This is a genomic window from Leptothoe kymatousa TAU-MAC 1615, assembly GCF_018739865.1.
In the GTDB taxonomy this organism is placed as follows: domain Bacteria; phylum Cyanobacteriota; class Cyanobacteriia; order Phormidesmidales; family Phormidesmidaceae; genus Leptothoe; species Leptothoe kymatousa.
Genome location: NZ_JADOER010000007.1, coordinates 114,941 through 161,613, shown reverse-complemented (window position 1 = coordinate 161,613; position 46,673 = coordinate 114,941). Strand labels below are relative to the sequence as shown.

Annotated in this window: 38 protein-coding genes (1 of these 38 cut by a window edge); 17 read left to right on the top strand and 21 right to left on the bottom strand. The window is 50.2% G+C overall.

What is annotated here, in order from left to right; translation table 11 throughout:
• Nucleotides 1–498: 498 nt before the first annotated feature.
• Together IXB28_RS09265 and IXB28_RS09260 are read left to right on the top strand one after the other, a co-directional pair.
• Nucleotides 499–1,581 (top strand): glycerate kinase, encoded by a 1,083-nt coding sequence (locus IXB28_RS09265; RefSeq protein ID WP_215618290.1) that lies wholly within the window; start codon nucleotides 499–501, stop codon nucleotides 1,579–1,581.
• A gap of 504 nt (nucleotides 1,582–2,085) precedes the next feature.
• Nucleotides 2,086–2,859: a transposase gene (locus tag IXB28_RS09260; RefSeq protein WP_215618289.1), complete on the top strand. Its 774-nt coding sequence runs from the start codon at nucleotides 2,086–2,088 to the stop codon at nucleotides 2,857–2,859.
• Nucleotides 2,860–2,945: 86 nt separating this feature from the next.
• Here the strand turns inward: IXB28_RS09260 and IXB28_RS09255 are convergent, their stop codons facing one another.
• A complete protein-coding gene (locus IXB28_RS09255; protein ID WP_215618288.1) occupies nucleotides 2,946–5,171 on the bottom strand; it encodes a GUN4 domain-containing protein in 2,226 nt (741 codons plus the stop codon).
• A gap of 137 nt (nucleotides 5,172–5,308) precedes the next feature.
• Between IXB28_RS09255 and IXB28_RS09250 the strand changes: the two genes are divergently transcribed.
• Complete coding sequence (locus tag IXB28_RS09250; protein ID WP_215618287.1) at nucleotides 5,309–5,857, top strand: Uma2 family endonuclease; 549 nt, start codon at nucleotides 5,309–5,311, stop codon at nucleotides 5,855–5,857.
• A 129-nt stretch (nucleotides 5,858–5,986) separates the two neighbouring features.
• Nucleotides 5,987–7,039, top strand: coding sequence for an anthranilate phosphoribosyltransferase (gene trpD, locus IXB28_RS09245; RefSeq protein ID WP_215618286.1), 1,053 nt, complete (start codon nucleotides 5,987–5,989; stop codon nucleotides 7,037–7,039).
• A 53-nt stretch (nucleotides 7,040–7,092) separates the two neighbouring features.
• Here the strand turns inward: trpD and IXB28_RS09240 are convergent, their stop codons facing one another.
• A complete protein-coding gene (locus IXB28_RS09240) occupies nucleotides 7,093–8,415 on the bottom strand; it encodes an MFS transporter (RefSeq protein WP_215618285.1) in 1,323 nt (440 codons plus the stop codon).
• A 399-nt stretch (nucleotides 8,416–8,814) separates the two neighbouring features.
• Here IXB28_RS09240 and IXB28_RS09235 point away from each other — a divergent pair, with 399 nt between their 5' ends.
• The 4 genes from IXB28_RS09235 (at nucleotide 8,815) to IXB28_RS09220 (ending at nucleotide 13,817) form a co-directional block, all read left to right on the top strand.
• Entirely contained in the window at nucleotides 8,815–9,309 is a 495-nt protein-coding gene (locus tag IXB28_RS09235) for a CBS domain-containing protein (protein WP_215618284.1), read from the top strand.
• A 135-nt stretch (nucleotides 9,310–9,444) separates the two neighbouring features.
• The gene (nblB, locus tag IXB28_RS09230) at nucleotides 9,445–10,116 is read left to right on the top strand and encodes a phycobilisome degradation protein NblB (RefSeq protein ID WP_215618283.1); all 672 of its coding nucleotides are present in this window, start codon (nucleotides 9,445–9,447) and stop codon (nucleotides 10,114–10,116) included.
• Between the two features lie 944 nt (nucleotides 10,117–11,060).
• Entirely contained in the window at nucleotides 11,061–11,549 is a 489-nt protein-coding gene (locus IXB28_RS09225; RefSeq protein ID WP_215618282.1) for an ATP-binding protein, read from the top strand.
• Nucleotides 11,550–11,678: 129 nt separating this feature from the next.
• Nucleotides 11,679–13,817, top strand: coding sequence for a DNA polymerase III subunit gamma/tau (locus tag IXB28_RS09220; protein WP_215618281.1), 2,139 nt, complete (start codon nucleotides 11,679–11,681; stop codon nucleotides 13,815–13,817).
• Between the two features lie 57 nt (nucleotides 13,818–13,874).
• On the opposite strand, the gene IXB28_RS09215 is transcribed toward IXB28_RS09220, so the two are convergent.
• From IXB28_RS09215 to psbB, 7 genes are all read right to left on the bottom strand, one after another.
• Nucleotides 13,875–14,711, bottom strand: coding sequence for a M56 family metallopeptidase (locus tag IXB28_RS09215; RefSeq protein WP_215618280.1), 837 nt, complete (start codon nucleotides 14,709–14,711; stop codon nucleotides 13,875–13,877).
• Complete coding sequence (locus IXB28_RS09210) at nucleotides 14,708–15,139, bottom strand: BlaI/MecI/CopY family transcriptional regulator (RefSeq protein ID WP_215618279.1); 432 nt, start codon at nucleotides 15,137–15,139, stop codon at nucleotides 14,708–14,710. Before IXB28_RS09210 ends, IXB28_RS09215 begins: the two co-directional genes overlap by 4 nt.
• 299 nt (nucleotides 15,140–15,438) lie before the next feature.
• A complete protein-coding gene (locus IXB28_RS09205) occupies nucleotides 15,439–16,215 on the bottom strand; it encodes an HAD family hydrolase (protein WP_215618278.1) in 777 nt (258 codons plus the stop codon).
• Between the two features lie 354 nt (nucleotides 16,216–16,569).
• Nucleotides 16,570–17,568: a 30S ribosomal protein S1 gene (locus IXB28_RS09200; protein ID WP_215618277.1), complete on the bottom strand. Its 999-nt coding sequence runs from the start codon at nucleotides 17,566–17,568 to the stop codon at nucleotides 16,570–16,572.
• A 413-nt stretch (nucleotides 17,569–17,981) separates the two neighbouring features.
• Nucleotides 17,982–18,500: a transcriptional regulator NrdR gene (gene nrdR, locus IXB28_RS09195; protein ID WP_215618276.1), complete on the bottom strand. Its 519-nt coding sequence runs from the start codon at nucleotides 18,498–18,500 to the stop codon at nucleotides 17,982–17,984.
• Nucleotides 18,501–18,712: 212 nt separating this feature from the next.
• Complete coding sequence (locus tag IXB28_RS09190) at nucleotides 18,713–18,811, bottom strand: photosystem II reaction center protein T (protein ID WP_006516453.1); 99 nt, start codon at nucleotides 18,809–18,811, stop codon at nucleotides 18,713–18,715.
• A 146-nt stretch (nucleotides 18,812–18,957) separates the two neighbouring features.
• The gene (psbB, locus tag IXB28_RS09185) at nucleotides 18,958–20,481 is read right to left on the bottom strand and encodes a photosystem II chlorophyll-binding protein CP47 (RefSeq protein ID WP_215618275.1); all 1,524 of its coding nucleotides are present in this window, start codon (nucleotides 20,479–20,481) and stop codon (nucleotides 18,958–18,960) included.
• 323 nt (nucleotides 20,482–20,804) lie between these two features.
• Between psbB and IXB28_RS09180 the strand changes: the two genes are divergently transcribed.
• Nucleotides 20,805–21,113: a 2Fe-2S iron-sulfur cluster-binding protein gene (locus tag IXB28_RS09180; protein WP_215618274.1), complete on the top strand. Its 309-nt coding sequence runs from the start codon at nucleotides 20,805–20,807 to the stop codon at nucleotides 21,111–21,113.
• A 144-nt stretch (nucleotides 21,114–21,257) separates the two neighbouring features.
• On the top strand, nucleotides 21,258–21,353 hold the full coding sequence (psbM, locus tag IXB28_RS09175) for a photosystem II reaction center protein PsbM (RefSeq protein WP_215618273.1): 96 nt from the start codon (nucleotides 21,258–21,260) through the stop codon (nucleotides 21,351–21,353).
• A gap of 254 nt (nucleotides 21,354–21,607) precedes the next feature.
• Here psbM and IXB28_RS09170 read toward each other — a convergent pair whose 3' ends face one another.
• The 4 genes from IXB28_RS09170 to IXB28_RS09155 all read right to left on the bottom strand — a co-directional run bounded on the left by IXB28_RS09170 (nucleotide 21,608) and on the right by IXB28_RS09155 (nucleotide 27,323).
• Entirely contained in the window at nucleotides 21,608–22,393 is a 786-nt protein-coding gene (locus IXB28_RS09170; protein WP_215618272.1) for a sulfite exporter TauE/SafE family protein, read from the bottom strand.
• A 91-nt stretch (nucleotides 22,394–22,484) separates the two neighbouring features.
• On the bottom strand, nucleotides 22,485–23,981 hold the full coding sequence (cobQ, locus tag IXB28_RS09165) for a cobyric acid synthase CobQ (protein WP_215618271.1): 1,497 nt from the start codon (nucleotides 23,979–23,981) through the stop codon (nucleotides 22,485–22,487).
• A gap of 202 nt (nucleotides 23,982–24,183) precedes the next feature.
• Nucleotides 24,184–24,585, bottom strand: a complete 402-nt coding sequence (locus IXB28_RS09160) for an Npun_F0494 family protein (protein WP_215618270.1) — start codon at nucleotides 24,583–24,585, stop codon at nucleotides 24,184–24,186.
• A gap of 8 nt (nucleotides 24,586–24,593) precedes the next feature.
• Entirely contained in the window at nucleotides 24,594–27,323 is a 2,730-nt protein-coding gene (locus IXB28_RS09155) for a DEAD/DEAH box helicase (protein WP_215618269.1), read from the bottom strand.
• Between the two features lie 291 nt (nucleotides 27,324–27,614).
• On the opposite strand from IXB28_RS09155, the gene IXB28_RS09150 reads away from it, so the two are divergent.
• The 3 genes from IXB28_RS09150 (at nucleotide 27,615) to IXB28_RS09140 (ending at nucleotide 32,670) form a co-directional block, all read left to right on the top strand.
• Nucleotides 27,615–29,192, top strand: a complete 1,578-nt coding sequence (locus IXB28_RS09150) for a choice-of-anchor I family protein (RefSeq protein WP_215618268.1) — start codon at nucleotides 27,615–27,617, stop codon at nucleotides 29,190–29,192.
• 382 nt (nucleotides 29,193–29,574) lie between these two features.
• Nucleotides 29,575–30,792, top strand: a complete 1,218-nt coding sequence (locus tag IXB28_RS09145) for a lipid-A-disaccharide synthase-related protein (RefSeq protein ID WP_215618267.1) — start codon at nucleotides 29,575–29,577, stop codon at nucleotides 30,790–30,792.
• A 144-nt stretch (nucleotides 30,793–30,936) separates the two neighbouring features.
• Nucleotides 30,937–32,670: an ABC transporter ATP-binding protein gene (locus tag IXB28_RS09140; protein WP_215618266.1), complete on the top strand. Its 1,734-nt coding sequence runs from the start codon at nucleotides 30,937–30,939 to the stop codon at nucleotides 32,668–32,670.
• A gap of 110 nt (nucleotides 32,671–32,780) precedes the next feature.
• Here IXB28_RS09140 and IXB28_RS09135 read toward each other — a convergent pair whose 3' ends face one another.
• Nucleotides 32,781–33,980 carry a response regulator gene (locus tag IXB28_RS09135; RefSeq protein ID WP_215618265.1) on the bottom strand — a complete coding sequence of 400 codons (1,200 nt, stop codon included), beginning with the start codon at nucleotides 33,978–33,980 and terminating at the stop codon, nucleotides 32,781–32,783.
• A 691-nt stretch (nucleotides 33,981–34,671) separates the two neighbouring features.
• On the opposite strand from IXB28_RS09135, the gene IXB28_RS09130 reads away from it, so the two are divergent.
• On the top strand, nucleotides 34,672–35,181 hold the full coding sequence (locus IXB28_RS09130) for a hypothetical protein (protein ID WP_215618264.1): 510 nt from the start codon (nucleotides 34,672–34,674) through the stop codon (nucleotides 35,179–35,181).
• Here the strand turns inward: IXB28_RS09130 and IXB28_RS09125 are convergent.
• On the bottom strand, nucleotides 35,084–35,845 hold the full coding sequence (locus IXB28_RS09125; RefSeq protein WP_215618263.1) for a ComF family protein: 762 nt from the start codon (nucleotides 35,843–35,845) through the stop codon (nucleotides 35,084–35,086). The genes IXB28_RS09130 and IXB28_RS09125 overlap by 98 nt on opposite strands.
• Before the next feature lie 606 nt (nucleotides 35,846–36,451).
• Here IXB28_RS09125 and IXB28_RS09120 point away from each other — a divergent pair.
• The gene (locus tag IXB28_RS09120; protein WP_215618262.1) at nucleotides 36,452–37,801 is read left to right on the top strand and encodes a histidine phosphatase family protein; all 1,350 of its coding nucleotides are present in this window, start codon (nucleotides 36,452–36,454) and stop codon (nucleotides 37,799–37,801) included.
• 35 nt (nucleotides 37,802–37,836) lie between these two features.
• Nucleotides 37,837–39,102, top strand: coding sequence for a dihydroorotase (locus IXB28_RS09115; RefSeq protein ID WP_215618261.1), 1,266 nt, complete (start codon nucleotides 37,837–37,839; stop codon nucleotides 39,100–39,102).
• Nucleotides 39,103–39,159: 57 nt separating this feature from the next.
• On the opposite strand, the gene lepB (IXB28_RS09110) is transcribed toward IXB28_RS09115, so the two are convergent.
• The 6 genes from lepB (IXB28_RS09110) to IXB28_RS09085 form a co-directional block, all read right to left on the bottom strand.
• Nucleotides 39,160–39,729 (bottom strand): signal peptidase I, encoded by a 570-nt coding sequence (gene lepB, locus IXB28_RS09110; protein WP_215618260.1) that lies wholly within the window; start codon nucleotides 39,727–39,729, stop codon nucleotides 39,160–39,162.
• 57 nt (nucleotides 39,730–39,786) lie between these two features.
• On the bottom strand, nucleotides 39,787–40,335 hold the full coding sequence (lepB, locus tag IXB28_RS09105) for a signal peptidase I (RefSeq protein ID WP_215618259.1): 549 nt from the start codon (nucleotides 40,333–40,335) through the stop codon (nucleotides 39,787–39,789).
• Between the two features lie 311 nt (nucleotides 40,336–40,646).
• A complete protein-coding gene (locus IXB28_RS09100) occupies nucleotides 40,647–41,324 on the bottom strand; it encodes an HAD-IA family hydrolase (protein ID WP_215618258.1) in 678 nt (225 codons plus the stop codon).
• 13 nt (nucleotides 41,325–41,337) lie between these two features.
• Nucleotides 41,338–42,534, bottom strand: coding sequence for an NAD(P)/FAD-dependent oxidoreductase (locus IXB28_RS09095; RefSeq protein WP_215618257.1), 1,197 nt, complete (start codon nucleotides 42,532–42,534; stop codon nucleotides 41,338–41,340).
• A gap of 68 nt (nucleotides 42,535–42,602) precedes the next feature.
• On the bottom strand, nucleotides 42,603–43,700 hold the full coding sequence (locus IXB28_RS09090) for a glycoside hydrolase family 10 protein (RefSeq protein ID WP_246559713.1): 1,098 nt from the start codon (nucleotides 43,698–43,700) through the stop codon (nucleotides 42,603–42,605).
• A gap of 731 nt (nucleotides 43,701–44,431) precedes the next feature.
• Nucleotides 44,432–46,387 carry a tetratricopeptide repeat protein gene (locus IXB28_RS09085; protein WP_215618255.1) on the bottom strand — a complete coding sequence of 652 codons (1,956 nt, stop codon included), beginning with the start codon at nucleotides 46,385–46,387 and terminating at the stop codon, nucleotides 44,432–44,434.
• A gap of 186 nt (nucleotides 46,388–46,573) precedes the next feature.
• On the opposite strand from IXB28_RS09085, the gene IXB28_RS09080 reads away from it, so the two are divergent.
• Nucleotides 46,574–46,673, top strand: partial view of a 5-formyltetrahydrofolate cyclo-ligase gene (locus IXB28_RS09080; RefSeq protein WP_215618254.1) — the 5' portion only. Its footprint extends 647 nt past the window's final position; 100 of the gene's 747 nt are visible here — the first part of the coding sequence; it begins with the start codon at nucleotides 46,574–46,576; its stop codon lies off the right edge, out of view.

Sequence of the window (46,673 nt, the reverse complement as noted above, 5' to 3'; positions counted from 1 at the left end):
GCAGAATCACGATTCTATTAGAATCGCTCTTTTTCGCTTAAATGCTGTAACTATTTTTGCCGAACTACTTATAGGGGTATGGCCCCAAGACAGCGAGAAAGTTGTGTCAAAATAAAGTCTGTTGGACGTAGTGGTTACTCGTCCATTACTCACGTGCCTGTTCTGAACCTCGGGATAATTGTATCTATCAGGTTCCGGTCAGTTACCTTCCTTTAAATCTAGTCATTCCTTAACTGAACAACGGCCCAAGGGTGATTCACCATCCAAAAGGCAGTTGTCTTGGTGCGGCATAATGTCCCCTGCAAAATGTTGTATTCCACGTTTTGCAGAAAATAGATGCTGTCAATCGGGTATGGCTATGCCAGAAAATTATTGTGACGACTATCCATGGGCTCAGGGCTGGTGAAAAATTAAAATCACGACCCTGCGCATCTAAATCATGACTTAACAAGCTTTTCAGGCTTAACCCGTGAAGTAGTTTCTTGACAGCTCCTAAGTATGATCACGAAGAATTCAAACTCTACCGTTATTAAACCTGTTCCTGAAATCCTACTTGATTGGGTAACGTCTGGTGCTGCCGACGGTTTAGATAAACAGATATTAATTGATTCCCTTTTAGACAGTCCTCAACGAGCCAGCGCTTTTGGGATTGTCGATCAAAATATTGAAGACTACGTCGAAAAAAGTACTCGGCTCCTCAACGCGGTGTATCCACCTTGCCTAAAGCGCTTTGGTAAATCGTTTTCACCCCATGCCCTAGTCAAAATCCTGTGGGAAATTTGGATGCCGCTGTCGTTGCAATTGGTGCGTTGCAAGCAAGGGCTGCAGCGTCCCCTCATTCAGGGGGTGTTAGGTGGTCAGGGAGCTGGTAAGACCACATTGTCTGCCGCCTTGACGCTGATTTTGAGTCATTTGGGCTATCGTACGGTCAGTTTGTCGATTGACGATCTGTATAAAACCTATGCCGAGCGTACCCAATTGCGCGCTGTCGATCCTCGGTTAATTTGGCGAGGTCCGCCGGGCACCCACGATGTGGACCTCGGTATAAAAACGTTGCAAAATCTGATTACGCGAGACTCTTCTCAGTCTGTCCATATTCCTCGGTTTGATAAATCTCTTTGGCAAGGGGAAGGGGATAGAATTTTGTCTGAAATTGTTGAAGGCAAAATTGATTTTGTTCTGTTTGAAGGTTGGTTTGTGGGTGCTCGACCTGTGGCTGATGGGTTGTTGTTAGAGGCCCCGCATCCGATTCAGACGGAGGCAGACCGCATCTTTGCCCAGGATATGAACAATCTGCTCCAGGCCTATTTGCCCCTTTGGGACTATTTGGATCGGTTGATGGTGCTATATCTGCCTGACTATCGCTTAAGTAAGCAGTGGCGCAAACAGGCTGAACATCAGATGATTGCCCAGGGTAAGCAGGGCATGTCGGATGCGGACATCGATGAATTTGTGGAATATTTTTGGCGGTCGTTGCATCCGGAATTATTTATTACACCGTTGACCCAGCGTTCGGACCTGGTGGACCTGGTGATTGAAATTAAGGCCGATCATTCTCCAGGTAAAGTGTATGCGCCGTAGGGGGGAATGCACATAAATAAAATCCCCATCACAGAATATGTCGTAGAACCTCCTCCCCTTACGAAGGGGAGGTTCCGTAGGCGGAGGGGTCTGGACCGATAGCGCTAACTGTCGATAACCCCCTGTAAGTCCCCCTAAGCCCGAAGGGCAGGCTTCGCCAACGTAAGGGGGACAGCACACCTCGAACATGTCTCAAAGAGGTAGATTATTTTCATGCAGACGCCTAGGCGCGGCTAAGGAAGCAGAATTTAATAAATTCCATTTCAATTGAAGCAACGTGGGATCTCTTTTCCCCTCTTGGGAGGGGATAAATCGGTACATGGTGAAATTCTCAGTCCTAAGTGATTGCTGAGTAGGTAAATGGAAACTCTGTAGGGGTTGTGCCTGGTGCCAGCCCTTTTTCAATAGCGATGGTCTGAAAACTTGTTTTTAGTCCCATGGTGCTCAGCGAGAAAATCATTGTTGTCTGGCATTAATGGGGAGGTTGTTTTTCTCTATTTTTCTATGCCTCGGGCACTACGTTGTTTTCTACCCAACCGTTGTCATCACATTACAATGCGTTGCAACAATCGGGAATTTCGTCTTACTCGTCGAGAATGTCGAGCAGTGTTGCTCTATGCCATTCAGCAGTGTCAACAAAAATATCGGTTTAGTCTCTATGCCCTGTGCATTATGAGCAACCATATTCACTATTTGTTGGCCCCCAAATACCCTCGGGAATTGCCCAAAATTATGCACTGGCTAAATTGGTATACCGCCATGTGTTTTAACCAAATGCTAGGTCGCACCGGGCACTTTTGGGAAAAGCGATATCACAGTACGAGTTTTGCCATGGATGATTTTCGTCGTGCTCTGAATACTATTCGCTATATCCATGCCAACCCAAAAGCGGCTAATATTCAGCGTGGATTTTTCTATGACTTTAGCAATTACGGCAGCTACCATCGGTTGACGGATGATGGCCTCACCGAATGGCATCCCGCCTTTTTAGAGCTGGGGGCCACTCTGGAAGAATGTGCCGATGCGTATCATCGGTTTTGCCGCAGCTATCGGCCTAAACCTAAAGCAGAGCCAAAGCCCCGCTGGGGCAGTAAATTGCTAAAGAATGTTACCCCTAAAAAGACATACCAAAAAGGTAAAACCAAGAAAACTAGCCCAGGGCAGCAGCCCCTATGGACGGAGCCAATGCCAGAACCCAGCGATGTGGATCGGGTGGCTGCAAAGTTTGTAAATGCGAACAGAAAACCGGGTGCTGATCCGGTATCAGGTGCCAGGTAACGGATCTAAGGGGTAACGGTAGATCAAGGGTTTCAGCTCCTGAAAAAATTAGTGGGGAACTTTTTGAAATCCTTGATCTTCACAGCTCACAAGTCTGGATGCGAGAAAACCACAATAACAACCACCTTCCAACCCCCACAAATCGGGAGATGGCCTACAGGTGTGTTGTCCGTAACTTCGAATGATAAATCCCCATATTTGTACCAATTAACGTCAAAATCACACCAGCCAACATTTACACCTAGCTTTTTATAGATTTCAAAATCCCACTTTCCGTCTAGCTTACCGCCACACTGCACCCAAATTTCCTTTTGTACGCTAAATCCAAACTTGCCCCGGCTGTGGTTTACCCACAATCCATCTATCCGCTTTAAATCCTTGCAGGGAAAGGAGAGCAATTCTTTGGGGCTAAACCCGCTACCGACAGATTTTTTCAGCACCTGGCACATTACCCGATAGGTATACTGATCCGCCTTTTGCCACTCCCCAGCCACCATATAGCCCTCTAAAAGCTGGTAGCTCTGCTCCATCAGCAGAGCAAACACCGCATCGGGCACCCTGGCATGGTTCTCTAGCCAGCAGCGATAGGCCAGGTCCAGCGCCTTCTGCCCACCCTTTTGGACCAACGCCTCAATCAAACTGCTGGGGTTCTTCACCAGTCCGGCATAGAGCACCGCCACCTCTTCCCAGTCTTCCCCCAGGTTTAGCAGCTCATGTTCACAGCCCTGTTTCTTCACCTCCCGCGCCGCCAGATATTCTTGAAAACTGCGATGGGCAAATTCCACCTCGTCCGCCGATAGCCGCCGCACAAACAGTTCGCTAATCTCTTCGACTTCGGTAATGAACGTTTTGGGGGCCACGGCCACGTCTGTTTCCCTGGCCAGGAGTCGTTGCACCTGCTTGTGTAGCTCTGGGCTCGGCAGTTCAATTTTTGCCTGTTTCACCATTTCCCAGGCCACCCCCTGCAATACCGCTTGGGCTTCATCGGCGGGTAGGGCCATGTCAATGCCCTTATAGTCGGGCCGATCTTCCAATAGCATTTGGCAAAAGCCCTGGTAAAGCTTGAGCCGATTCAGCGGCAGCTTGCGCCCCGGCCGGGACCGATAAAATGCCGCCACCATGCACAGCAACAGTGGGTTATCGGTCATCTCTGATAGTTCCGAGCGCTGCTCAATTTGGTCAATCAAGCCCTGGGCCGCCTGCTGGGCCAGTTCTTTGATGTCCTCTGGCGGCCGCCCGGGGCGCGCCTGGGTTTCTTGGCACGTATACCACCGATTGATAAATAGATTGCGCTGGTCCTCATCAAAAGGTTTGACAGAGACTGCCGTCCAGCTTTGGCTATAGCTGTAGCGGTCGTAGCCCGCCGGGCGCGAGGTGAGCAGAAACAGTGCGGTTTCGCCATAGGTGCCCACGGCTCGATTGATCCAGGCACTGACTGGCTCACATTGGTCTGTGGCCACTTCGTCAAAGCCGTCGATCATCACTAGGGCCTTGTTTTGGCGCAGCAGTCGCTCGGCCCAGTCTCGATCTAGCTGAAATTTTTTGCTACTGGAAAGCTGAGTAATCAGCGTTGCCAGATCCGGCGCATCTTCCCTGGCCATGGCATCGCGCCAGTCTCGCAGATAGATCAAAATGGGCACCAGTCGGGGTACTTGCTTTGCTCGGCACAGCCGACCGGGGGCCATGCCATAGCGATAGGCGATGTGTCGCAACAATGTGGTTTTGCCATAGCCACCCCTGGCTAAAATCACCAGGCGACGATAGGCCGGGATTTTCTTGGTTTGTTGCAACAGGTCCCAAATGGAGGTGGTGTCTTCTGTTGCTTGGGGGGCGCCTTTGGCAAAACCTGCCATCAGGTCCGAGGGCTCTACCCGACTGTTTAACCCCAGGGGAACATACACCTCTTCTAGCTGAGGGATTTTGTTAAATCTGGCATCGGCGATGCCTTCTGCTTTGTAGTCGCGGCAGGTCACCGCCTGTTGGCGGGCAAATTTTTGGTCGGTTTTTGCAAAGGCCCATTGCAACCGTCTGTTTTGTCGTCCCAGCCATGTGGCCAAATTGTCATTGTGCCGTTTGCCCATGGCCCCTGCTTTTTCATTCGAGGCAACAATAAACCCTTCGGTGTAATGGGCGAAAAAGCCTGTGGCTACCAAAACCGGAAACATCAATATGGCTTTTATCCATTCTTGGGTCAGGGCAAAATGCACTAATATCCAGCCACTACCTCCCACGGGTGTGATGCGAATGATTGTGTTGATTAACCGTGCTACAAATTTACTTTCTGGGCTGGGGGGCTGACTGCCAGAGGTCATGGGCAAATGCTCAACGGTACGCCCCTAAGATAGCGATTTTTAGGCTAAATAGAAGTACCCATCGTCGATCTATTCGGGGCACGCTTCAATTTTGTAAAATGATCTTGATTGAGAGGCTTCTATTCTCCTGACTTTTTATGTCCAAAACTCTAACTCGATGGACAGTTACTGATTATCACCACATGATTGCCAGTGGCCTGCTGGCGGGGCGACGTGTAGAACTTATTAATGGACAAATCGTAGACATGGCACCAGAGCTGCCTATCCACCGGGCCACCTACCGCCGTGGTGTTAAATACCTAGAGGCCCTATTAGGTGAACAGGCGGTTGTGTTTGCCGCTGCCCCCGTCACCCTACCCAACGATGGCGAACCTGAACCCGACATCGCCATTGTCCACCCCCCCGAGTCCCGTTACGATGCCCAACACCCTGGCCCAGCCGATATCCACTGGCTGATTGAAGTTTCCAACTCCACCCTGACCTACGATTTAGGCGAAAAGGCTAATCTCTATGCCCGAGAACAGATCCAAGACTATTGGGTGGTCGATATTGCCGCCAAACAACTTTGGGTTCATCGCCAGCCTAGGGAAGGCACCTACACTTCAGTGGAAAAATTCATATCCGGGACCCTTACCCCCGTGACCATGCCCGGCATTAAGGTGCAAATCGAACGCTTGTTTATTTAAAGGTGGACGGGGTGGTCCTGGCCTGTGCGATCGCTCACGATTCACCATTCTTAAATTTGCCCTACACCATCGCCTTTTGAATTCCATCTGTAGTAGCGTTATTGACTGAAGTCCTAAACGCCTATAGCAATGACAACCAACTGGTCTAGCCTGCTACAGCAGCTCATCGATAAACAATCCCTCACCGTCGATCAAGCAGAATCGCTGATGCAGGGCTGGTTGACCGAATCTGTAGATCCCATTATGTCCGGCGCTATCCTCGCCGCACTCCAGTCCAAAGGCTTTTCCGCAGATGAGCTAGCGGGGATGGCCCGAGTGTTGCAGGGGCAGTCCCTGGGCGGCATGGATGCCGATGACTCATTGCCCACCCCCCGCATCGACACCTGCGGGACCGGCGGTGATGGTGCGTCCACCTTTAATATTTCCACCGCCGTCACCTTTGTGGCAGCGGCGGCCGGCATTCCAGTGGTTAAGCATGGCAACCGTTCCGCATCGAGCAAGGTGGGGTCTGCCGACGTGCTAGAAGGTTTGGGCGTTAACCTCAGTGCACCACCGGAAAAAGCAAAAGCCGCGGTTAAAGAAGTCGGCGTCACATTTCTGTTTGCCCGGGGCTGGCACCCGGCGATGAAAGCGGTGGCTCCCATCCGTGGCACCCTTAAAATTCGCACCGTATTTAATTTGCTCGGGCCATTGGTGAACCCCCTACGCCCCACGGGGCAGGTTATTGGCGTGTTTGACCCGTCGGTGATTTCTACCATGGCCGAAGCCCTGAACCAGTTGGGTATGGGCCAGGCCATTGTGCTGCACGGTCGTGAAGGGCTAGATGAAGCCGGTTTGGGCGATGTAACGGACCTGGCTGTGCTGTCTAATGGCAAAGTGGTGCCTAAGGTGCTCGACCCTCAAAGTATGGGACTGGCCAAGGCCGATGTGTCGGCCCTGCGCGGCGGCGAACTGGAGGAAAATATGACCATTCTGCGCAATGTGCTCCAGGGGAAGGGCACCCAGGCCCAGCAAGAGGCGGTTGCCCTAAATGCGGCCCTAGCGTTGCAGGTGGGTGGTTCCGTCATTGGCGACACGGTGGAAGAAGCGTGGTCCTATGGTGTGGTCCAGGCAAAAGAGATTATTGCCAGTGGCGCGGCTTGGGACAAACTGGAGGAGCTAGTGGCGTTCTTGAAGAGTTAGCTGTTGCTGATTTAGCCACCCCTAGGAGGGTGGGCACGGCCCACCCTTTTTGATCATAGTTTCTCTTCCATGGGAATCCCCTGGGCAAGGATTGCGGCAACGGCCATGGAACATCCGCCTAGGACAACAATGCTCAACCGATCGCAGCCCATGCAGGTCATTGCCCAGCCCAACCCTAGGGAGGCAACAATCTCGGGTAACACAATAAAACAGTTGAAAATGCCCATGTAAAGACAGTTCTGTTCTGCTGGGATGGATTTGGACAACAGGGCATAGGGCAGGGAGTGCATACTCGCGATCGCAATTCCCACCCCCACCATGGGCAACAATAACAATTCTGGCCGATGGATCCAGTGGATGGCAATCAGCCCCACCGCCCCACACAACAAACTTAGGCTGTGGGTGTGCCGTTCCCCCAGTTTTTCTACCACCGTGTACAGACCCACCGCAGCCACACAACAAACTAAATTGTCCACCGCTAAACACAGTCCCGACCATTCAATGCTTTTAGCATAGAGCGGCGTGCCTGGTACCGCTCCAAAAATGTGGTGGGCGATGGCCGGGGGCAAATATAGAAACATGCAAAATATCCCCAGCCAGCTAAAGCACTGCACCCAGGCCAAATGGCGCATGGTGGGGGGCATGGTTGCGATCGCACCCCAAATTTGCTCCACCATGTTGTCGTTTTCAGAGACTGGCACCGCCTCTACCGTTTCGGTGGTGGTGGCCACCGTCCACAATACGGTCCCCAAAAAGACGGCAGCCCCCAAATAAAACGCCAGCTTGATCGACAGGGGCACCACGCCAGATCGTTCCACGTCCATGGGGCTGACCCAGTGGGCGATCACCCAGGGCATGGCTGAGGCCAGCACCGCCCCCAACCCACACAGGAGGCTCTGGACAATAAATCCTTGGGTTTGCTGCTGGTCGGCCACCTGATCCGCCACAAAGGAGCGAAAGGGCGTCATGCTGACATTGGCGGATGCGTCTAGCAGCCACAGCAACCCAGCGGCTATCCACAGGGTGGGGGCGTTGGGCAGCAACACCAAGGCGATAGAGCTAAAAATTGCCCCAACTAAGAAATAAGGACGGCGGCGACCCAGGGGTGTGTGGGTGCGATCGCTCCAATAGCCGACAACCGGTTGAATCAGTAACCCACTCATGGGCGCTGCCAACCACAGCAACGGCAGTTGGTGGGGCGTGGCACCCAACGACTCAAAAATTGCGCTGCCATTGGCCATTTGCAGCCCCCAGCCAAACTGAATTCCCAGGAAGCCAAAGCTAATATTCCAGAGGTTTCCTAGCGTTAGGGGTTGTCTGTCTTGTGCAAGCGCTGATTGTGGGGGCAGAGAGGTGTTAGATACGGCATCTACCATGGCAAGGCCATGGCTAGTCGGAAAAACTTAAACATATTTGTCGTTTGGAATGGGTGGAGTGGGGTAAGGGCGGCAGTAACGTCTTAGCTACATCTAACCAGGGGGCTCACCCCCCATAGTTCTAACCCCCTACAGTGTTGTTGTCTCTGGACGTTGTTACCGCTCAAAGGTGCCTATAGCATACCCAATCCAGGGGCAGCCGAGTCTATATATTTTGTTGCAACTATATATCTCTATGTAACGACCTTTTAACCAGTCGCCTTTTCCCGAGAAAGGCTTTCTACAATGGTTATAGATCTTGTCCATGCTCCAGAACAGGAGTTTTTCTGCATGAGAAACGTTAGGTTCTAACTTGGACTCGGTTTAACCAGTACCTAACGTTCCTCCAGAGGCTATGCCATGGCCAGTAGAAGAGTTTTAACGACAACGGCAACCAAAACCGTGGGCGATATGATGACCTCCCCACCGTTTACGGCCAAGCCAGATATGCCCCTACGGGATGCTATTCAACTAATGGCATCCCACCGCATCAGCGGGTTGCCCGTGGTAGACGATGCGGGGGAAGCCGTGGGTGAGATCTCTGAAACAGACCTGATGTGGCAAGTCAGCGGTGCCTCGCTGCCAGCTTACGTCATGCTCTTAGATAGTGTGGTGTACCTCACCAACCCAGCCCGCTATAGCCAAGAACTCCATAAGGCCTTGGGGCAGACCGTGGCCGATGTGATGTCTCGCAAGGTCACCCTGGTGCAGGCCGACGACGATTTGCAGCGGGCCGCTCACCTCATGCATGACAAGCAAATTCGTCGCTTGCTGGTGGTGGACGACGACCGCCACGTGATCGGGATTTTGACCCGTGGGGATATTGTCCGTGAACTCGCTAAGCAATATGGCTAATTAAGGTGGTTGGGCTGCTGGCTGGGCTAGGTATCCCTCAGAATTTTGCCAAGCCAGCAGCCACAGTTTAGAGATGGTCAACACCCGGCTAAACTGACAGGTGTTGATTGCAATGTCGCATCTTGGATAGATTCCATGGCCACTTCTGTAGAGCAAATTAAACAGCAGCTAGCATCTGAGGATTTAGGCGCACGTTTACGCGCAGTCAACCTACTTCGAGACATTGAGCCCGCCATCGCGTTTGAATTGATTCAAACCGTTGTGAGCGATGAGAGCTCTCGTGTGCGCTATGCCGCCATTAGTCAGTTTTCTTCCTTAGGGTCTCAAGATCCACAAACTGCCCTAACTATTTTAAAGAACTCGCTCTATCACGATCCAGAGGCCGATGTGCAAGCCGCCGCCGCCGACTCCATTAGTGCGCTGAAATTGACTGAGGCCTATGATGACCTGGCCACGGTCTATGAAAGTTCCTCCGAGTGGATTGTCCAAATGAGTATTGTTGCCTGCTTAGGTGAACTAGGTGTGGAGCGCGGGTTTGATTTGTTGCAAAAAGCCCTGAAATCAGATAACAGTTTGGTCTCTCTCACCGCAATTGGCGCCCTGGGTGAGCTGCAAGACCCGCGTGCTGTTCCGCTATTATTGCCATTTGCTAGCCACGAAGATTGGCAAGTGCGCCATCGTTTAGCGCAAGCGTTGGGCAATTATGTCCAAACGACCCATCAGGATCAGGTGCAGCCTACCCTGGCAGCGTTAGCCCAAGATTCATCTGAAATTGTCTCGGATGCAGCTCAACGGTCCCTCAGTTAGGGATGTGTGTCCAAATAAGCCATCGCAGTTTGCATAAACAACCATCGGGTATAGTGAGTGCGCATTACCACCGCTCACTAGCCTCGCCTGCCTGGGCCCCTAGGCAGGCGAGGACATTATTGCGCAGACTCCCTTAATGCGTTCTTAACTGGCTGGTGGGCTGACTCTCTAGGGGCGTGGAGTCTCACTATGCTCTTGATAGAAAAAATTAAGTGTTGGTCAGTATGCAGACTTTGTTGCAAGTGGCAACTGCAAGAGTACGTAATTAAGTGCGATAGAACTAATGTCTGATAGCCCAGATAGTAGGCTGGATCTGCTCTTTTGTGCGTCTATTGCGAGAAAAATATTGGCGCTAAAAGTTGAGATAAGGAAATTCTAAAGGTAGAACGACTTTATGGTTGAATTTATGGCTTGGGAGTGTCTGAAAATAGGATTTTATCCTCTATTTTCAGGGATTTAGCTGCTTTCTATTATCAAGATTTAGATTTTTTAGCCACAGTATTTTTGAACTATTAGCAACAATCCAAAAATACTGTGGGCCCATGGCTTAAACTCCTGAATTTCTTTGTGTTTTAGGCCGTTATGCCTGCTATGTAACGCTTGTTGCCAATGGTTCCGAAGATCGATTTATGTAGATAGTATGAATGACTTTGGAAAAAAGGATAAAGGCAAAACTAGTTTTGTTGCATGTAGGAAAATTACAAAATTAGCGTTTGGCGCAATAGTTTTCCTGTTTTTGGACTGGAGTTATTGCATATCTGATATATTAGTAAAACAAGATATATGTTTGATTCCCTGTAATCCGTATCAAATTTGTTTCTCTTTAAAAAATAAGCTTTTTAAGAACTTGTGCAGTTGGTTTAATTAGTTTCTTTCGATATTTGCCCCCTGTTAGCTATAGGTCTGTCACATATAGCGATTAGTTCGGTTTTGGGAATGACTTCATGGTTAGTGTGATGACATCATCCACAGGAGTGAAATGGGATAGGCTCAGTTTCGCTTCCACACTGTACTTATGTCCGATTATTGATACGTTGTTGGAACATGCTCCCTTGGAGATGCATGACGAGTTGCGTTTAGGCCTGCAAGAGGCTCTGGTTAACGCGGCAAAGCATGGTAATAGCTTGGATCCTGGTAAGCAAATTTCTGTGCAATATGCGTCGACGCGCGGCACCTATTGGTGGATAATCACCGATCAGGGCCAGGGGTTTGACGTACCCCGAGCCTGTGGCGTCTGTCCTGAGGCCGATGATGGCGACGCTACCCATGATTGTGGTCGGGGCCTGTTTATTTTGCATCAGATCTTCGACCAAGTGCATTGGTCTTCTGAGGGCAATGAAGTGCGTTTGTGTAAGCGGTTTAAGCGCTGGCCAAATCTACTGAAGCGGTTGCAAGGCGCATGGCTGACAACTAACATCATGGCCGTAGGCTGAAGTTCGCTATTGCTTTTATAGTTCTATAATCAGTGAAGCTTTGATTGGTTAATTATATAAAGCATGGCCCGTGTTTCTGGCTGCTCCCGCGTCTGTATATTTTTTAGTCCAAAGTAGGGCATAGTATCCATGGCCTACGAACCTTTACACCATAAGTATCGTCCCCAAACCTTTTCCCAATTGGTGGGGCAAACTGCGATCGCAACCACACTTTCCAATGCGCTCCAGCAAAATCGCATTGCACCAGCCTACTTATTCTGTGGTCCCCGGGGTACCGGTAAAACCTCTAGCGCGCGCATTTTAGCCAAGTCGATTAACTGCCTCAAAAGTGAGGGCCCCACCCCCGACCCCTGTGGCCAATGCCAGGTGTGTCGCGAAATTACGGTGGGAGCTTCGTTAGATATTGTTGAAATTGACGCCGCCAGCAACACGGGTGTCGACAATATTCGTGAACTCATTGAACGAGCCCAATTTGCTCCCGTCCAGTGTCGTTACAAACTATATGTGCTCGATGAAGTACATATGTTGAGTACGGCAGCCTTTAATGCCCTGCTGAAAACCTTAGAAGAACCGCCACCCCATGTTGTTTTTGTCCTAGCCACCACCGATCCCCAGCGGGTGTTACCCACCATTATCTCTCGTTGTCAGCGGTTCGATTTTCGCCGTATTCCCCTAGACTCTATGGTCCAGCATTTGGACTATATTGCACAACAAGAATCTATTGCCATCTCTGCCGACGCTCTTCAGCTAGTGGCGCAGCTCTCCCAGGGCGGGTTGCGAGATGCGGAGAGTTTGCTCGACCAGCTCGGGTTATTAGCAGGAGAGATCTCCATTGAAGCGGTTTGGGACCTAGTCGGTGCTGTTTCCGAGCGAGATTTATTGGCCTTAGTGCAGGCGATTGCCGCCGATGATGGCACCCAGGTGTTGGTCTTAGTCCGCCAGCTGATGGATCGGGGGAGAGAACCCCTGATGGTTTTACAAAGTCTCGTGGCGTTCTATCGTGATTTGTTGATTGCAAAAACAGCGGCCGATCGGCGTGATCTTGTTGCCATTACCCCCTCGATCTGGTCTGAAATGGTGACCTTTGCCCGAGATGTACCGCTTCCCCTGTTGTTGTCGAGCCAGCAACATTTGCGGAGCACCGAGGTTCAAGTTAAAAACACAACCCAGCCCCGACTGTGGTTAGAAATTACCCTGATGGGGTTACTGCCGTCGGCTCAACCCAGCGCTCCCGTCGGCGCAAAACCAGTATCGCCGCCGCCATTATCTGTCGCGGCGGCGGCACCTCCATTGCCGACTGTCGCTCATGTGCCGGCAAAAACGTCTGCCAGCGCTAATACCCAGGCTCAACAGCAACAACCTCAGGCTAGTCCCAGCGAACCGGTTGGGGCAACACCCGTAAAGCCGGTGGCCACTCCCTCCACCGACACTCCATTGCCAGCGGTTGAACCGAGCCCTCCTCCGGTATCCTCCCAGAGTGCCGCTGCCCAGCCGGAGTCGTTAAGCAGCGCTGCGAGCGGCAGTGCGCGCCCCGAAAGTGCGCGCCCCGAAAGTGCGCGCCCCGAAAGTGCGGCCCTTGAAAGTGCGCGCCCCGAAAGTGCGGCCCCCTCTAAAATACCCACTGCCGATAATGCCCCGGCCATGGGCAGTTTGGATGATATTTGGGCCAAGATCGTGGCCCAGCTTACCCCGATGGGTACCCAGGTCTTGATGCGTCAGCATGGTCAGTTGATGGCCTGCGATGGTGTGGAGGCCCGGGTGGGGATCACCAACGATAAGCTGATGCGCATGGCTCAGGATCGTTTGAGTAATGTGGAAACGGCGTTTGAGAAAGTCTTTGGCCATCGATTGCGGGTGACTATGGTGGTAGCAGCCGCTAACAAAGAGCCTGCCCCGTCTCCCTCCTTGTCGGCCCCTTCGTCTCCTCCGGCACCTCCACAAAGAAGGCCGTCGGCTCCGCCCAGCCCGCCGCCGCCCAGCCCGCCGCCTACATCGGTGTCTTCACCTGCTCCACCACCCGTTAATCATTCTCGACCTGTGGCGGCTGCTCCAGCGGCCTCCCCATCTGCTCCACCACCGTCTCCCTCGGCGCCACCTGCTATAGATGCGTCAGCGGCTCCAACGTGGAAATCCGAGACCGATTTGGATCGTAGTGTGAAAAGTTTTGCGCAGTTTTTTAATGGGCAAATTGTCAATCTCGATGATGAGGCAGAGGCAAACCCATCTAAAACCCCGTCGTCTGAGCCGGGGCCAGATGTGCCGTTTTAGATGTGCCTCTTTTGACTATGTTTATGGGGACCGGGCTCTATCAGCTGCGATTTTGCCTTAGTAGTGAAATGGAATCGACAGCAGGGGAATTAAACTCACCAGGGCGCAGCTGGAGATACCAGCCCAACTGAGGCTAAAGCCATAGTCGTTGTCTAATAAGAGGGCGTCGATGCGACGGTTTAATCGGCTTAGGGGGGCGATGCAGCTAAAGTTAGCAGCGGTGATGGGGGATAACGGAGACCCAATCACCTGCAATAGAGATTCTGCCAGGGTAAGTTTTTCTACGGACTGTATGGCCCAACGGTCGGCACGAATTTCTCGCAGCAGTAGGAGTTCTTGCCAGAGGCTCTCGGTGTAAGGTAGCCAGCTGCTAATGCGTTTTAACCAGCCTAGCCAAAAGAACCAAAATGTATCGTGATAATAGGCATGGGCTTTTTCATGGGCAATGACCGCTGCTAGATGATCCCGATCGAGGGCATCGAGTAGCCCCTGGCTGACGACTAGCTCCGAAGACCATAGCCCAATCTGAGCGCTAAAAATTTTGCCGTCGTTGAGCAGTCGCCCAGGGGTGCCTTGTACGGTTGTGTGGGGATATTGCTGGATGTGTTGAATGCTGATGTGGGCCTGCCATCGCAGGTGGCCGAGAATGCCTAGGGTGATGAGCAGGTAACCCCAGGCGGCACCATAGCTGAGCCAACCTTCTATGTGGGTCACCACTACGTGACCGTGGGGACCCATGATGATAATGGAGAGGGCTGTGGTCAGTAGCAGCAGTGGTGGCACAACAAACAACGCCAGGGTTGCTAGCCAGTGGCTGAAACACCGATGGGCCAAACTAAGACGCAGCAATATGGCTACTGCGATCGCACTGACCATTAAGCTCACATGCATCATGGCTGACTCTCCTGGTTAGTTTGGGCCTGTCTTGCTGCCTGAATGCGTTGGGTAATCGCTTCTAGCTGGTCCAGGCTGGCTTGGTCGAGGGTATCGGCAAAGGCCGCGACAATATCTGGATTGCTAGCCGCTAAAAATTCTTGAAGCCGCTCATGGGACTGCAGCACCTTAGCGTTATTTGCTGACAGTAACGGTTCCCAATGATACGCACGGCCCACCCGACGTTTCGCAATCCAGCCCTTTTGTTCCAACCGTCGCAAAACCGTTGCCACCGATGAATAGGTTAAATCTCGATCGATATCGGCCAAAATGTATTCATGGATGGCGGTGCCAGAAGCAACTTCTAGCTGCCACAAAATTTCTAAAATCTCCGCTTCTAGCGGCCCTAGGGAGAGGCGGTTAGGGCGATATGCCGGAAATGGCGACATCGATCATTACCTAAGTAGTGGGACAGTGAGATATGGCTGCTGTTGTATACAGACCTATGCAGGGTGCAGATAAAAAATTACCTCACGATATAGTTTACCGTTTTGCTGCTGGCGGTTAGCCATGGCTGGTGTCCCCATGGGGTGCTGCGCTCAAAACGTAACCGTAACGTAAACTCTGACAGACCGTCACTTGAGTTCTAACGATTAAATGAACACAATTGTAATTAACTTAATGCATTGATCATCACGATCAAGGTTGATTTATGAGGGGAGGCAGTACTTGCCTCCTCTATTTTGTTTTAAAGCTTTGTAAGCTGAATTTGCCAAAAATCAGTGGCAAACGCACTCGCTATGGACAGCTCATCTAAGCTTTGTTGAGAGGCGATTTTGGTGGGCCCTAAAGGCGGTTGCCAGCCGCCTAAATAGCCAATAAAACCAGCGGCCCTAGTTGCGACTTGTAGATCCGTCGCGGCATCACCAATCACTAAAACCTGGTGTGGTTCCATGCCTAGACCATGGCAGGCCGCCTGGAAAAAATTAGGGGCAACTTTGTCGGGATACTCTGGGCAAACACCTTGTAAATGGTCAAAGTATTTTTGTAGCTGATGGTGCTCGACAAAGTTTTCCAAATGCACTTGGGCATCCGCAGACACCATACTGATTTTCAGATTTCCCTGTCTTAACCGTTGTAGCAAGTCTAAGGCACCTGGTAATAAAGGCGTATGGGCTGCTTTTGGTGAATATCTCTGGTCGGCGACGGCAAATGTGGTGGAGGCCAAGGCCATGGCCTCCACCCAAGGACAGCCCCCGATCGCCGCCGCACTCGCTGCACCGATCAACGTTTCCTGTCGATTGCCCACGGCCATCAATCCGGCTGGGTCTAAGCCGTTCTCAGAGATACCCAGCACTTGCAACAGCAACGGTAGACAGCCAGGACGTTGCTTGTCCATCAGTTGGGCTTGATGGTGCCCGAGGCGAGTTAAATAGCTACTGACATTAGCTAGGGTGCCATCTTTATCTAGAAAAACGGCTTTGATGTGGGGGAAGACTGTGCCGTTGCAAGAAATTGTGACCACGACTAAACGTATTTACGTGTAAGCCATAGCCAACGGCTGAATACATTTAGGGCCTGTTAAAAATTAAAATCATGGCCTTTTTCCTTAAAAGCATGGTCTAACAAGCCTTTTCGGATTAAGCCGTGACTTCGTTTCTGAACAGCTCCTTAGTATTCGTAGTTGGCTACGCAGAGGTTGCTTAACTCAATCTGTTAGCACTTGCCTGGGGCCTGATGGGCTCCCAGCAATGATTGCGAATCGATATTGCCGATATATTGACATAAAAAAATGTTGGGACCCTTGGAGCCCCAACATTTTCCAAAAAATTATTCAAAAGACTCGACTATGCCGTCTTAGGAAAAATTTTCGAGCGACCTATTCAGCGAAGGCAGCCACAGCTGATTCACCTTCTTCAACAGCATAGGATTCTTCGCTGTTGCTGCTTTCTCCTGCCTCAGCAGCAGCCTCAGCTTCAGCAGCTTTCAGCAATTGCTGGCGATAGCGCTCAGCCATTTCCTCGGCTTTTTCAAACACGATTTCAGGATTCTTGACCATATCACCTGGTTCAGGCTCAAGCTGCTTGGTGGATAGGGAAATCCGACCACGCTCAGCATCTAGATCAATAATCATTACCTTAATCTCGTCGTTCACATTGAGCACCGTGTTAGGTGTGTCAATGTGGTCGTGGGAGATTTCAGAAATGTGTAGCAGACCGCTAACACCACCGATATCGATGAAGGCACCGTAGGGCTTCAGACCACGTACTGCACCAATGACGACTTCGCCCACCTGGAGGCCATTCATCTTACGCTCAACCAGCGCACGACGATGACTTAGGACTAGACGATTACGCTCTTCGTCAACCTCAAGGAACTTGAGGGGCAGTGCTTCGCCCACCAAGTCTTCTTTGGGCTTACGGGTACTGATATGGGAACCAGGAATAAATCCGCGCAGACCTTCAATTCTGACGAGGGCACCACCACGGTTGGTCGCAAAGACATCGGACCGTACGGTGGCATCTTCGTTTTGGAGCTGACGTACTCGTTCCCAAGCACGCATGTACTCGATGCGACGGATGGATAAAGTTAGCTGGCCATCTTCATTTTCATCGGTCAAGATGAAAAATTCACGAGTCTCATTCGATTGAAGCACTTCATCAGCAGCTTCGACACGATTGATGGACATCTCTTGAATGGGCAAATACGCAGCGGTTTTTGCTCCAATGTCAATCAAAGCGCCCCGAGGCTCAATGCTAAAAACAGTCCCCGGTACAATATCGCCAGGACTGAAATGGTAATCGTATTGATCTAATAAAGCTTCAAAATCTTCATGAGTAAAACCAATATCGGCTTCTTTCGTTTCAAAGTTGACCATGCTAGATGTTTCCTACGGTTTCTCCATAATCGGGTGGACATGTTGTGCGTCTGTGTGCCGCCTCTACATTGATCCAGCTCTTATCTCAGATGAGGATGAGGGCATCACACAAATGTGCTCCCTGCGAGCCTCTTTCAATAATCCTGAGTCGCCATATCCCTGCAACCAAGCTAAGGCACGTTCTCAGGCAATGAGTTGAACCTGCATTAGGCCCAAACTTAGAGCCTTGCAAGGCGAGCGATACTAACACATAGAAAAGCTCCCGAGGGAAACCCAGACTAAAAATTAGTAAAATACACAAACCTTCGCAAGACTATTAATCATAAGTGAATTTAGCCTCACTGTCACTTACTGTTACGGGTTATTGACCAAGATATTTTTTTGCCGGAATGCTCTGGGGGGAAGAACGATGGCTATACAGTTAGCGTGGAGCTAGGGCGGTTCCCGTTGCTAACGTAGGGTGGGGAGCCTACTTTTTCTTCGCTTTCTTGCAGATGGGTTAGGGTGTCTGCAAAATCGCGAATGCCTGTGAACTGGCGGTAGACGGAGGCAAAGCGAACATAGGCTACCTCATTTAAAGATCTGAGTTGCTGTAATACAAGTTCCCCGATGTCGGCACTGGTAATTTCCCTGGTGGAGCGTTGCTGAAGCTCCATTTCAATATTATCTACTAAGGTTTCTAGCTTGGCTGCGTCCAACCCTGTTTTTTCACAGGCACGCACGATGCCGCGCAGTAATTTTGATCGATTGAATAATTCTCGACTACTGTTCCGTTTGATGACAGTGACTGGAACATATTCAATGCGTTCATAGGTGGTAAAGCGGCACTCACACTTCAAGCATTGTCTGCGACGACGAATACTGCGACCGGCTTCTGCCGATCTCGATTCGAGAACGCGATTACTAGCATGCTGGCAGAAGGGACACTGCATAGAACGACTATACCCTCGATGAGTGGGCGGGGCGGGCCTCGCTTATTAGACCATGCATAACATAAAAATAGAGGCTAACTTCGTTAAAAGCAAAGAAGTCGATGCCTCTATTATGTCACCCAGGCTGATAAGGCCAATGGGTTTGTTTTATTTTGGGCGACTAGTCAAACGCCATTCAAGGGAGAAACTCCCCATAGGTTGAATCGGCTTTCCTAGTCTTTCTTGATCCGAGGGGGCTCACGAAATGCGATCGCAAAAAATAGAGTTCCGATAATACAGGTGAAAATCAAGATGTAAGCAACACTTTCCATTGTTCAGTCCTACTCAACTAATGTTTAAGGCCTCTACCAATAGCGGTCAAGACCATCCATCGGTAACTACCATTATTTCAAAAAAATGGCCCAGCGGAATAAATTCGCTGAGCCATCTAACTCAAACTAATAGCTCTAAAGAACGTTTAGTTCATGCGAGTACTAGTATCACCAACTTTCTGGAAGAAGCCCCACTCGACCTGCTCAGGAGATAGGTCGGGATCCACACCAGCGAATACGTCGCGGTATAGAGTACGGGAACCATGCCAGATGTGGCCAAAGAAAAATAGCAGCGCAAAGACCGCATGGCCAAAGGTAAACCAGCCGCGAGGACTAGAACGGAATACACCGTCAGAATCCAAGGTTTCTAGGTCGAACTCAAAGGGCTCACCCAGCAATGCCTTACGGGCATAACGCTTAACGCGAGCGGGGTCCTTAATCGTTTGACCGTCTAGTTCGCCACCGTAGAAAGTAACGGATACACCAGTCTGCTCAATACTGAACTGAGATTCAGCACGACGGAAAGGAATATCTGCACGGACTACACCACTGGAGTCAGTTAAGACCACAGGGAAGGTTTCAAAGAAGTTGGGTAAACGACGTACTGAAAGTTCACGACCTTCAGAGTCGGTAAATACAGGGTGACCCAACCAGCTAGTAGCAATACCATCACCACTATCCATGGGGCCTACGCGGAACAAACCACCCTTAGCAGGGCTATTGCCCACATAGTCGTAGAAGGCAAGCTTCTCAGGAATATTCTCGTAAGCTTCCTTACGGCTTAAGCCATCAGCCATGTCGGCCTGAACCCGACGCTCAATTTCCTGCTGGTAGTAGCCGCCATCCCACTGATAACGAGTAGGACCGAACAATTCAACAGGAGTGGTTGCATTTCCGTACCACATGGTACCGGCCACAATGAAAGCTGCAAAGAATACAGCAGCAATACTGCTGGATAGCACAGTTTCGATGTTACCCATACGCAACGCCTTGTAGAGACGTTGTGGGGGACGCACGGTTAAGTGGAATAGGCCTGCCACGATGCCGACAATACCAGCGGCAATGTGGTGAGCGACAATACCACCTGCGTTGTAAGGGTTGAAGCCTCCAGGACCCCATTCTGGGGCAACCGGTTGAATGTGACCGGTGATCCCGTAGGGATCAGACACCCACATTCCAGGACCCCATACACCCGTCAGGTGAAAGGCTCCAAAACCGAAGCAAAGTAAACCAGATAAGAACAGGTGGATGCCAAACATCTTGGGTAAATCCAAGGCGGGCTCACCAGTTCGGGGGTCACGGAATAAATCTAAATCCCAGAAAACCCAGTGCCAAACGGCTGCCAAGAATAGCAAGCCGGACAGCACGATGTGTGCAAGTGCTACGCCTTCGAAAGACCAGAAACCAGGATCAACACCTGTCTCTCCAGTCACACTCCAGCCGCCCCAAGACCCGGTTACACCGAGGCGAGACATGAAGGGAAGAACAAACATACCCTGACGCCACATGGGGTTCAGAGCAGGATCACTTGGGTCGAATGTTGCTAGCTCAAACAGGGCCATAGAGCCAGCCCAACCTGCCACAAGGGCAGTATGCATTAGGTGTACAGAAATCAGTCGTCCGGGATCGTTAACCACGACTGTATGTACCCGGTACCAGGGTAGTCCCATTGACTACACGCCTCCTCCTAGTTTGGAAAATTTAGCCGTACATTAAAATACCGATACTGAATAGGCTACCAGATCTCCACATTGCCTCCAACGTGGGGGCAAAAATAAAAATCCGTTGTGGAAAATTTATTCGGAACTTCATGGTGACCTATTGCGGTAAGAATCCAGACGATTCCCGACGGACTAACCCACTAAAAATCAAAGATTAAAGTGTATAAAGAAGTGTAACTAGACTTCATAATCCAACGCAAGTTGGATCTTATGTGTAAACTGGCCGCTCGCGGCATGCTCAACTTTATGGCGATTGCTTTTGGAGCCCTTCGATGCCCACTATTAAGTTTGTTAAAGAAGATCTTGAGATCACAGCGGCAGATGGCGCGAACCTGCGTCAGAAAGCGATCGATAATCGTATTGATATTTACACCCTGACGGGAAAGATGATGAACTGTGGCGGCTATGGCCAGTGTGGTCTATGTGTCGTTGAAATTGCTGAAGGCGGAGATAATCTTTCCCCTCGCACAGCGGTTGAAGAGAAGCGGCTGAAGAAACGCCCCGAGAATTGCCGTTTGGCTTGCCAAACCTTGGTGAATGGGCCCATTGATGTGGTGACCAAGCCTAAAAAGAAGCGATAGCAAAAAACTCGAGAAAACTCAAGCAGGGATCGTTTGAGATGTATCTATCACAGTAGGTCTACGACCGATCGCTTCATTGAGTTGAAGCAGAGTGATATGCTTAGCCATGTGGTTTGTTGTTGAGAAAAGTAGTAGTTAGGGTCTATGGAAGTTAATAATCTAGGGTTTGTAGCCAGCATCCTGTTTGTATTCGTTCCAACCGTATTTCTGCTCATTCTTTACATTCAAACGAGAGAATAGAAATTGGTTGGATTGAGGTGACCTGAATTAAGCGTTTTTTTAGGTCAATGTTTTTGGTGGGTTAATTTGAACTCGTTTTTGTCGTAACGCAAATCTGTTCATGGCCACCCTGTGCAACTGGCTAGGTTGTACTTCACTTCTAGGATTGTTGGGGCAAGTGAACTCATTGAAAAATATATTTTGGTGCTAGTTTATTCGCTAGCCCATGGGTGCAAAGCGTTTGTTTTGTGCCCTTTTTATTGATCTGTGGAGTATTACGCACTGGCCATATACGCTTGCCAGGCTTGCCAAAATACGTAGGTTGCCAAAACACACAGCAATGTTCGAAACAAAGCACTGACAAAGTTTTCGGGTAGTTTGGGCAAAAAACGAGTGCTAATTTGTACGCCAATTAAACCGCCCAAGCCAAGGCTGAGACCGGCTCCATATACGATGTCTCCTTTGAGGCCATTGTGAATACATGCCACCGCAGAGGTCAGGGCAATGACCCCTAGGCTGTTGCGCACAGCTTTTTTGAGGTTGATATTCATCAACAAGACTTGGAGGGGCACCATGATCACCCCGCCACCTACGCCAAATAACCCTGCCATAAAGCCTGATATCCCTCCGGTGACGAGTCTTGCTGGTGTGGCGGCTAGGAGGGGGGAATTGGTTTTTGGGTCCTGGGTGTTTCCAATGCTCTTTTTGAGACTGACTAGGTAAATGTTGCTCAACAGTAGGCTGCCAAAGGCTGCGCTCCGCCAATGGTCGGCTAAGCGGCTACCGACTTCTGTGCCCGCTACGACGAGGCAAATAGCCGGTATTGCGAGTAGTAAAATTTGTTTGGGCTGGAGATGGCCCATGCGCCAGTTTTGAATACTGCCCGTTGTGGCGGTGACTAAGATGGCGAGGAGGCTGGTGGCGGTGGCTTGGTCAACGTCAATGCCAAAAAATAATAGGAGAGGCACCATAAGTACGCCGCCGCCGATGCCTAGTAGCCCCGCTAAGATACCGGAGGTCAATCCCCCCATCGCTAGGAACGTAATATCCAATAGAGGCATAGAGACCCTGTTTTAAACCGGAAGAACCAGCCTATTATGCCTCTATGCCTCTATGGCCGATGTATTCGTGGGATTTTTCCTCTGCCTGGATTCAGGATTGAGTCAAGATCGGATCGAGGTTGATGTATTTTTCAACGGTGTTGGCCAGGGTATTGAGCATGGCATCTCGCTGTTCTCGGTAGTTGGCAATGCCCGTGGGTAAGGAGCCTAAGCCCCGTTGCTGCCGCAGTCGATTGAGCCAGGCTCGTCGCCAGGGACCGTTATCAAAAATACCGTGTAAGTATGTTCCCCACAGGGATTCGGTTTCGTCCACAATGCCAAGACTGCGGTCGTCGAAAATGGGTTGGAACTTGGGCCCTGGTTCGCCACCTTCTGGGGTCATTACTAATTGGGTGCGACCGTGGTGAATTTCATAGCCATTTACGGGCAGCCCTTCTTGGGGATATTTGGAGCTGACTGACCGCTGCCGTGCCACTTTGTTTTGGGTGATCACGGTGCGTAAGGGCAAAATGCTTAAGCCCCTAAAGCGCCCTTCCTGGCCTTCTAACCCTTCTGGGTCTGCGAGCATCTGGCCCATGAGCTGAAAGCCGCCACAGATGCCCAGCACTGTGCCACCAGCGGCAGCGTAGTTTTGGATGGCTTCGGCCATGCCGGTGCGTTGCAAAATGAGGAGATCCGCGATCGCAGTTTTGGTGCCAGGTAGGATGACCGCATCAGGATGCCCCAAATCGTCCTTAGGGCTAAGGTATCTAACATTGACCGACGGCTCGGCTTCTAACGGATCAAAGTCGGTGAAGTTAGAAATGCGAGGCAGGCGAATAACGGCAATATTCAGTTCGGCGGATTGCTTTTCGATGGGCCGATCCATCAGCGATAGCGAGCCCTCTGTGGGTAGGGTTTGATCCAGCATTGGCACCACCCCTAACACTGGGATGTTAGTGCGTTTCTCCAGCCAGTCGATGCCCGGTTGAAGGCTGCTTTTTTGCCCCCGAAACTTATTGATAATAATGCCTTTGATTAAAGCGCGTTCGTCGGGCTCGAGCAGCTCCAGGGTGCCGACGATATGGGCAAAGGCCCCCCCCCGGTCAATATCAGTAACGAGAATCGTGGGTGCTTTTAAGGCCTGGGCAATTTTCATATTGGCCAGGTCATGATTCTTGGTGGCGATTTCCGCAGGATTGCCATTGCCTTCGCAAATGAGCAGGTCAAATTCCTGTCCGAGACGGGCTAGACTTTCCTGGACAGCCTGCCAACCACTTTCAAAATAGGTTTCATAATAGTGACTGGCTGTGGTTTGTCCCACGGGGCGACCTTTGATGATCACCTGGGCGGTGCCTGTATTTCCCTGGGGTTTTAGCAGGACTGGATTCATTTCGGCCTGGGGAGAAACACCCGCAGCCCATGCCTGGACGGCTTGGGCGTAGCCAATTTCAGCACCGTTGGCGGTTACATAGGCATTGAGGGCGGTATTTTGTCCTTTAAAAGGAGCCACCCGCCAGCCCCGACGGCTCAACATGCGACAAAGTGCTGTAACAAGTAGAGATTTCCCTGCGTGGGAGGTTGTCCCCACTACCATAATGGCCTTCATTCTAGAGTGTCTCCCGGTCCAGTTGGAGTATTAATGATTGAAATAATGAGTTGAAATAATGAGTCGGAATAACGGTTGTTCAAAATACCTGTTGTTTTGGGCCCAGTGAGGTGAGTCGACGCTATTGCATCAACTTACCCAAACTTCATCAATTACCCATCGTTTTTGAACTCAGGTGTATGGAGTTTCAACAGCAAGGGGGTTATTGTAACCAGCTGGGTAGTCTTAGCCAGCGGTTCCTGGCGTTGAGTAAATAATCCAGGGGGCCACCTGTGGAATCCGGACGACCTGATGCTTCCCATTGGTCTACTAGTTGACGGCCGATGGGCGTGAGTCGAAAGCTATCGGTTAGGCCCTGGCCATCGACTTCTCGTCGCACAATGCCTAGGGTCATCAGCCAGCCGAGGTGATTATCGGCGGCGACGTCTGAAAGGGGTTGGCGCGTATATCCACTGAGCATGCCACGGTCGTCGCTGATGGCTCGTAAAGGGATGCTTTGAGAGCGCATGGCTGCCAGCAGCTTCATGTAAAACGGCCCGCAGCTAACAGCCCGCTGGGCACGGGATAATGCTTTGGGGTCAGAGGTGATGGTGGTGGAGGTCATGCTTGAAATTACTCTTCTTCCGTGGGGATAGGGTCTCCGTCTTTATTATCCCCTGCTAATTCTGGATCCGGTGCATTTGTAGCGCCGCTGGCGGCTTCATTGACGGGAAAACGGTTAATCAGGTAAGCGGCCTGGCGGGCTGTGGACTTAACCGAGGCCGGTAAAAATGGGATGTGATGAATCTGGGACAAGATATCTAGGGTGCGTCGTAAAATGCGCACCACGTCACCCTCATCTAGGCTAGTGTTTTTGCACAGTTCATTCCAATCTGTCTCTAGGGCCCAGGCTTCGACGAGGGCAATTAAATTCCATTCCAATGCCACGGGTAAGGCCACCTGGTAGCGGCGCTGTTGTTGGAATATCTTTCTGCGAATGGAGCGTAACCCTTCGAGGGCTTCGGTCACTGGGTTCGATGTGCGGTAGTGGGTCCAGGTATCAGGCCGGGTGATTTCGGTAACGATGGCGGCACAGGCGGCCGCAAATTGATGGGGTTCGAGGTGGTCGAATTCGCCTGAATCTAGGGCGAGGGCTAGCCAAAGTTCGTTCTCGCCCCGAAAGGCGGCGGCCATTTGGCCAAACTTGCTTGGCTGGTTATGCTCTAATCCCCCAAAGGTTTCTAAGATTGCCATTAAGTTGAGAAATTCTTCCCAATAGCGGCTGGCATATCGCTGGTACTTTTCTTGTCGGTCCTGGAGTTCTTTTTCCAGGGTTTGTAATCGCTGGCGTTTTTTTAGGAGTGCTTTGGGTTTGCCAAATTCATTTAAGGGGTGTGTTTCTAATTTGTCGGCAACGGTTTGCATGCGATCGCGCTGCTCTTTGACCTCTGGTGCGAGTTCATCCAGGGTTGGTAATGAGGTCGGAATTTTGGTTGCCACCGGGGCTGTGCCCTCGTCGCCGGCCAATTTACTCCCTGCTCTCAAAGGCAGTTCTGTCGGCGGCACTAAGGTATCAACCTCCGCAATCCGTTCATATTTTTCATAGAGACCAAACACATCGCTGGCGGTGGTCATCACCCAGTGATTGTCAGCGGTGAGGCAGGCCAAATAGGTCACTTTCCCTGGGCCTAAAATTTTAGTAACTAGGACGGCTGGTATGGGATTGTGCACTTTAATATGCTTGCCCTTTAACGAAAGCACCGTCCCTGCCACCGTAAAGTTAACCGCCGTCAGTAGGTCCCCCGACAGGGTGTCCATAGCCTGTTTGTCTAAAATTTTGAGCAGACGCCGTTCTTCCCGCAGGCGCTCTTTGAGCTTGCCATATTCAGCCACCATGGCGTCATCCACCGTTGCCAGCTGTTCACGGATCAGCTCAATATTACGTTCTACATCATCAATCGCTTGCTGTTGTGGGGCCAGGTGCAATGTGGATAGGTATTGCCCAAAACTGCGCTCTACCAGGTCGCGGGTTTCGTCTAAGGAATGGGTTTGCAATAGATTCAACACCATGCCGTAGCTGGGGGTGAACTGGCTCACCAACGGATCTGGTGTCGCCAAGGCCAGATACCCCGCCTCCTGGGCTCCTTCAAAGGGCGTTTCCACGGTCACCACATGCCCTTCAAAATCCATACCGCGCCGTCCGGCGCGACCTGCCATTTGTAAGAATTCCGAGGCCCGCAGCAGTCTGTGGCCGCTGTCAGTGCGTTTAGATAAGCTCGAAATAACAGTTGTTCTAGCAGGCATGTTAATGCCTGCAGCCAGGGTTTCCGTCGCAAACACCACCTTAATGAGACCGGCTTGGAACAGTTCTTCCACTAGGCTTTTCCAGGCTGGCAGTAGGCCGGCATGGTGAGCGGCGATACCGCGGTAGAGCGGTTCCACTTGGCCAGCCCTGGCCGCTTCTGGATTCGCGGCTAAAAAGTTGTCAATGCGCTGTTTGAGCACATTTGCCTCAGCCGGTGTGACCAGGGACAAATGGTCAATGGTTTGTACCGCTTTATCACACCCCTTGCGACTAAAAATAAAGAAGATGGCTGGCAGCATGTCCTTTTGTTGCAACTGGGCAACAATAAACGCCATGGTGGCGGTGGCGGGCTTCTTCTTTTGTCCCTTTTGACGGCGGGGTGGTTTGCGGTGTCTTTTCAGCCGGTTATGCAAGGCTGTCTTGTTTTCATTCAGCAGCGGAAAGACACCCTTGCCCGTGGCAAAGTGTATGGTCAACGGTACCGGCCGAAAGTCTGAATAAATCAGCTGACTGGGGCCATGAATTTGAGCGATCCAATCGGTGAGCTGATCGCCATTGGCCACCGTTGCCGATAACCCTACTAGCTGAATTCCCTGGGGACAGTAAATAATCGACTCTTCCCAGACCGTGCCCCGCTGCCGATCGTTCATGTAGTGGCACTCATCTAGCACGACCGTTTGCAGGTCTTGCACCGCCTGCCCCACTTCTCCCATGGTGGTGCCGTAGAGCATATTGCGAAAGATTTCCGTGGTCATGACCAGGATGGGTGCGTCACGATTAACAGACGTGTCCCCCGTCAGTAGACCCACTTTTTCGTGGCCAAAAATATCTCGAAAATCGCGCAGTTTTTGATTAGATAAGGCCTTTAAAGGAGTGGTGTAAAAAACCCGTTTATTTTCGTGCAACGCTCGGTGGATGGCATATTCACCCACCAGGGTTTTACCAGAGCCTGTGGGGGCGCAAACAATGACCGAGTTCCCTTGATTCAGAGCTTCAATAGCTTCAAGTTGAAACGGATCGAGCTTAAACGGAAATAATTTTTCAGGCGTTAAGACCACAATCCTTGGAGCCCTTGGCTTACGAATTAAACTCCCTCATTGTGCCAGAGGAGTGGGGATGTTGGGGAATTTGACCGCCATAATCATGAACCAATGGTGTAGGGCGCTTAAAGACTGCTTAAAAGTACGGATGTGTTTACCTTCCCTTAACCTCTGCCTTCAGTAATTATCCTACCTTCAAAAATAATCTCTGTTGGGACCTGCTTACGCCACCGTTAGCTGAAGGTGTCAGCAAGATCATTGGGGGGTATATGACTCGTTCAAAGCTGATATTTACTTTAGACAATATCTATGACGTTTAAATACTGGTTAGGGGCGCTAGTCCCAGCGATGGCGCTTTTGGGTGCTGTTGCCGCTCCTGCTTCTGCATTTACCTTAAATCGTCTGGGCGGAGCTGAGGTTGATGGTGGTGCAGAGATTTCTGCATTTGATGCTGACACCGCTAATCTTTTTGTTACCACTGGCGATACCATTGAGATTTTTAATCTCAGCACCCCGAGTGTGCCTGCGTTTTTTGGCTCGATTGACTTGACTGATCCGGCCAATATTGGTGGTTTTGTCGGTGGTGGAGTCAATAGCGTTGCCTTTAGCAATGGTATTTTGGCCGCGGCTATTGAAGCAGATACTAAGCAAGATGATGGCATTGTTGCGTTTTTTGATGCCTCAGGTAATTTCCAGAGTAAGTTTGATGTCGGTGCTTTGCCCGACATGCTGACCTTTACTCCTGATGGAGCTAAGGTCCTTGTGGCTAATGAGGGCGAGCCTAGCGATGAGTATGATGTGGATCCTGAAGGTTCCGTCAGTATTATCGATATTGCTAGCGGCTCTGTGAAAGACATTGGTTTCGATGGTGTTGCCATTGGTCCTGATGTGCGTATTTTTGGTCCTGGTGCAACCCCTGGGCAAGATCTAGAGCCTGAGTACATTGCGGTCTCTGAAGATGGTGCGACAGCCTATGTTGCACTGCAGGAAAACAATGCTCTGGGTATTTTGGATTTGGAGTCTGAAGCGTTTACCGGCGTTACTAGCTTGGGCTTTAAGGACCACAGTGTTGCAGGTAATGGCTTTGATGCGAGTAATGAAGATGATGGCATCAATATTCAGACCCATCCCGTTTTGGGTATGTATCAGCCGGATGCGATCGCTACATATACCGTCAATGGCGAAACCTATGTGGTGACTGCCAACGAAGGAGATGCCCGTGACTATGATGGCTTTTCCGAGGAAGTGCGAGTAGCGGACCTGACGCTTGACCCTAGCGCCTACCCGAATGCATCCGAACTGCAGCAAGAAGAAAATCTAGGGCGTCTGAAAACCACCACTACCCTAGGAGATACCGACGGTGATGGCGATGTTGACCAAATTTACAGCTACGGTGCCCGTTCTTTCTCCATCTGGGATGCCCAAGGCAACCTAGTCTTTGACAGCGGTGATGACTTTGAGCAAATTATCGCGGCTGATTTTTCCGAGTTCTTTAACATCAATGATGGGGACCCGGAAGAGTTTGATCAGCGGAGTGATGATAAAGGACCTGAGCCGGAAGGTGTGACCATTGGCTTCTTTGGTGGTCGTACCCTGGCATTTATTGGCCTAGAGCGCTCTGGTGGTGTGATGGTTTACGACATCACTAACCCAACTGCGCCGAGCTTCGTTACCTATGAACCCAGCTTCCAGGACGATGTCAGTCCTGAAGGGCTGTTGTTCATCAATGAGGAAGATAGCCCTATTGGCCAAGCCTTGTTGGTAGTTAGTAACGAGGAAAGCTCTACATTTTCTGTTTACCAGGCAGTGCCTGAGCCAGGTACTCTGGTGGGCTTATTGGGGGGTGTCGCAGCCTTATTCGGTATCAAGCGCCAGCGCCGCAGCTAATGTTCTGAACATAGAGCGTGATTGCTGATCCATTATTAAACCGTTAGCTTGCTGCGAGTGAGCTGACGGTTTTGTCGTTGCTGATTTCGAGGCTGCAACGATCTAACGATCTGTTTATAGGGCTAATGGGCCGGCTGTTCCCCAGGGAAACGCATGCCCTATTTCCCGACTTCATGGAAATAGGGAGGCTAGTTAGACGCACCTTCTTCAGGATTGCCCATACATCGGATCGCTCAGAACACCTTGTTCTTACAGCCTTGGTATCTTGCAAGCGGTCGTCAGGCTGTACTATGGATCCAGCTTGCGTGCTCTGCATGAGTCAAGTTCAAAACGATTTCCATGTTGGGTAGAGGACCTGACAACTGACCGCTGCTATTTACCCATGTCTCACAAACTTTTATTTATTAGCAACGGCCATGGGGAAGACAACCATTCTTCTCATATCATCCGCAGTGTAAGAGAGTTAGCGCCTGACGTGGATATTGCGGCGGCCCCCATTGTGGGGCAGGGGCATGCCTATCGCAACATCGACGTGCCGATCATTTCTCCCACCCTAACGCTGCCATCCGGGGGGTTTACCTACACTAACCGCCTGCGGCTGATTAACGATATTCGCGCCGGATTACTCACCTCCACATGGCGGCAATTGCAGGCTGTGCGTCGCTATGCCCCCCAGTGCGATCTTGTTTTTGCCACCGGTGATGTTGTGGGGCAATGTTTTGCTTACCTCAGTGGCCAACCCTTCATTTCGTTTACGTCGCCCCTCTCCGCCATGTATGAGGGCACGCTCAAACTAGATTTAGTGCTCAATGCTGTGCTCAAGTCACCCCGTTGCCTCACCCTCTTTTCCCGCGATGCCTACACGGCCAAAGACTATCAAAAGCAGGGGTTTGCCAAGGCTCAGTTTGGGGGAATTCCGTCTGTAGATCGGCTTAAACCTAAGGGCAAGGATCTGGGTCTCAATGCAGATTGGCCCATGATGGCGTTGCTGCCAGGGTCTCGAGTTCCCGAGGCCATGCGTAATCTGAAACTATTGTTGGAGCTAGCCGTTGAAATTGCTCGTCTAAATCCCCACGTTCAGTTTCGAGCAGCGCTTGTTCCTGATGTGATGGCTGATTTGGCTAGGGTTGCCGTTGAATCCGGTTGGCAGTGTGACGGCCATAAGCTGACGTATCTATCTGCTCAAGGAGATGCCCTGGCAACGGTACTCTGCTTTAGTGATGCCTTTAGCGATATTGTTTGCAGTACTACCCTCGTATTAGGTATGGCCGGATTGGCGGTAGATCAAGCGATGGCCATTGGCAAACCTATTTTGCAAATTCCTGGAGCCGGGCCCCAATTTACCTATGCCTTTGCAGAAGCCCAAGACCGACTGTTGGGCCTCTCGGTCAAAACCATTGGCACTGAGCCTGCCACCCCTGCCATTCTCAAAGAGGCGGCCCAGTATGCGGTGGAAGTAGTGGAAGATAAAGACTATTTGCAAGCCTGTGTGGCCAATGGCCAAGAACGCTTTGGCCCGTTTGGCGCTTCCCATCGCATTGCTCAGGTGATCTTAGATACCCTCAAGACACTACGGGCGGATAAGGAGCTTGCTGTGTGACGGGATTGAACAGAGGAGTAACAACAGGGGCCTTGATAACGAGTCCGTAAAACAATTTTGGCAGAGCGGGATTGATGCCAATTAGTCGAAATCACCGTCTTCTTATACTCCGCTCAGGAGACGCTTTATGTTCACGTGAAACCCATGGACTCAAAACAGCGATCCGTTTACTGGCAGCTTCTACCCTTTTTGCGTCCTCAGTGGCCATTGTTTGCCTGGTCGTTTGTTTTTATTGTGGGCTATGTCTTAGCCACCATTACCTTGCCCTATTTGGCCGGGCAGGTGACCTACTTTATTAGCCAAGGAGAAGTCCCCAAGATTGCGCAATGGCTGGGGTTCACCACCCTGGCTTTTCTGATGCAAAATCTATTTCAGTATGGGGAGAAAGTCTTCTCTATACGGGCTTCTTTGGCAACGGTGTTAGAGCTGCGTAAGCGAGTATATGCCCATCTGCATCAGCTCAATATTGACTACTTTGCCTCGGCTAAAACAGGCGACCTTTCCTATCGTTTGACGGAAGATATTGATCGCATTGGCGAAGTTATTTATAAAATGTCGCAGCAGTTTATTTCCTGCGTCTTTCAGCTAATTGCCATTCCCATTTACATGTTTTATCTCAATTGGCCGCTGACCCTAGCCGGCTTTTTGATTGCGCCGTTGATGGCTTGGTTGATTGGGAGTTTTGGTAATCGCATGTTGTCACTGTCGCGGCGCAGCCAAAGTGAAATTTCTAATCTGTCTTCTTTGCTAACGGAGGTGCTGGGAAATATTCGTGTTGTTAAGGCCTTTGCCGCTGATGAATATGAGGTAGGGCGGTTTAGTGCTGTGGCCGATGAGAATCGCATCGCCAAATATCGTACTGAGCATCTCACGGCCATTCAGTATCCGGTTGTGGGCTTTTTAGAAGCCGTAGGCATCATGTTTTTGTTTCTGTTGGGGGGGTGGCAAATTGCGTTAGGTAAATTGCAGCCTCAGGAATTTGTGAGCTTTTTGGTGGCGGTGGCGTTGCTGATTGACCCCATCAATTTGGTGACTCAGCATTACAACACGTTTAAGCAAACTGAGGCCTCAGCAGAAAGGGTCTTTGAAATTTTTGCCGAGGAACCGACACTGCAAAATCGCCCGAATGCTAAAGTTTTGCCGCCGATTACTGGGAAAGTAGAATACCGCGATGTGCATTTTGCCTATACGTCTGGTCAATCTATCTTTCGTAATCTCTCTTTGCTGGTGCCCCCTGGTGATGTGATTGCCCTAGTGGGGCCATCTGGTGCAGGTAAGACAACATTGGTCAATTTGTTGGCCCGGTTTTATGATCCGCAGTCAGGAGAGATTTTAGTTGATGGTGTCGATGTGCGGGATGTGACCCTTCGTAGCTTACGGCAACAGATTGGTATTGTGCCCCAGGAAACGACATTGTTTTCGGGGACCATTGCTCAAAATATTGCCTATGGTCAGACAGAACTAGACTATGCAGCCATCGAGGCGGCGGCACGGGTTGCCAATGCCCACGATTTTATCCAGCAGTTTTCCCAGGGATATCACACGTGGGTGGGTGAGCGTGGTGTAAATCTATCTGGGGGGCAGCGACAGCGCATTGCGATCGCGCGCGCAATTTTATTAAATCCCAGAATCTTGATTTTAGATGAGGCTACATCCGCCTTAGATTCTGAATCGGAAGCTTTAGTTCAAGAAGCCCTAGAACGGGCGATGGAGAACCGTACGGTGTTTGTGATTGCCCATCGACTCAGTACGGTGCGCAAAGCGGATCGGATCTTATTTATTGAGAATGGCCAAATCGCAGAATCCGGGACGCATTTGGAATTATTGGACCAGCAGGGCCGCTATGGCCAGTTTTATGCCCAGCAATTTAAGGGGTGAAGACTATGCCGCCAAGACCATAGCCTTGCTCCAATGGATTGCATACCCCGCACCCACGCTTCACTGACACCACCAAAATTTATTCATCTCAGCCCGGAACCGCCATAAACTTAACCAGCTTCTTCGATTTGGTCGTGTTGTTCAGCTAGTTGATAGCGAACCATTTCGACAATTTTAGTAGGGTCAACTGGCTTGGTGATAAAGTCTGTCGCTCCCACAGCCTTGGCCCGCATGCGGTCCATTAAGCTATCATTTCCTGTCAAAATCACAATGGGAGTATCTTTAAACGCTTTCACCCGCCGCACCTGTTTGCAAATTTCATAGCCGTTGGCCACAGGCATTTTTAATGCTAGAAAAATAAGGTTGGGTTTGTAACGAAGAATTTGGGTTAGCGCGTGGATCGAATCTTGAATGCTGGTGCAACGGTAGCCTGCTGGCCGTAAGGTTTCCTCCATGAGATAGCCCACCTGGGGATTATTATCGATGCAAAAAATATGGGGGAGTTGTTGCGCTGATTGGGATGGAACTTTTGGATCTAGGGCGTCATAGGGCTGGGCTAGATCTTGTAATATATTGAGCTCAATAATGTCTCGCTGTACGTAAGCGCCCACCATACGCCCTAGTTCGCAGAGGTCTCGCCCAGTAATTTGACTAAGTTCTCTGAGGGAACGATTACCTTGAATGAGGCGTTTGAGAATTTGATAGGTGCGGGGTTGGGTGTGTTTTTCAAGCCGTGCATTATCAACAATGCTGGGGGCTAAATTGGGAGATAGGTGACTTAGGTTGGTCTTTTGCCACTGGGCTAGTTGGGTTTTAACGTTGTAAAACAGCGTGGTACTGCTAAGAATGGCGATCGGTTCGGGTAAACGTGATAGGCGGTTTGTGCTGTGGCTGATTTGGGTGAGCTGATCGACAGTCTGGCAAATATCGAAGATAACTTCTGCTATGGTGGCTTCGATCATTGAGATCGCCACCTCACGGTCTATCTGCTGTCGTTTTAATAGTACAGATAACGCGATGTATTCCCAGTGGTCGAACAGCTCACGTTCACGTAATCGAACATCACTAGGGCGTATCTCTGGGCAATAGGTTTTCAGCAAACGCTGCCATCGCCGAAATCGGTGCTGTCCCCCACCGGCCCATAGGAGTTGTCCGACTCGAAACTCCAGCCACCATTGCTCTCCACTAGATGTCTTTAGTTGAATGTATCCATTAGTCTGGGTCTGGATAATTGCTTTGACATTTTTAATCAGCTGAGGGACCGATATACCGTGCTCTAACGTCAGTGTATTAACTGCAGACTCAGTCATAGATTTTCAGCTCTGGTGAATCTCTGTTGAAAAAAGGACCCGACGACGGGTGTGCATCAATAATTGCCTTTTTAATTTGCCCGCACTGTTATTGGGGATAACGATGGCGTTGCAAAAGTCTAGAAGTGTAACGTTAATAGAATGTTGAATTTCAATCGCCATCAGTAAACGCCTAAATCTTAGGCATTTACTAGTGAGAAATATAAAATCTAAGTACTAATAAAGACGCTGGTCTGGCGGATGCTACCCCTAGAATTAAAAGCCTTACACTCCTGGTGAGTCTGCTTTGGGGACTATCTTTGTGTGACAAGATAACCTATCTGGTCAGTGAAAAACGAATAATTTCTAATATTGAGTAGAAAAAAATCTAAATTTTCTGCCTTGCCATATCTGTCTCAATTACTATTACTTTGTGGGTCCAGGTTTATTTATTCAGCCTAGCCACCGGTCCATTAAATCGAAGTATCTACTAAAGCTGCAATCGGGGCGTCATCATATTAGGGATTGAGGATCAAGCATTTGCTGGTTCGTCTATTTGTCCCTCGGAGGAATAGATAGATGCTCTTGTCATCCCTTTCGTTTCTAAGATCAGTAGTTTTTTTAAGATATTCGGACTATTTTGCTGACATCTGCCGTGCACTAATCTGCATCGATGGGCGTATTGAATTAATTACCATTTGAATTGTGGACTATGGATATCCAGGAACAAATTCACCGCCAGCGGGTGCACCATATAGTTGATAGCTATCAACTATATGGTGATGACGGTGATGCGTTTGCTGAGTATTTAGCCAAGCTCTTAGAAACCTACCCGCAAGCGCTGATAGAGTTAGCGCTGGTAGAGGTTTTGATTAAAGAGTGGTCTAATATCCCTATGCAAAAGGGCTTAGCTTTCATTTTCGGTGTCTATCGGCGCTTGCAAGTTTGGCAGCCCGAAACAGAGTGTCTACCCCCCTTGTCCAAGAGTGCCAAGGGTGCCGTTCATACCCCTAGAGCCGATGCGGTAATTGCGGTTACACCGGTGCATGTGAAAGCAGATAGCCCTAAGTCTACGAGCCCAAAACTGATTGATACGGTATTGACCCCAGCACAGTTTGAACAAATTACGGGATTAGACGCGGCTTTAATATTTGACCACCATGGTCAGGTTTGGATCGGTCGACCACCGGAGCCACATACTTCGTTTGAGCCACCGCCATAATGGCTGGTACTCTATAGCCCTCTGTTCTCAGCGTTTCAGCTGCCGTTAGGGCCGTAGTGCCCGTGGTGTAAATATCATCTATGAGGATGATGGGTTTCGATGGAGACGGTGGCTTAGGGCCTAAGCGAAATGCTTTATGCAAATTTGTTTGCCGTGCTTCCACCCCTAGGCTGTACATTGCCTGAGTGTTTTTCGTGCGCATGAGCCCATGCTCTGCAAAGTGTAGGCCCGTAGCCTTGCAAACCCCTTTGGCAATTAGTGCTGCTTGGTTGTAACCCCGTTGCTGATGTCGTTGTTGGTGTAGCGGAATAGGTACCACGCTAGCTTGTTGTAACCTGTGGGATGCAGGATGCTTACGCCAGTAGTTTCCTAGTTCTAAACCTAACCATAGGCCGAGCTCTGCTTGATCGCCATATTTCAGTTGCGTCAAGGCCTGTTTTAGCAACCCTTGATAATGTCCCCACGCAAAAATATCTAAGGTGTTCCGCTGCTGAATAGGTTTAGGCTGGCCGTTGCCATGGGCTGATTGTCGGCAGCCCAAGAGCTGTTGATGGCAAGCTGAGCACAAGACCTTGCTGGCGGAACGCTGACACAGCGGGCAGTTAGCGGATAAAAACAGCTTGGTCAGGTGAGATAGGGTAGAGCTGATGATCGACATTGACATCGCACGCGTCTGAATTTGCTTACGTGAGCTACTAAGACTTTTTGCGACGTACTTTGACGTTGGTCACACTCCCATCTGGATACACTAAGGACATCATTTGCTCTTGTGATGACTGAGTGTTGGAGTTTCCTTGACCCTCTTCATGGGCTTGACCGTTGTTTTTTTTGCTGGAAACACAGTTAGCAAATTTCATAGGAATAAGGTGACTCTAGGATTTTCAATATATTCAATTGTTCATCAATCTGAACGTATATCGTGAGGGTGAAACTATGGATGTTGAAGATTTTCTAAAAAAAGAAATAGTGAAGCACTATAAACCTTAGAAAGAATGCTCTGTAGGCTTCAGGGGCATATTTTAATAGTGCTCAAATCAAGAAAAATAAAAATCTAATCGGGGGGAACTTTAAGTTGCATTGAAGGTTATGGACGTTTGACTTACGGCAACTTCAAAGAGCTATCCTCAGCTCCGTAGAACAGCGCATTGATCTACGCCAATTGTCTGAGTGTGATTAGGTGAACTCAGTTTTTCTAAGCTCTCCCATGGGTCGGTAAATTTCACGTACAATCAACACTGTTTGCCTAGCCCAGTTTAGAGAGGATAGACCCTTGAAAACACGTGTAATTGTGGTCCGCCATGGTGAAAGTACCTTTAACGTAAAGCGTATTATTCAAGGGCATCACGATGAGTCTTTGTTGACTGAAAAAGGTGAATCACAGGCACGTCAGGTGGGGCAACTTTTAAGCGGCACTACTATTGATGGGGTGTACTGTAGTCCTCTTAAGCGTGCGGCGCGCACGGCAGAATTGATTACAGCATCCCTGAGGGGCAATAACACTCCGCAAAAGACTGATTTACTTAAGGAAATTAGTTTGCCACTTTGGGAGGCGATGTCATTTGCTGATGTTGAGCAGCAATACCCTGCGGAATATAGGGCTTGGCGCCATCAGCCCAATGATTTAAAGATGACGATTCCCCAGGCTGATGGGACGTCTCAAGAGTTTTATCCTGTGCGGGCTGTGTGGCAGCAGGCTGGGGAGTTTTGGCAAGACCTGTTATCGCGCCATCAGGGGCAAACAATTTTAGTGGTTGCCCACAGTGCCATTAATAGGGCTTTGGTGGGAACAGCCATTGGTTTGGGGCCAGAAGCGCTAAATCGCATGTATCAGTCTAATTGCGGGGTCAGTGTGCTGAACTTCCCAGGCGCCTGGGGCGAGCGAGCCCAGTTGGAGTCCATGAACTCCACCAGCCATACTGGCTTGACTTTGCCGACATTGCGTCAGGGCTTTAAAGGGCCTAGGCTGCTGCTGGTGCGCCATGGGGAAACAGAGTGGAACCGGGAGTCTCGCTTTCAAGGCCAAATTGATATTCCGCTGAATGATAATGGTCGGAGCCAAGCTGCCCAAGCCGGTGAGTTTCTAAAGGCAGTTCCTATCGACGCTGCTGTTTCTAGTTCCATGATGCGTCCGAAGGAAACAGCGGAGATTATTTTGAAACAACATTCTGACGTAGCTTTAGCGGTGACTGAGGGACTATGGGAGATTGGCCACGGGCAGTGGGAAGGCAAGTTTGAACATGAAATTAAAGCCGGTTTCCCTGGCCTGTTAGAAGCTTGGCAAACCAAGCCCGAAACGGTGCAGATGCCCGATGGTGAGAATTTGCAGGATGTTTGGGATCGGGCGGTTAAGGCTTGGAATGAGATTGTGGCTCAGTATGAGAATGCTGAAACACCCCAGACGATTTTAGTGGTTGCCCATGATGCCATTAATAAGGCTATTTTGTGTTACGTGACGGGGCTTGGGCCAGAAGCGTTTTGGCAGTTTAAGCAGGGTAATGGGGCGGTGAGTGTGATTGACTACCCTGATGGATTGCAGAGTGAGCCGATGTTAAGTTCGGCAAATATTACGGTGCATTTATCAGGGAGTTTGTTTGATACTACAGCCGCTGGAGCTCTCTAATACAAACGTGGATTGGTTTTGCATGAATGCCTGGTATGGATAATTGGTGGATACGAGGTGCACGTATATTGGACCCTTTGGCCCAATCCGATACGGTGGGGGATGTCTTAATTTGCGATCGCACCATCCAAGCGATGGGGGCAAACCTAGCACCACCCGAGAACAAGGTCCAAGAAGTGGATGGGCGCGGGTGTATTTTAGGGCCAGGGTTAGTAGATCTCTACAGCCAGTCTGGAGAACCTGGCCATGAATCTCGCGAAACGCTGGCTCAGTTATTGCAAGCTTCTCTCCGGGGTGGATTTACCCGTGTGGGGCTTTTACCCAGCACCACCCCCGCCATTGATAATCCGGCCCAAGTAAAGCCGCGGATCATGTCCGGGCCGGATATGGCCCAGCCGCTCCCCTGGGGGGCCATTACTGTCGGTACTGCGGGGGAGCAATTAACCGACTTAATCGAACTCCATGGTGCTGGAGTGGTCGGCCTTGCTGATGGGTTGCCCCTTAATAATGGACGTTTGGTACAGCGTTTATTGGAATATGTACATCCGCTGACCTTACCGTTGGCCCTATGGCCCTGCGATCCTAGCCAGCCAGGGATCTGCCGTGACGGCGCCGATGCCATTCGATTAGGCCTATCTCCTTTGCCAAGTACGTCGGAGACGACGCCCTTGACGGCCATATTGGAAGAAGTGGCCGTCAGTCAATGCGCCGTGCATATCATGCGAGTTTCCACCGCTCGTAGCGTTGCCATTATTCGGGATGCTAAGGCGCGAGGGTTACCCATTACGGCCAGTGTCACCTGGGCCCATCTGCTGTTTAGTACGGCTGATTTGGAGAGCTATGCGCCGAGTTTGCGGCTGAACCCGCCCTTGGGCACGCCCGCCGATCGTGACGCCTTGATTGCAGGTTTAGAAGATGGAACGTTAGATGCGATCGCGGTCGATCACTGCGCCTATAGCTATGAGGAAAAAGCCGTACCCTTTGGCGTGGCGCCTGTGGGCACCATCGGTTTACCTCTAGTTTTACCAGTTCTGTGGCAGACCTTTGTGGTGACCCAGCGATGGACGGCTCTGCAATTATGGGGGTATCTGAGTGTGAAACCGACCCAATGTTTAGGGTTGAAGCCCGCAACGTTACACCCTGGGGAGTCAACTAACCTAACATTGTTCGATCCGAACCATGAGTGGTTTGCCACATTGGCAACCCTAGGCTGCGATCCAATTAATACGGTCTACAGCAATCAACGGATTCGTGGACAGGTGCGGCAGGTGTGGAGTGCGCCTGTTGAACCTGTGACATAGTGCGACATATCACGCCCTAAGCGATGTCACCACGCTGCAGAACCACAATTTTCATAATTAGTTTTTCGTCAGTAAGCCAATGCGGTTAGGTGGCCAAAACCTGACAACGGCTTTACCAATAATTTGATCTTCCGGTAGAAATGGTCGAGGCCAAGCATGACTATCGACACTGTTGTTGCGATTATCCCCGAAGACGATATAGCTTTCCTCTGGCACCTCCTGCGGGCCCCAACGGTAGTTGGGAGGAGTTTTAATATACTGCTCATCAATGGCGGCATTATTAATAAAGACTTCGCCATTGATCACCTCTACCGTGTCGCCAGGTAAGCCCACAATCCTTTTGATAAACGCGTTTCGGGGCTGCCCTTCTGGGGTGATCTCTGCCGGGGGCCAAAAAACAATAATGTCTCCCCGATCCGGCTTTGTCACACGGTAGCTGATTTTTTCCACAACCAGGCGATCGTTAACCTGCAAGGTCGGCTCCATAGACCCTGTGGGAATATAACGGGCTTCGGCTATAAACTGGCGGATACCTAGGGCCAGAACGACGCTCAGTCCTACAGTTTGTACGGTTTCAACCCATATATTTGTATCTTGACCTTTACCGTCTGGATTTTGATTAGCCACAGAAACTGGCCCTCAAACAAGAGGGGCACCCTAGTAGATGTACGATTGTGCCCTATTTTAATCTAATCCACCCATACGGGTTAGGGGCCAAAACCTGACCACCGCTTTACCGATAATTTGATCCTCCGGCACAAAGGGTTCAGCAATGTTCCAGGCATGGCTGTCATAACTGGCATTGCGGTTATCTCCCAGTACAAAATACTTGGCGTCTGGAATGGTCACCGGTGCCTGTTCATAGTTAGGAGGAGCCTGGATATAGCTTTCTTTCTGGATTTCACCGTTGATGAAAACGTCACCGTCAGCCACTTCTACGGTATCGCCTGGTAGACCCACAATGCGTTTAATAAATGCATCTCGCTTTTGACCATCCGGGACAATTTCAGAGGGGGGCCAAAAAACAACGATATCTCCCCGTTGGGGTTCTTGAAAGCGATAGCTCAGTTTTTCAATTACCAGTCGATCATTAACTTGTAGAGTCGGTTTCATCGACTCAGACGGAATGTAGCGTGCTTCCGCCACAAATTGGCGAATACCTAGAGCCAGCGCAATACTGAGTCCAATGGTTTGGAGGCCTTCGATCCAGGGATTTTGCTGTTTTTGAGACACAGTTGACGACTAGAAACGTTTGAATGAATGCAATGACAAGCGTAACCGGTAGCTGTAGTTAGTGGTGCGCTGCACCCTACAGAAAATACCTTGTTTAGTTTAGATTAGCTTTTCGATGACTCTAACCCTCTTCAGCAGAAAACGTTTCATGAACATAGTACCCTGATGGCTGAAGCGGTTGAGGCACGATGGCCCATGAATCTTTTTTGACAAGTTTTAATGGTCTGAATGGAGGGCTGTCGCAGGCTAAAACATTCATAGGGATTGCTGTAATCCAAGCTGGAGTCATCTCGATAAAAGGCCCGGGGGGTTTACGGCGCTGTGGGTGATTGAATAGCGGCCTGTTTAGGGCGTTTTATCCAGATGCCATGGATGCCAGCGGCTTTAGCACCTTGGATATCGTCTTGACGGCTGTCACCGATATGCCATGCCGCTTGCGGGTTGCAGCCATGTTTTTGCAAGGCTGTGGTGAAAATCAGAGGATTCGGTTTGGCCGCTCCAGCTTCCGTGGAAATTGTAATGGTTTGAAAATAATGCCGCAGGTTTAGGGCATCTAGCACTGAATAAATCCGCGAGTCGAAATTAGAAATAATCCCGAGGGAAATGCCTAGCTGCTGCCAGCGTTGGAGGGACTGCACTGTGTCTGGATAAACCTCCCACGGTGTAGCCGTCGCAAAGTGCTGGTAAACGCCTTCAAAAAACGTCTCGAAGTCAGTAAATTGATGGAAGATGCCCGCACGCTGGAAGGTTTCTTCGGCAATGGCCAACCACCATTGGTATTCAAGGTAAGGAATTTTAACGGGTGGGGTGTCTGGAAAGGCCATGGCATTAGCATTGGCAAAGCTTTGGTAAAAGGCCTGGTCCAGGTCTGGGGCCGATGCGGTTACCCCAGCTTTTTGGGCCAAAGACTGATAAACCTCTCCGACGCTGCCTTTGACGCCAAACAGGGTACCAACAGCATCGATAAATATGACTTTTGGCTGTGACATGGTAAAAGCGCGGTTAGGAGACCGAAAGTAGCTGACGTAGGGGCTGGCTGATCCAGTTGAGGCCTACCCGCAGCTGATGTTCAAATGTTGGCATGCGGTACAGGTAGGTTAGACGTCGGACTACATGGGCGGTGGTCCCGTCCAGCTTTAAACCGAGCCCAGTGAGGGTGGCCGTATCGTTGCCAAGGGTCATCATCTCACCGAGGTGTTGGTATCTGAATGGGAGTGGAGGTCGCCCTGTGAGGGATGCCCAAATATTCCAGGCGGTGTAGTCTGCTTGCTGGAGCGCGGCCTGAGCGGTTGTTGGCACAGGATTACCGTCAACATCGCTGCCGTCTGCTAAATCTCCCAAGGCAAAAATATTTTGCTGGCCAATAACATTGAGGGTGGGTTCAATGTGTAACTGCTGCCGCTCGTTTTTCTCAAATGGCAGTTGGGCAATTAGAGGATTGACTTTGTTGCCAACCGTCCAAAGGACAAGGTCAACGGGCAAGACATCTGTCTGGTCTTTGTAAGCTAAGGAAATGGTGTCGGGGCCGATTTCGGTGACGGTGGTTTCGTAATCGATCCAGATCCCTTTTTCGGTAATGGCTGCTTGGGCCGCTTTTTGGTTGAAGTCTGGAGAATTTTGTAGAATCTCGGTCCCTCTTTCCACGATGCGCAGCCGGCCACGTTCCCCGAGTCGCTCCGCTAGTTTGCAGGCTAGTTCTACGCCGCTATAGCCCCCACCGACAACCGCTACACGGATTTTATCGGCGGTGGAATTTTCAATCGTTCGCAACTGTTCTTTGAGGGTGTAGGCATCATTTAGGGTGCGAAATGCGATCGCATGTTCTTGCACACCGGGGGCCATATCCATCGGCGTTTCCCCCCCTAAGGCCAACACCAGTCTGTCATAGGCTATGGCGGTATCATCCTGTAGCCGAACAGCATTGTTTGGTAGGTCAATGCTGCTGACGCTGCCCTGATGAAATTGAATGCCTGTGCCGGCTAGCAGTTCTGTGTAGGGTGGTGCAATTTCCCAAGTTTGCAACTCATCCGTCACCAGTTCGTATAGCAGCGGCGCAAACAAGAAGCGATCGCGCTGATCCACAAGGGTAATGGTTGGCTTTGCTGTTTTCTCCCATGGCAGTCTGCTGAGGGCTAATGCCGTATATAGCCCCCCAAAACCGCCGCCCAAAATCACAACATGTTGGTTTGATACCACCATTGAGCTAAAAAGTGTGGATTACAGGTTCTTAGGATAGCGCGAGTAAAGGGGGAACGCCGCCAAATGGTCTAAGCCGCTGGCTGATAAGTGCTGCGTTGGGCCGGTTGAGCAAACATTTGCCTAAAACTGGCCTGACGAGTTTCTGGAGGTTCAGGGGCATCTTCCCAGAGACTTTCATAGAAAAAGAAGGTCATCCCCAGACCTGCCGTCCGAGCTGCCCGCACTTTCGACTCAATGAGATTGATCCGCACAGGAATATTACGTAACCCGGTCAAAATGCCGGCTGCGGTCGGAATCTTTTGCTGTGCTTCTCGCATGGCAGGGGTATATAGCTGGTGACGGAAATCCCCTAAATTATTGCGATAGATTTGCACAATCAATTCATCGACCCACCCTTGGCGGACCCAGGTTAACCAATCCTGAAGCTGGCCTTTGTAGGCAAAATCGTACGGATTTGGGGCAACTGAAAAAATAATATTGCGTCGTCGAGCCTTTAAATCTGCATTGAGGGTTTTAACAAATGCGCTCAATTTATCTGCACGCCACTTGACCCACCCAGGGTTGTGAGGATCATTGGGTACATTTTTGCCGGTTTCTGCTTTATATAGCTGGCGGGTGTAGCTGTCGTAGCCAAACTCCACTGGCAGAATGAAGTGATCATCAAACTGAACGCCGTCAACGTCGTACCGGCTGATCAGTTCCAACAGCATATGGGTGATGAACTGTTGCACTTCGGGTTTGTAAGGATTGAGCCACACCATATCTCCACCATCCCTATGGGTATCGGTGCGACTACCATTACGCTTCTCCGTCAGCCAGTCGCTATGTATTGTGGCTAGTTCAGAGGTGGCTGGTGCCATAAACCCAAACTCAAACCATGGAATGACGGACATCCCACGTCCATGGGCTTGGGTGGTGAGTTCTTCTAGGATGTCGTATCCCTGTATGCCTCGGCGCACAAAATGTTGAATCCCGGCGCGCTGGGCAATGCCGCTGTCAAATAGGGTGTAGCCACCGTTCCAAACAACTGGGTAAAGGGTGTTGAAATTTAGCTCGGCGAGCTGATTCATGGCATTGTCCAGTTTTGGCTGGTCTACCATGACATCCATATCATTGGTAGTCACCCATACCCCGCGAATCTCTTCAGCTGGTGAGCGTCGGGCCATGGCTGCCGCTGGTATCAAGCCATGGAAAAGAATGGCTGCAATACACGATAAAACAAATAATAATCTGGTAAAAGATTGCCAGCGCCTGATACGTACAGTCATAGCTTAGGGGCTTTGCTAAAAGTTATAGGAGTTTGGAAAGTCTCAAATCAGCAGATCGCGTCAAATAAGGCAGGGCTGATATGTGTTTAATTACTTAGTTATTCATGGGTCCAATGTTTACGTCAGAAAATATGGGGCGTTGGAAGAATAAAATTTTGGGCGTTGCCGATATAGGAACGACGTTATTGCTCACGCATTGGTTCACAATGTCTGGGCTAGGTCGATGTATGTGATTCAGCCGCAAGTAAAGTTGTTTCTAAAATCAACATCAGCAACTGTAGTAGGGGTAACTTGGCAAAGTGAAAATTCAGGCTTGAGGCTCAGCAGGTGAGCCATGGGGTATTGCATACCTATGGACAATTGCCAAAACTTTGATTACCCATTACTTTGCTTTAACTCTTAAGTTTTCATTGAGATGTATTAAGGTGTCAAGAATAAACCTGTTTATCTTTTAATTAAGGCCCTGACGCGCGTATTTTTTCTGTAGGACGAAATTCTTTCAATCCATCGGACCTCGCTGCGAAAAGGTTTAATGGATTGAATTAATGAACAAAATACGTTGAACCCCCGCAGATCCTAAACTTAGGATCTGCGGGGGTTCTTGCCTATGTAGAGTTTCAACGGGGAGGCTAGGTTTGACCAATGCCTAGCTGTCGCAATAATGGATGCCCTTTGACGGTGGGTAGTATTTCTTGAAACCACAGTCTGGCCATGTCTTCATGGCCCTGTAGCATGAGTAAACGACTGCGGGTGAGCATCAGACTGACTAGATTATTTTCTGTCATCTGAGACTTTCGTAGCAGTGGGTCAAGCACAGTCTCTGCCACATCCAGGTTGTCTTCTTGTAGATAAAGCTGTGCGATCGCAATCCGACTATCCACATCCTCCGGGTGCTGGTCAATAATTTGCTGCGTTAGCTGCCGGGATTCAGCTAGTCGATCTTGATGTGTGTAGGCTAGGGCCAAATTATTCAACAGCACAGGATTGTTAGGTTCTAGCTCAAGGGCCTGTTGCAGATACTTTTCAGCTGTTTCAGCGGCTTTTGGAGATTCAAGCGCAATTTTCTTTTGGGCTTTGTCCAAGAGGCTAGCGGCTTCAGGTGTGTGGGTTAACGCTGGTTCCGGTTCGACAGTGTATGTGGCCAAGGGCGGATTATCGTGCCAAGTGCCGTTTAGCCATAGCCGAGTTGTTGTTAATTGGTCGTGGCGCCCTAAGTACGACGCCATATGATATCGCTGGGAATCACTGCCGTAGGTGCTCGCGACAAAGTCATTGACCGCAGCAATGTGGGGGGTGGTGAGGCTACATTTTGCAATCAACATCGCTAGCATGCGGGCCCTGGGGCTACCTCGTTTAAACCAGGCTGGAACTAGCTGACTCACAAACGGATGATGTGCGATGAGGGCTTCCACCGCTGCGATCAGCGCTGGTTGAGGGTCGCGTTCTGGGGTCATGGCCATGGCAACCTGGCGTAGATCTTGATAGACGCTATTTTCTACCCAACTGTTTAATTCAAAGGGCCATGGGCCTTCCTTGAAGGTCGGTGTGATGTCAAAATCATCCAGGTTTTCCCTGGCGACCGTTAGATCAGGATAGAGCTCCAACGCTAGGGTCCATTGGTGTCGGGCGGCTTTAGGGTTGCCCCGCTCGGCTAAGGCGACGGCGGCTAAATGGTGAAACAGCCCCGTAACCAAAGGGCGGTTATCCTTATTGGGGTCGGGCGGCACCGTGTCGAGTAAATTGGCGAGGTTGGCCATGTCGTCTAGGTAGGCCAGGGCTTCTGCTTTGCGTGTGAGGTCGTTAAGCGTCGTACTTGTATCGCTGAGCAACACAGGTTTGTGGGTTTCGGCGGCGCTGAAATTTCCCCGTAAACAGAGAAACCGGATCAGGTTGGCTCGGAGCAACAGACTCTCGGGATGATTTTCTAGACACCGTTGCAGGGTGGCCACGGCTTGGTCATATTGATCGTCGGCCATGTAAGCCAAGGCCAAACTGTTATGCCCAGCTACAAAATCAGGGCGTTGCTCAATTAACGTTTGGGCCGTGGTAATGGCTTTATGGGCTTGGCTGGTTTCTGTATAGGCTCGGGTGCGCTCGTAGAGCAGGCCAAATTCCCAATCGTCAGGATAGGTGAGCTCCAGGTTGTCTAGTGCTTCGGTCAAATTAGGCTCAATCATGGCCAAATGTTCTTTGCCCTCCACGCTGCCGGGATGCTCTGGCCATCGTTCAATGGCATAGCGATATTGTCGTACTCCCAACAGTGGATAGTAGTTCAGCACATAGGCATGGCCTAGCAAAAAATTAACCCGTGCATCATTGGGTTTCAGGGCTAAAAACTGCTCGCAGGTGGCTTGATATTGGTATAGCTGGCCTAGTTCGTAATACACCTCCAGTAAATGAGCCAATACGTCTAAATTTTCGGGATGCGAACTCTTTAAACGTGATAGAAGAGAATGGGCTTCTGTCCATTGTTCTCGACGGACTAGGGCTTCGGCATGGGCTAATTCCGTGATCAGGGACTGACTGCCAAAACCACGGTTCGCTAAGCCGACCTGCTTTTTTCTCTTCTTTGTTTTTTTGGCCATTGGAGTTTTTAGTAGAGGTAGAGACGCTGATTTGCGGTAGGGCTGTACTATGCGCTGAGCGGCTATGCCAGAGCGGCAGTGTTATGAGTTAGCTGATGCATTTACCTTAAGCGGGGGATGGGATCTAGCGGTCAGAGTTTAGAAAAGGTTTAGCAACTAGTTATAGATGTACATCTGCGCATACCTATGGTTTCAGTGAGTTGGTGTGGCCGCCACGATGGTAAAGATGCCCTGCGAGCCCAAATTTGGCGGACCCTGACAGCCCATAATGCGACTCATCGCGATC

Bases quoted from the DNA above. Each gene is read 5' to 3' on its own strand.
- IXB28_RS09125 (WP_215618263.1), bottom strand. From the start codon at position 35,845: ATGTCAATGTCGATCATCAGCTCTACCCTATCTCACCTGACCAAGCTG.
- IXB28_RS09255 (WP_215618288.1), bottom strand. From the start codon at position 5,171: ATGACCTCTGGCAGTCAGCCCCCCAGCCCAGAAAGTAAATTTGTAGCA.
- IXB28_RS09235 (WP_215618284.1), top strand. From the start codon at position 8,815: ATGGCCAGTAGAAGAGTTTTAACGACAACGGCAACCAAAACCGTGGGC.
- IXB28_RS09180 (WP_215618274.1), top strand. From the start codon at position 20,805: ATGCCCACTATTAAGTTTGTTAAAGAAGATCTTGAGATCACAGCGGCA.
- IXB28_RS09215 (WP_215618280.1), bottom strand. From the start codon at position 14,711: ATGATGCATGTGAGCTTAATGGTCAGTGCGATCGCAGTAGCCATATTG.
- IXB28_RS09095 (WP_215618257.1), bottom strand. From the start codon at position 42,534: ATGGTGGTATCAAACCAACATGTTGTGATTTTGGGCGGCGGTTTTGGG.
- IXB28_RS09140 (WP_215618266.1), top strand. From the start codon at position 30,937: ATGGACTCAAAACAGCGATCCGTTTACTGGCAGCTTCTACCCTTTTTG.
- IXB28_RS09200 (WP_215618277.1), bottom strand. From the start codon at position 17,568: ATGGTCAACTTTGAAACGAAAGAAGCCGATATTGGTTTTACTCATGAA.
- cobQ (WP_215618271.1), bottom strand. From the start codon at position 23,981: ATGAAGGCCATTATGGTAGTGGGGACAACCTCCCACGCAGGGAAATCT.
- psbM (WP_215618273.1), top strand. From the start codon at position 21,258: ATGGAAGTTAATAATCTAGGGTTTGTAGCCAGCATCCTGTTTGTATTC.
- nblB (WP_215618283.1), top strand. From the start codon at position 9,445: ATGGCCACTTCTGTAGAGCAAATTAAACAGCAGCTAGCATCTGAGGAT.
- IXB28_RS09100 (WP_215618258.1), bottom strand. From the start codon at position 41,324: ATGTCACAGCCAAAAGTCATATTTATCGATGCTGTTGGTACCCTGTTT.
- IXB28_RS09085 (WP_215618255.1), bottom strand. From the start codon at position 46,387: ATGGCCAAAAAAACAAAGAAGAGAAAAAAGCAGGTCGGCTTAGCGAAC.
- IXB28_RS09265 (WP_215618290.1), top strand. From the start codon at position 499: ATGATCACGAAGAATTCAAACTCTACCGTTATTAAACCTGTTCCTGAA.
- IXB28_RS09150 (WP_215618268.1), top strand. From the start codon at position 27,615: ATGACGTTTAAATACTGGTTAGGGGCGCTAGTCCCAGCGATGGCGCTT.
- IXB28_RS09130 (WP_215618264.1), top strand. From the start codon at position 34,672: ATGGATATCCAGGAACAAATTCACCGCCAGCGGGTGCACCATATAGTT.
- IXB28_RS09240 (WP_215618285.1), bottom strand. From the start codon at position 8,415: ATGGTAGATGCCGTATCTAACACCTCTCTGCCCCCACAATCAGCGCTT.
- IXB28_RS09250 (WP_215618287.1), top strand. From the start codon at position 5,309: ATGTCCAAAACTCTAACTCGATGGACAGTTACTGATTATCACCACATG.
- IXB28_RS09210 (WP_215618279.1), bottom strand. From the start codon at position 15,139: ATGTCGCCATTTCCGGCATATCGCCCTAACCGCCTCTCCCTAGGGCCG.
- trpD (WP_215618286.1), top strand. From the start codon at position 5,987: ATGACAACCAACTGGTCTAGCCTGCTACAGCAGCTCATCGATAAACAA.
- IXB28_RS09260 (WP_215618289.1), top strand. From the start codon at position 2,086: ATGCCTCGGGCACTACGTTGTTTTCTACCCAACCGTTGTCATCACATT.
- IXB28_RS09220 (WP_215618281.1), top strand. From the start codon at position 11,679: ATGGCCTACGAACCTTTACACCATAAGTATCGTCCCCAAACCTTTTCC.
- IXB28_RS09190 (WP_006516453.1), bottom strand. From the start codon at position 18,811: ATGGAAAGTGTTGCTTACATCTTGATTTTCACCTGTATTATCGGAACT.
- IXB28_RS09090 (WP_246559713.1), bottom strand. From the start codon at position 43,700: ATGGCCCGACGCTCACCAGCTGAAGAGATTCGCGGGGTATGGGTGACT.
- IXB28_RS09225 (WP_215618282.1), top strand. From the start codon at position 11,061: ATGGTTAGTGTGATGACATCATCCACAGGAGTGAAATGGGATAGGCTC.
- IXB28_RS09115 (WP_215618261.1), top strand. From the start codon at position 37,837: ATGGATAATTGGTGGATACGAGGTGCACGTATATTGGACCCTTTGGCC.
- IXB28_RS09170 (WP_215618272.1), bottom strand. From the start codon at position 22,393: ATGCCTCTATTGGATATTACGTTCCTAGCGATGGGGGGATTGACCTCC.
- psbB (WP_215618275.1), bottom strand. From the start codon at position 20,481: ATGGGACTACCCTGGTACCGGGTACATACAGTCGTGGTTAACGATCCC.
- IXB28_RS09135 (WP_215618265.1), bottom strand. From the start codon at position 33,980: ATGACTGAGTCTGCAGTTAATACACTGACGTTAGAGCACGGTATATCG.
- IXB28_RS09145 (WP_215618267.1), top strand. From the start codon at position 29,575: ATGTCTCACAAACTTTTATTTATTAGCAACGGCCATGGGGAAGACAAC.
- nrdR (WP_215618276.1), bottom strand. From the start codon at position 18,500: ATGCAGTGTCCCTTCTGCCAGCATGCTAGTAATCGCGTTCTCGAATCG.
- IXB28_RS09160 (WP_215618270.1), bottom strand. From the start codon at position 24,585: ATGACCTCCACCACCATCACCTCTGACCCCAAAGCATTATCCCGTGCC.